The sequence below is a fragment of the Bacillus sp. FSL K6-0073 genome (assembly GCF_038006085.1).
Lineage (GTDB): Bacteria > Bacillota > Bacilli > Bacillales > Bacillaceae_G > Bacillus_A > Bacillus_A cereus.
Genome location: NZ_JBBOUN010000001.1, coordinates 3,851,036 through 3,908,706, shown reverse-complemented (window position 1 = coordinate 3,908,706; position 57,671 = coordinate 3,851,036). Strand labels below are relative to the sequence as shown.

The window sequence follows — 57,671 nt, the reverse complement described above, 5'->3', positions numbered from 1 at the left end:
TGCAGAACATCCTGGAGACGCTATGAACTACGGGCAAAAATACGGTAGTTTAATTAAGATTAAAGTAGAAAATATGCGTGAACAGCATACTGCTTTATTAGATGAACCTACTATGGTTCCTGAACAACCAGCTCAATCGAAAGAAAAACAACCATATGGTATCGTAACTGTAGCTATGGGGTCTGGTATTAAAACTTTATTTGAGAGCATCGGCGCAACGAAAGTTATCGAAGGTGGTCAAACGATGAATCCAAGTACGGAGGATATCGTGAAGGCAATTGAAGAAGCAAATGCTGAAAAAATCATTATTTTACCGAATAACGGAAATATTGTAATGGCAGCAGAACAAGCGGCATCAGTTGTAGATCAAGAAGTTATTGTTGTTCGTTCGAAAACAGTTCCTCAAGGTATGGCAGCAATGTTAGCATTTAACCCAGTTGGAACGTTAGAAGAGAATGAAGAAAACATGCAAGAAGCTTTATCTCATGTGAAAACAGGTCAAATTACGTATGCTGTACGTGATACGGAAATTGATGGTGTAGCAATTCAAAAAGATGACTTCATGTGTATTGCAGATGGGAAAATTGTATCTACAAATGCTGAAAAAGTAGGAGCTGCGAAGCAATTACTAGAAGCGCTTATTGATGAAGATTCTGAAATCGTAACGATTCTACAAGGTGAGGATGCAACTGACGAAGAAGTAGCGGAGTTAGTTGAATTTGTAGAAGAGAAATTTGAAGATGCAGAAGTAGAAGTGCATGCTGGAAACCAACCAGTGTATTCTTTCATCTTCTCTGTAGAATAAGATAAGATTCGTTTTGAAAATAAATGGATTACTTACTTGCTAATGGATAAGAAGTAGTAATATGAAGTTTATTACTAGTTTTTATTCAAAAGGCTAGCATATTGAAGAGAGAAAAGAGCCTTGCTGCTAATAGTGAGGCTCTTTTTTACTTGTTTTATATAAGGGATTTGAGTAGTTTCTCTTAGAATGCCTATGATAGAATATATAAGGTGAAAGAGAGCGATTACAGATGCTAATTGGTACTCAAATAAAATGCAATAAAGAAAATAATGTGACGGGGTGTGAGAATCTTGAATGATGTTGTACAAGTTCCTGTTACGGATGTAAAGGGGATCGGAGGAGAAACATCTGAGTTACTACATGAGATGGGTATTTACACAGTTTCTCATCTATTAGAACATTTTCCATACCGTTATGAAGATTATGCGATGAAAGATCTTGCTGAAGTAAAGCATGATGAACGTGTAACGGTTGAAGGGAAGATTCATAGTGCTCCTTTGCTGCAATATTATGGTAAGAAGAAATCGCGTTTAACAGTTCGTGTTCTCGTCGGTCGTTATTTAATTACGGCGGTATGTTTTAATAGGCCTTACTATAAGCAAAAATTAAAGTTAGATGAAACGGTAACGATTACTGGTAAATGGGATCAACATCGTCAAACAATTGCTGTATCAGAACTTCATTTTGGGCCGGTTGTACGTCAACAAGAAGTGGAACCTGTTTATTCAGTAAAGGGGAAACTTACAGTAAAACAGATGCGTCGTTTTATTGCTCAAGCGTTAAAGGAATATGGAGATTCTATAGTCGAAGTGTTACCGGATGGTTTGTTAGGGCGATATAAATTATTACCAAGATATGAAGCGCTTAGGGCATTGCATTTTCCGGTAGGACAGGAAGATTTGAAGCAAGCGCGTCGCCGTTTTGTATATGAAGAATTTTTCTTATTTCAGCTGAAAATGCAAACGCTCCGGAAAATGGAGAGGGAAAATTCAAAAGGGACGAAGAAAGAGATTCCCTCAGTAGAATTACAAGAATTTATCGATGCACTGCCGTTTCCATTAACGGGTGCGCAGCGTCGAGTTGTAGATGAAATTTTGAAAGATATGACATCTCCTTATCGGATGAACCGACTATTGCAAGGTGACGTTGGTTCTGGGAAAACAGTTGTTGCTGCGATTGGCCTTTATGCATCGAAATTAGCTCATTATCAAGGTGCTTTAATGGTTCCTACAGAAATTTTAGCTGAGCAACATTATCAGTCGCTTGCTGAAACGTTTTCGCATTTTGGTATGAAGGTGGAACTGTTAACAAGTTCTGTTAAAGGTGCGAGACGTCGAGAAATTTTAGCGAAGTTAGAACAAGGAGAAATAGATATTCTTGTTGGAACGCATGCCTTAATTCAAGATGAAGTTATATTTCATAGGTTGGGTCTCGTTATTACAGATGAACAGCATCGATTTGGTGTAGCGCAGCGCCGAGTTTTACGGGAGAAAGGTGAAAGTCCAGATGTATTATTTATGACAGCGACACCAATTCCGCGTACGCTTGCAATTACTGCATTTGGAGAGATGGATGTTTCGATAATCGATGAGATGCCAGCAGGTAGAAAGGTGATTGAAACATATTGGGCAAAACATGATATGTTAGATCGCGTTCTCGGTTTTGTTGAAAAGGAGATAAAAAAAGGAAGACAGGCATACGTTATTTGTCCTCTAATTGAAGAATCTGAGAAACTTGATGTGCAAAATGCTATCGACTTACATAGTATGCTGACGCATCATTACCAAGGGAAATGCCAAGTTGGATTGATGCATGGGAGATTATCGTCTCAGGAAAAAGAAGAGATAATGGGACAGTTTAGTGAAAATAAAGTGCAAATTCTTGTATCGACAACAGTTGTTGAAGTAGGTGTGAACGTACCGAATGCGACTGTAATGGTTATTTATGATGCAGAACGTTTCGGTTTATCGCAGCTTCATCAGCTTAGAGGGCGTGTCGGCCGTGGTAGTGAACAATCATATTGTTTATTAATAGCAGACCCTAAATCAGAAACAGGGAAAGAAAGAATGCGCATAATGACTGAAACAAATGATGGATTTGTATTGTCAGAAAAAGATTTAGAATTACGAGGTCCTGGAGATTTCTTTGGGAGTAAGCAAAGTGGCTTACCAGAATTTAAGGTTGCTGACATGGTACATGATTATCGAGCGTTAGAAACAGCAAGGCAAGATGCGGCGATACTAGTAGATTCAGAAGCGTTTTGGCACAATGATCAGTACGCTGCCTTGCGTACGTATCTTGATGGGACAGGTGTGTTCCAAGGAGAGAAGCTCGATTAAAGGGAGTCAACAAAAGTTTTTGTTGCATTCTACTTTTAATGATTATATACTACTGTTAGTACCTAGTCATAAAAATGGATGGTGCGGTATGAAAAAAAGAAGAAGTAAAAAAGAAAGACAAGAGTTATTACAACAAACAATCGAATCAAATCCTTTTATTACGGATGAAGATTTAGCGGAAAAATTTCAAGTGAGTATACAAACAGTACGACTTGATCGTATGGAATTGTCTATTCCTGAATTAAGAGAGAGAATTAAACATGTAGCTACAAAGCAACATGAAGAAGATGTGAAATCTTTACCGTTAGAAGAGGTTGTTGGAGAAATTATTGATATTGAATTAGATAGACATGCAATCTCTATCTTTGAAGTAAAGGTAGAACATGTATTTAAAAGAAATCAAATTGCCCGTGGGCATCATCTGTTTGCACAAGCAAACTCACTAGCTGTTGCGGTTATTGATGAAGAATTAGCTTTAACTGCAAAGTCTACCATTCGATACATTCGCCCTGTAAAATTAGGAGAGCGTGTTGTTGCAAAAGCGCGCGTTGAAGATGTAGAGAATGATAAGGGACGGACGGTTGTCAAAGTGCGTAGCTTCGTTGGAGAAGAACTTGTTTTTACAGGCACTTTTGAAATGTATCGATCTAGTAATTATAGTGAGGAAGGTAACAACTTATGAAAATCGCAATAGATGCAATGGGCGGAGATCACGCTCCAAAGGCTGTAGTATTAGGGGCAATGAAAGCTATTAAGGAATATTCTGATTTACATATTACGTTAGTAGGGAAAGAAGAGGAAATTCGTCAATACTTAACGAGTGATGAACGAATTACTATTCTTCATACAGACGAAAAAATAGAATCAACGGAGGAACCAGTAAGAGCGGTTCGTCGAAAAAAACAAGCTTCAATGGTGCTTGCGGCACAACAAGTAAAGGATGGAGAAGCAGACGCTTGTATATCCGCAGGTAGTACAGGAGCTTTAATGGCAGCTGGATTATTTGTTGTCGGTCGTATGGAAGGAATTGAGCGACCAGCTTTATCGCCTACAATGCCGACTGTAGATGGAAAAGGTTTTGTTATGTTAGATGTTGGAGCAAATGTTGATGCAAAACCAATTCATTTATATCAATATGCAGTAATGGGATCTGTTTATGCTGAGAAGGTAAGAGGAATTGAAAATCCTCGCGTTGGACTATTAAACGTTGGAACAGAGGATGGAAAAGGAAACGAGCTTTCAAAGCAAGTATTTGCAATGCTTAAAGATGCGCCAATTAATTTCGTTGGGAACGTTGAATCAAGAGATTTATTGCAAGGTGTAGCAGATGTTGTTGTATGTGATGGTTTTACAGGGAATGTAGCGTTGAAATCATTAGAGGGAACAGCACTTGCGCTATTCTCTATGTTGAAAGAACAATTAATGAGTTCATTTACGAGCAAATTAGCAGCGGCGGTATTAAAGCCAAAACTTATGGTATTAAAAGATAAAATGGATTATTCGGAGTATGGCGGAGCTGCATTATTTGGATTGAAAGCACCTGTCATTAAGGCTCACGGTTCTTCTAATGACCAGTCGGTATTTAGTGCGATTCGTCAAACGAGAGAAATGGTAGCGAAAGAAGTAATTCCTACGATTTCAAGCGTAATGGAGAAAGAGTCACTCCAATAAGAGGAGGATTTGAAATGGGAAAAATAGCATTTCTTTTTCCGGGCCAAGGTTCACAGGCAGTTGGAATGGGTAAACAATTAGCAGAGAATAATAAAGAGGTTGCAAAAGTGTTTGCAAAAGCAGATGAGGTGTTGCAAGATTCACTTTCAGAAGTGATTTTTGAAGGACCGCAGGAAAAGCTGACATTAACAACAAATGCGCAGCCTGCATTATTAACAACGAGTTTTGCTATTTTGACAGCTTTGAAAGAGTATGACATTACACCTGACTTTGTCGCTGGTCATAGTTTAGGTGAATATAGCGCTCTTGTAGCAGCTGGTGCATTAACTTTTGAAGATGCTGTATATGCTGTAAGGAAACGCGGGGAATATATGGAAGAAGCTGTTCCGGGAGGGGAAGGCGCAATGGCAGCTATATTAGGTGCTGACCCACATATGCTGAAACAAGTTACAGAAGAAGTAACAAGTGAAGGATATGCAGTGCAAATCGCTAATATGAATAGTACGAAGCAAATTGTAATTTCTGGAACGAAGCAAGGCGTAGAGGTTGCCTCTCAGAGAGCGAAAGAAAATGGTGCAAAGAGAGCGATTCCACTAAAAGTAAGTGGGCCATTCCATTCTTCACTTATGAAGCCGGCAGCTGAGAAGTTCCAAAGTGTTTTAAATGAAATTACAATTCATGACACGAATATTCCTGTTATTGCAAATGTTACGGCGGAAGTTATTACACGTGGTGCAGACATTCAAGAAAAGTTAATCGAACAGCTTTATTCGCCTGTATTATGGTACCCGTCTATTGAATATATGGTGAAGCAGGGAGTAGATACATTTATTGAAATTGGACCTGGAAAAGTACTTGCTGGACTTATGAAGTCAATTGATTCATCAGTAAAAGCATATGCGATATACGATGAAGAGACATTAAAAGATACCATTTCAAATTTGAGAGGAGAAAACTGATGTTAAAAGGGAAGGTAGCATTAGTAACTGGCGCTTCACGTGGAATTGGTCGCGCGATTGCGATCGATTTAGCGAAACAAGGGGCAAATGTAGTAGTAAATTATGCTGGCAATGAACAAAAAGCAAATGAAGTAGTAGATGAAATTAAAAAATTAGGTTCTGATGCAATTGCGGTAAGAGCAGATGTTGCAAATGCTGATGATGTTACAAATATGGTGAAACAAACAGTAGATACATTTGGACAAGTTGATATTCTTGTAAATAATGCTGGTGTAACGAAAGATAATTTATTAATGCGTATGAAAGAAGAAGAATGGGATACAGTTATTAATACAAACTTAAAAGGTGTATTCTTATGTACAAAAGCAGTATCTCGTTATATGATGCGTCAACGTCACGGTAGAATTATAAATATCGCTTCTGTTGTTGGTGTCATAGGAAACCCAGGACAAGCTAATTATGTTGCTGCTAAAGCGGGTGTTATTGGATTAACAAAAACATCTGCAAAAGAGTTAGCAAGTCGAAATATTACAGTGAATGCAATTGCGCCGGGCTTTATTGCGACTGATATGACGGATGTACTAGATGAGAATATTAAAGCTGAAATGTTAAAAGTTATTCCAGCTGCTCAATTTGGTGAAGCGCAAGATATCGCGAATGCTGTAACGTTTTTTGCTTCTGATCAAAGCAAATATGTTACAGGTCAAACGTTAAATGTTGATGGCGGTATGGTAATGTAATAAAAGAATCGATTTCACCTAGTTTTTTTGGTCAATATTTAATATAATATTTGAGGGGAGGTGAATGGAATGGCAGATGTTTTAGAGCGCGTAACAAAAATCATCGTTGATCGTTTAGGAGTAGAAGAGACTGAGGTAGTACCAGCTGCAAGCTTCAAGGAAGATTTAGGAGCAGACTCCCTAGATGTAGTAGAACTTGTAATGCAATTAGAAGATGAATTCGAAATGGAAATTTCTGATGAAGATGCTGAAAAGATTGCTACTGTTGGCGATGCTGTGACTTACATAGAGAGTCATCTATAATGCTTAAGTGAAGTCCCGTTTTTTAGCGGGGCTTTCTGGCTTATATCTGGAGGGACCTATGCCGTACCGAAAATATAGAGAAAAAAAATACGAAACAAAATATCGTGAAGCATTTAAAGTGTTTCAAGAAAAGATAGGTATTACGTTTACAGATGAAAAATTATTGATTCAAGCATTTACGCATTCATCGTATGTGAATGAGCATCGAAAAAAACCGCATGAAGATAATGAGCGTCTTGAATTTCTTGGAGATGCAGTATTGGAACTGACTGTATCACAGTATCTGTTTCAAAAATATCCGACAATGAGCGAAGGAGAGTTAACAAAACTACGTGCAGCTATTGTATGTGAGCCATCTCTTGTTCGTTTTGCGAACGAATTGTCATTTGGCAGCCTTGTTTTATTAGGAAAAGGTGAAGAAATGACAGGTGGACGTGAACGACCAGCTTTATTAGCGGATGTCTTTGAAGCGTTTATTGGTGCCCTTTATCTTGATCAAGGGCTAGAAACAGTTTGGGAATTCTTAAAAGAAATTGTATATCCGAAAATTAATGAGGGTGCTTTTTCTCATGTGATGGATTATAAGAGTCAGTTGCAAGAATTGATTCAGCGTGATGGCAGTGGCAATGTTGAGTATCAAATTTTGCAAGAAAAAGGACCAGCTCACAATCGAGAATTTGTGTCACGTGTTACGTTAAATAACGTAGCTTTAGGTCTTGGTAGTGGTAAGTCGAAAAAAGAAGCAGAGCAACAAGCTGCTGCAGAAGCATTGAAAAAATTAAAAGAACAACTATAAGGAATCCCCCTTTGAATGAGGGGGATTCCTTATGCATAGAATGAAACTTTCTTTTTGTTTATAAAGAAAAAGAAGGTAAATCCGTATAATACTTGTTTTTATATAGAGAACATTTATAACGACGGAGAATAGGAGGAAGGCCTTTCGTGTTTTTAAAAAGATTAGAAATAGCAGGGTTTAAGTCTTTTGCTGAGCATGTATCTGTTGATTTTGTCCCAGGTGTAACTTCTGTAGTAGGACCTAATGGAAGCGGGAAAAGTAATATTACTGATGCAATTCGCTGGGTACTTGGTGAACAATCTGCAAAATCATTACGTGGTGCAAAGATGGAGGATATTATTTTTGCAGGCAGTGATACGAGGAGAGCGGTTAATGTTGCTGAAGTAACAATAACTTTAAATAATGAAGATCAACGTTTACCAATTGAATACAATGAGGTGTGTGTAACACGTCGTGTATCTCGTTCAGGTGATAGTGATTTTTATATTAATAAACAATCATGTAGATTGAAAGATATTATCGATTTATTTATGGACTCTGGTATGGGAAGAGAAGCTTTTTCAATTATTAGCCAGGGGAAAGTGGAAGAGATTTTAAGTAGTAAGTCAGAAGAGCGTCGAGGTGTATTTGAAGAAGCGGCAGGCGTATTAAAATACAAACTTCGCAAAAAGAAAGCTGAAGGAAAATTAGCAGAAACACAAGAAAACTTAAATCGTGTACAAGATATAATTCATGAATTAAGTAGTCAAGTAGAACCTTTAGAAAGACAAGCTTCTATTGCGAAAGATTATCTTGAGAATAAAGAAGAATTAGAGAAAGTAGAAGCTGCGCTTATTGTCCATGAAATTGAAGAACTGCATGAGAAATGGGAAGCGCTTCGAAATCAGTTTGGGCATAATAAAAACGAAGAAGCTAAAATGTCAACGAATTTACAAAAAAGTGAAGAAGAGCTTGAGGAATTACGAGGACAATTACAGGCGGTAGATGAGTCTGTAGATTCGTTACAAGAAGTACTTCTTCTTTCTAGTAAAGAGCTAGAAAAACTAGAAGGGCAGCGAGAGTTGTTAAAAGAGAGAAAGCAAAATGCTACGACGCATTGTGCGCAACTTGAGCAGTTAATTGTTGAATTAACAGAGAAAGCTAAAAGTTACGATGGTGAGATTGAGTCAAGTACAGAAGCTTTAATGCAATTTGTGAATGAAGTAAAAGAGTTGGAGCAAAAATTGCATGATAATGAGCAACTGCTTGCTACTTTTGCTGACAATTTAGAGGAACAGATTGAGAATTTAAAAGGTGACTATATTGAGCTTTTAAATCAACAAGCTAGTCATCGTAATGAATTATCTATGATTGAAGAACAATCGAAACAGCAAACGTCTAAAAACGAGCGTCTAGATGAAGAGAATGCGAAATATGTAGAAATGCGTATGGAAATTACAGCGAAAAAGACGAAACTTGTAGAAAGTTACGAACAAGCGAAAGAAAAAGTAGCTGGCATTCTCTCAAACATACAGAAGACAGAGGCGGCGCTTGGGAAATGTAAGACGCAGTATAGTGAAAATGAAACAAAACTGTATCAAGCATATCAATTTGTGCAACAGGCACGTTCTCGAAAAGAAATGCTTGAAGAGATGCAAGAAGATTATTCTGGATTCTATCAAGGTGTACGTGAAGTATTGAAAGCTAGAGAAAATAGGTTGCAAGGTATCGAGGGTGCTGTTGCGGAACTGTTAACGGTACCGAAAGAATACGAAGTTGCAATGGAAATCGCTCTAGGTGCAGCGATGCAGCATATTGTTGTACAAACAGAGGAACATGCTCGTAATGCGATTGCATTTTTAAAGCAAAATAAACAGGGACGTGCAACGTTTTTACCGCAAGCTGTTATTAAAAGCAGATCGTTATCATTTGAGCAATTACGCATTGCAAATCAACACCCATCGTTTGTAGGTGTGGCGGCAGAACTTGTGCAGTACAACAATAAATATGAAAATGTAGTTTCAAATTTATTAGGTACTGTTATTGTTGCGAAAGATTTACGTGGAGCAAATGAGTTGGCGAAACAACTGCAATACCGTTATCGTATTGTAACAATCGAAGGTGACGTAGTGAATCCTGGCGGTTCTATGACTGGTGGGGCGGTAAAGCAAGCGAAATCTTCTTTATTAGGACGCCAACGTGAACTGGAAGAGTGGACTCGCAAGTTAACTGATATGGAAGAAAAAACAACGAAGTTAGAAAACTTTGTTAAAGCAGTAAAACAAGAGATTCAAGAAAAAGAAGTGAAAATACGCGAACTAAGGCAAACTGTAGAAGCAGATCGTGTAGATGAGCAGAAATTAAGAGAAGAGATTAATCGTTTAGAATTAGAAGAACATCGTATTAATGATCGGTTGTCTATTTATGATTTAGAGATTGAAGGTTTTTTACAAGATCGAGTAAAAATGCAAGGGCGTAAAGAGGAGTTAGAAGGGGTTTTAACGAATCTTCAAGCTGAAATCACTAAGTTAGATAGTAAAATTGTAGCTTTAACAAAACAAAAAAGTGAGCAACATTCTTCGAAAGAAAAAGTTCAAAAAGAAATGACTGAGTTAAAAGTGCTGGCAGCTGAAAAGCAACAACGCTTATCTAATCAAAAAGAAAAAGTTGAACGATTGACGAAGGAAAAAGAAGAAACGGATGCGACACTTGTAAAAACGAAAGAGGATTTAGCGTTCTTAAAACAAGAAATGACATCTAATTCAAGTGGTGAAGAGCAAATTACGAATATGATTGAGAAGAAAGCATATGATCGTAATCAAACTTCAGAATTAATTCGCTCTCGTCGTGAACAACGTGTATCGTTGCAAGAGAGAGTAGAACATTTAGAGCACCATTTGAAAGAAACGACAGGTAAACATAAATATATTCTTGAAATGTTGAAAGATCAAGAAGTGAGAATAAATCGACTTGATGTAGAGTTGGAAAATAGATTACAACATTTACGTGAAACATATACGATTTCATTTGAAGCGGCAAAACTAAAATATACAATGACAATGCCTGCAGAAGATGCGCGTAAGAAAGTAAAATTAATCAAATTATCCATAGAAGAGTTAGGTACAGTGAACCTAGGGGCAATTGATGAATATGAACGTGTAGCGGAGCGTCATACATTCTTACTAGAGCAGAGAGACGACCTAGAAGAAGCGAAAGCGACATTGCACCAGCTTATTACCGAAATGGATGAAGAAATGAAAAAACGCTTTTCTACTACGTTTGAAGGCATTAGAATGGAGTTTCAATCGGTATTCTCTGAATTATTTGGAGGCGGTAGAGCAGATTTAGTAATGACTAATCCAGAGGATTTACTAAATACGGGTATTGATATTGTAGCACAACCGCCAGGGAAGAAACTGCAGAACTTAGGTTTACTTTCAGGTGGAGAGCGTGCTTTAACAGCAATTGCGCTTTTATTTGGTATTTTAAAAGTACGCCCAGTACCGTTCTGTGTACTAGATGAGGTAGAGGCAGCCCTTGATGAGGCGAATGTAGCTCGTTTTGCACAGTATTTAAAGAAATTCAGTGATGAGACGCAGTTTATTGTAATTACACATAGAAAAGGTACAATGGAAGAGTCTGATGTGTTGTACGGTGTAACAATGCAAGAATCAGGGGTATCTAAACTTGTTTCGGTTCGTTTAGACGCCGGAGAAGAACTTATTGCAAGTGAATAGGAAGGATGGGAAAGTATGAGTTTTTTTAAAAAACTAAAAGAAAAAATTTCAAAACAAACGGATACAGTTACAGAGAAATTTAAACAAGGATTAGAAAAAACGAGAAATTCATTTGCGGATAAAGTGAATGATTTAGTGTATCGTTACCGTAAAGTGGACGAAGATTTCTTCGAAGAGTTAGAAGAAATTTTAATCGGTGCAGACGTTGGCGTTGCGACGGTAATGGAATTAATTGACCAATTGAAAGAAGAAGTACAACGTCGTAACATTCAAGATCCAAAAGAAGTACAAGCTGTTATTTCAGAAAAACTAGTAGGAATTTACAAAGGTGACAGCGATTTTAGTAACGAAATTAATATGCAAGAGGACCAATTAACGGTCGTTTTATTTGTTGGTGTTAATGGTGTAGGAAAAACGACGACAATTGGTAAACTGGCGCATAAGTTTAAATCAGAAGGTAAGTCAGTCCTATTGGCGGCAGGAGATACATTCCGTGCTGGAGCGATTGAACAATTAGAAGTATGGGGCGATCGCGTTGGTGTAGAAGTGATTAAACAAGGATCTGGATCTGATCCAGCGGCGGTTATGTATGACGCTGTACAAGCAGCGAAAGCACGTAAGGTAGATGTATTACTATGTGACACAGCAGGACGCTTGCAAAATAAAGTGAACTTAATGAAAGAGTTAGAGAAGGTGAAGCGTGTAATTGAGCGTGAAGTACCAGGTGCTCCTCATGAAGTATTGCTTGTTATTGATGCAACAACGGGACAAAACGGTTTAAGCCAAGCGAAAACATTCCGTGAAGCAACGAATGTAACTGGTATTGTTTTAACGAAGTTAGATGGAACTGCTAAAGGTGGTATTGTATTAGCGATTCGTAACGAAATGGATGTACCGGTGAAGTTTGTTGGATTAGGAGAGCAAATGGATGACTTGCAGCAGTTTGATCCAGAACAATATGTGTATGGTTTATTTGCGAACTTAGTAGAAACAGAAGAAGTATAAGCGAAAGAAGCGGTATTTCCGCTTCTTTTTCTATAAAAAATATATGATGTTAAGAAAAAAACTTGACACTCTTTTGGACTACATGTAAACTAATTCATGTAAAGGGAAATCACTTAACAAAGGATGATCCAACATGCTCGAAAAAACAACGAGAATGAACTATTTATTTGATTTTTATCAATCGTTGTTAACGCAAAAACAAAGAAGTTATATGTCGCTTTATTATCTAGATGATTTATCTCTTGGTGAAATTGCGGAAGAATTTGATGTAAGTCGCCAAGCCGTGTATGATAACATTAAACGGACTGAAGCGATGCTTGAAGAATATGAAGAAAAATTAGTATTACTTCAAAAGTTTCAAGAGCGACAGCGACTTGTTGCAAAGCTAAAACAGCTAATCAGCGAAGAAGAGCATGTGAATGAAGAAATGAAACAAGTTGTTGAAGCTATCGAAAAATTAGATTAGGAGGGCGGCAATATGGCATTTGAAGGATTAGCCGACCGACTTCAACAGACAATGCAAAAAATCCGCGGCAAAGGAAAAGTTTCTGAAGCCGATGTGAAAGAAATGATGAGAGAAGTTCGTCTAGCTCTTTTAGAAGCGGATGTTAACTTTAAAGTAGTAAAAGATTTTGTGAAGCGTGTGTCTGAACGTGCTGTCGGACAAGATGTAATGAAAAGTTTGACACCTGGACAACAAGTAATTAAAGTTGTACAGGAAGAACTTACAGAACTTATGGGCGGAGAGCAAAGCAAAATTGCTGTTGCTAATAAGCCACCGACTGTTATTATGATGGTTGGTCTGCAAGGTGCGGGTAAAACAACGACGACAGGTAAGCTTGCGAATTTGCTTCGTAAAAAGCATAATCGTAAACCGATGCTTGTTGCAGCGGATATTTACCGTCCAGCAGCGATTAAACAGCTTGAAACATTAGGGAAGCAATTGGACATGCCTGTATTTTCTTTAGGAGATCAAGTAAGTCCTGTTGAAATTGCGAAACAAGCGATTGCAAAAGCAAAAGAAGATCATCACGATTATGTTTTAATCGATACAGCGGGTCGCCTGCATATTGATGAAGAATTAATGGATGAATTAGCGAAAGTGAAAGAAGTTGCGAAACCGGATGAAATTTTCCTTGTTGTCGATGCGATGACGGGGCAAGACGCGGTAAATGTTGCACAAAGTTTCCATGAACAGTTAGGTTTAACAGGTGTTGTATTAACGAAATTAGATGGTGATACGCGCGGTGGTGCTGCATTATCTATTAAGGCTGTAACAAACACGCCGATTAAATTTGCTGGTATGGGTGAAAAACTAGATGCAATTGAAGCGTTCCATCCAGAGCGTATGGCATCCCGTATTTTAGGGATGGGCGATGTCTTAACATTGATTGAAAAAGCGCAAGCTACAGTTGATGAAGAGAAAGCAAAAGAACTTGAGCAAAAAATGCGTACGCTTTCGTTTACGCTTGACGATTTCCTAGAACAACTTGGACAAGTGCGCCAACTTGGGCCGCTTGATGAATTGTTAGGAATGCTTCCTGGTGCAAATAAAATTAAAGGGCTGAAAAATGCGCAAGTTGATGAAAAACAAATTGGGCATATTGAGGCAATTATTCGTTCTATGACTAAATTAGAACGAGAACAACCGGAAATAATCAATGCTAGTCGCAAAAAGCGCATTGCCAAAGGTAGCGGTACAACTGTACAAGAAATCAATCGTCTAATTAAGCAATTCGATGACATGAAAAAAATGATGAAGACGATGACGGGAATGCAAAAAGGTAAGAAAAAAGGACTAGGTGGATTGAAGTTTCCATTCATGTAAGGAAAAAAAGATGGCTCTGTTAAGAAAAAATACTTTACAAAGCAATAGTCTTTTTGCTAATATAATTATCTGTGTGAAATAAATTCGGAGGTGCTTTATAAATGGCAGTTAAAATTCGTTTAAAACGTATGGGAGCTAAAAAAACTCCTTTCTATCGTGTAGTTGTTGCAGATTCTCGTTCTCCTCGTGACGGACGTTTCATTGAGGAAATCGGAACTTACAATCCAGTTGCTCAACCAGCTGAAGTTAAGATCAACGAAGAAGCAGCATTAAAATGGTTAGGAAATGGTGCTAAACCATCTGATACAGTTCGTAACTTATTCTCTAACCAAGGTATCATGGAGAAATTCCACTTATCTAAACAAGGTAAGTAATTGAGGCAATGACTATGAAGAAGTTAGTCGAGACGATTGTCAAGCCTCTTGTCGATTATCCTGAAGATGTAAAAGTTACACAGGAACTTTGCAACGGAGAGATAAAGTATCGATTAACTGTACATCCTGAGGATGTTGGAAAAGTCATTGGAAAGCAAGGGAGAGTTGCGAAAGCGATTCGAATGCTCTTGTATTCAGTGGGACATCATAATGATGAAAAAGTAACACTGGAAATTCAATAAACGTAAAAAGGGCGAGGAGTTATTCCTCTCCCTTTTTTAACATTTAAATAGAGATTGCATGTTCCATCTGTGAAATGGAGATGCTTAATTTATATAGAAACCAGGGGTGACATACTATTTATGACAAAATGGTTTAATGTAGGAAAAATTGTAAATACTCATGGCGTAAGAGGAGAAATCCGTGTTATTTCTCGTACTGATTTTCCAGAAGAGCGATATAAAGTAGGAAACACGCTATACATATCGAATGAGAAAGGCACAGACTATCTTCCGGTAAAGGTAACTTCTCATCGCCAACATAAGACATTCGATTTATTAACATTTGAAGGATATAACAATGTAGATGAAGTAGAGAAGTTTAAAGGTTCTTTAATAAAAGTACCAGAAGAGCAGTTAGGTGAACTTGCTGAAGGTGAATACTACTATCATGAAATTATTGGTTGCAGTGTTGTAACGGAAGAAGGAGAAGCGCTAGGGACAATCAAAGAGATTCTATCTCCTGGTGCAAATGATGTTTGGGTAATTAAACGCCCGAAGGGTCAAGATCTCTTAATTCCTTATATCGATGACGTTGTACTTCAAGTTAATATTGAAAATAAATTAGTAACCATTCATGTAATGGAAGGGCTGCTATAATGAAAATTGATATTTTAACGTTGTTCCCAGACATGTTTACCGGTGTATTTGGATCTTCTATATTAAAGAAGGCGCAAGAAAAAGAAGCGGTAAACCTTCGTGTTGTTAACTTTCGTGATTATACAACAAGTAAGCATAATAGCGTAGACGATTATCCTTACGGCGGAGGAGCTGGTATGGTGCTTACTCCTCAGCCTATTTTTGATGCTGTAGAAGATTTGACGAAAGAGACAGAGCGTAAGCCGAGAGTTGTCTTAATGTGTCCGCAGGGCGAAAGATTTACGCAGAAGAAAGCGGAAGAGCTTGCAGGGGAAGAACATTTAATCTTCGTATGTGGGCATTATGAAGGATATGACGAACGAATTCGTGAGCATCTCGTAACGGATGAGATTTCTATTGGTGACTATGTATTAACGGGCGGAGAATTAGCCTCTATGGTTATTACTGATAGTGTGGTACGTCTCTTGCCAGGGGTGCTAGGAAATCATGCTTCACAAGTAGAGGATTCGTTTAGTACAGGTTTATTAGAGCATCCTCATTATACACGTCCAGCTGATTTTCGTGGTATGAAGGTACCGGATGTATTAATGTCAGGGAATCATAAAAACATTGATGAATGGCGACATAAGGAATCTTTGCGCCGAACGTATACGCGTAGACCTGATTTATTAGATGAGAGAGAGTTATCTAAACAAGAGAAAAAATGGCTTGAGGAAATAAAGCGAGAGCAGTAATAACTTCATATATTTGCTATTGCAACAGGCCTAGTAATATGCTATTATAACATTTGTGCTACTGAAATCAGTAGCCGTATTAACGATGTTCCGCTGTAATTTATTAAGACTTTATAAGAGCATCTGTTTAAAGGAGAGAATTTAATATGCAACAATTAATCGCAGAAATTACAAAAGGCCAATTAAAAACTGACCTTCCTTCATTCCGTCCTGGTGACACTTTACGTGTACACGTAAAAGTTGTTGAGGGAACTCGTGAAAGAATTCAGCTTTTCGAAGGTGTTGTAATTAAACGTCGTGGTGGCGGAATCAGTGAAACATTCACAGTTCGTAAGATTTCTTACGGTGTAGGTGTTGAGCGTACATTCCCAGTTCACACGCCAAGAATCGCGAAAATCGAAGTACTTCGCCGTGGTAAAGTACGTCGTGCTAAGTTATACTACTTACGTAACCTTCGCGGTAAAAAAGCACGTATTAAAGAAATTCGATAAGACATGTATGGGAGCTTGTAAATGCACAAGCTCCCTTTTTCCAATCTATATGAAATTTTGGTATAATACGAGCAGTTTACATAACCGTGGAGGGGAAATGCATGAAAAAAGAGAAGAGTTCACTTTGGGAATGGATTAAAGCAATTTTGATTGCTGTTGTATTAGCTGGTGTTATTAGACAGTTTTTCTTTGCGCCAATTCTCGTAGACGGGGTATCGATGGCACCTACTTTACATGATCGTGATCGAATGATTGTGAATAAAATTGGTTATCACATTGGAGATCCAAAACGCTTTGATATTATCGTATTTCGAGCAACAGAAGATAAAGATTACATTAAGCGCATTATAGGCCTGCCAGGCGATGAAATAGAGTATCGTAATGATAAACTGTATGTTAACGGAAAGGCTTATGAGGAGCCGTATTTAGACAAGCAGAAAAAGCAAATTGCTGACGGACCGCTTACATATGATTTTAATCTTGAAGAAATGACAGGCAAGAAAACCGTTCCAAAAGATCAATTATTTGTTTTAGGTGATAATCGTCGTTTTAGTAAAGATAGCCGTTCAATCGGTACGATTTCAATGGATCAAGTAATTGGTAAAGCTAATATGTTATATTGGCCGTTAGAAGACGCACGTATTGTGAAATAAATGAAAAAGAAGGTGGCAACATGGTAATTCAATGGTTTCCAGGGCATATGGCGAAGGCTAGACGCCAAGTAACGGAGAAATTAAAATTAATTGATGTTGTAATTGAACTTGTAGATGCTCGATTACCATTATCATCTCGAAACCCAATGATTGATGAAATCATTACACATAAGCCAAGGCTTGTTGTTTTAAATAAAGCGGATATGGCGGATGATCGTTTAACAAAACAATGGATCGCATATTTTAAAGAAAAAGGCCATATGGCAATTTCGATTAACGCACAAGCTGGACAAGGTATGAAGGAAATTGCAGCAGCTTGTAAAGTGCTTGTTAAAGAAAAATTTGATAAAATGGTTGCAAAAGGTATTAGACCGAGAGCGATTCGTGCATTAATTGTAGGTATACCAAATGTTGGTAAATCTACATTGATTAATAAATTGGCAAAGAAAAATATTGCTAAAACAGGAGATCGTCCAGGTGTGACAACAGCTCAACAATGGATTAAAGTTGGGAAGGAAATGGAATTGTTAGATACACCAGGTATTCTGTGGCCTAAATTTGAAGATCAATTAGTGGGTCTTCGCTTAGCGACAACGGGTGCAATTAAAGATTCAATTTTAAATTTACAAGATGTAGCTGTTTACGCATTACGTTTTATGGAGAAACATTATCCAGAACGCTTGAAAGAACGCTATAATTTAAATGAGATTCCAGAAGATATTGTGGAATTATTCGATGCAATTGGAAAAAATAGAGGCTGCTTAATGGGCGGCGGAATGATTGATTATGATAAGACATCTGAGCTTGTGCTTCGTGAGCTTCGTGGTGGCAAACTTGGAAAAATGACGTTTGAAACACCGGAAGAGTTTGCAGAGCAAGTAGAAGATGTGGAAAAAATAGAAGAAGTATAAGACGTGCGTTTGTGCGTCTTTTCTTTTTGGATATGTTTAAAAAGGAGCTTGTATAAATGCAAACTATGACGATAAAAGAAGCGGAAAATGTATTGAAAGAAATTATGAATGAAGAAGATGATCGCTTTCAACTGTTAATGAAAGATGATCGAAAAGGTGTTCAAAAGCTCGTTTTGAAGTGGTATAAACAAAAAGAGTTAGAACAGAAAGAAAAAGAGAAGTTTTTTGAAATGTCCAAGTATGAAAATGCTTTGCGTGAAAAAGGGGTCACATATATCGCGGGTATTGATGAAGTAGGGCGCGGGCCATTGGCTGGGCCTGTTGTGACGGCAGCTGTCGTTCTTCCTGAGGATTTTTATATTCCAGGGTTAAATGATTCGAAAAAGTTGAGTGAAGCGAAACGTGAGCGTTTTTATGATGAAATAAAAGTACAAGCAATTGCAATTGGAGTAGGAATTGTATCACCAGAAGTTATTGATGACATTAATATTTACCAAGCAACGAAACAAGCGATGTTAGATGCAGTTGCGAATTTATCTTGTACACCCCAACATTTATTAATTGATGCGATGAAACTTCCTACACCAATTCCGCAAACATCAATTATTAAAGGTGATGCGAAAAGTGTTTCGATTTCAGCCGCATCCATTATCGCAAAAGTAACGAGAGATCGTATGATGAAAGAACTGGGAGAGAAGTATCCTCAATATGGATTTGAGCAACATATGGGATATGGCACAAAGCAACATTTAGAGGCAATTCAAGTGCATGGAGTATTAGATGAACACCGAAAGTCATTCGCGCCAATTAAAGATATGATTCAAAAATAAGCTGTAAATATACAGCTTATTTTTTTATTTTGGCATATAAACATTACTATTTCCGAAAAAGAATAAAGCGATTTCAGTTTTCTGACACTTTATTGTAGACAGCGTGCCAATCATCTTATACAATGGCAATGTAATGTTTTTTAAACATTAAAAAACTTTTCGAGTAAAACAGGAAAACAGGGGAGGATGGGACCATGAATATCCATGAGTACCAAGGTAAGGCAGTCCTTAGAAGCTATGGGGTTAGCGTTCCGAACGGGAAGGTTGCATTTACAGTAGAAGAAGCTGTAGAAGCGGCGAAAGAATTAGGAACAGATGTATGTGTAGTGAAAGCACAAATTCACGCTGGTGGACGCGGCAAAGCTGGCGGAGTAAAAGTTGCAAAAAATTTAGATGAAGTTCGTACATATGCAGAAAGCATTTTAGGAACTACACTTGTGACACATCAAACAGGTCCTGAAGGTAAGGAAGTAAAACGCTTACTTATCGAAGAAGGTTGCGATATTAAAAAAGAATATTATGTAGGTCTAGTTTTAGATCGTGCAACTTCTCAAGTTGTTTTAATGGCGTCTGAAGAAGGCGGAACAGAAATTGAAGAAGTAGCAGAAAAAACACCTGAAAAAATCTTTAAAGAATATATTGATCCAGCAGTAGGCTTACAAGGTTTCCAAGCGCGCCGAATCGCATTTAACATCAATATTCCAAAAGAGCTTGTAGGACAAGCTGTGAAGTTTATGATGGGCTTATACCGTGCGTTTATCGAAAAAGATTGCTCTATCGCTGAGATTAACCCACTTGTTACAACAGGTGAAGGTAAAGTTATGGCATTAGATGCAAAATTAAACTTTGATTCTAATGCATTATATCGCCATAAAGACATTTTAGAGCTTCGTGATCTTGATGAAGAGGATTCAAAAGAAATTGAAGCTTCAAAATACGACTTAAACTACATTCCTTTAGATGGAAATATCGGTTGTATGGTTAATGGTGCAGGTTTAGCGATGGCTACAATGGATATCATTAAACATTACCACGGTGACCCAGCTAACTTCTTAGATGTTGGTGGCGGTGCAACTGCAGAAAAAGTTACAGAAGCATTCAAAATTATCCTTTCTGACAAAAATGTAAAAGGTATCTTCGTTAACATTTTTGGTGGCATTATGAAGTGTGATGTTATTGCAGAAGGTGTTATTGAAGCAACGAAACAAGTAGGTCTTGAGTTACCTTTAGTTGTACGTCTTGAAGGTACAAACGTAGAACTAGGTAAGAAAATTTTAAATGAGTCTGGCTTAAATATTGTTGCAGCAGAATCTATGGCAGACGGTGCACAAAAAATTGTTTCACTAGTGGGCTAATAGAAAGCGGGGGAGAAAAATGAGCGTATTAGTTAATAAAGATACAAAAGTTATTGTTCAAGGTATTACAGGTTCTCAAGGTTTATTCCATACAAAACAAATGATTGAATACGGTACGAAAATTGTCGGTGGTGTAACACCAGGTAAGGGCGGCACTGATATTGAAGGTGTACCAGTATTTGATACAGTAGAAGATGCAGTGAAAGCAACAGGGGCAAACGCTTCAGTTGTATACGTTCCACCCGCTTTTGCGGCAGATGCAATTATGGAAGCTGTTGATGCAGAAATTGATTTAGTAGTATGTATTACTGAAGGGATTCCTGTATTAGATATGGTAAACGTAAAGAGATATATGGCGGGTAAACATACACGTTTACTTGGACCAAACTGCCCAGGTGTAATCACACCGGATGAATGTAAGATTGGTATTATGCCAGGATATATTCATAAAAAAGGTCATGTTGGTATCGTATCTCGCTCTGGTACATTAACGTATGAAGCTGTACATCAGTTAACACAAGAAGGTATTGGCCAATCTACTGCTGTAGGTATCGGCGGAGACCCTGTTAACGGTACAGACTTTATTGATGCTTTAAAAGCATTTAATGAAGATGAAGAAACACATGCTGTAATTATGATTGGTGAAATCGGCGGTACAGCAGAAGAAGAGGCAGCTGAATGGGTAAAAGCTAATATGACAAAACCTGTTGTAGGCTTCATTGGTGGTCAAACAGCGCCTGCTGGCAAACGTATGGGCCATGCTGGTGCAATCATTTCTGGCGGTAAAGGAACTGCTGCTGAAAAGATTAAAACAATGGAAGCTTGTGGCATTAAAGTAGCTGAAACTCCAGCAGTTATGGGAGAAACGCTAATCTCTGTTTTAAAAGAAAAAGGTTTATTTGAGACTTGTAAAAACTATTAATCTGTTGAAAGACACCTTCTTACTTGAGGGTGTCTTTTTAGACTTTTTCTGTTTACATAATAAAAATTATGGGTAAGGAGAATCAAGATGAAAAGAGAGAGATTATTACATCTTCATTACTTGCTAGCAAATTATTGGAAAGCGATGGAGAGGCTACTATATGTCGATCCAGAATTAGAGAACATATATAATTTTAACGAAAAACAAATGGAACACTACACTGGAATATCCTCGAAAAAATCTTCAGAACTAGTAAAATTTCTTCAAAGTTCAAATCTTCCGCAATATATATCTTATTTAGAGAAAAATCGTATTTTTTATATAACGATATGGGATGAAAATTATCCGCAATTATTACGTGAAATACAAGATCCTCCCTTCGTTTTATATGGAAAAGGAGAGAAAGATTTCCTGAATAAAGTAAATAAATTAGCAGTTGTTGGAACGAGAGAACCATCATTATATGGTCATGAGAGTTTGAAGTTTATTTTACACCCTTTATTAGAAAGAGAGTGGCTTATTGTCAGTGGGTTTGCAAAAGGGATAGATACAATGTCTCATGAGATTACAGTAAGGCATCATTGCCCGACTATTGCGATATTAGGGCATGGATTGTCTTTTATGTATCCGAAAGAAAATAGACCTTTATATGAAATGTGGAAGGAATATATATTGTTATTGACAGAGTATCCGCCGCACTATGCACCGAAAAAATGGTATTTTCCAAAAAGAAACCGGATTATTAGTGGTATAAGTAAAGGTGTTTTAGTTGTAGAAGCGAAATCGAGAAGTGGAACACTTATTACTGCGGACCTTGCGTTAGAGCAAAGTAGAGAGGTATTTGCGCTTCCTGGACCTATATTTATAGAGGGGGCATCGGGAACGAATCATCTTATTCAGCAAGGAGCAAAACTAGTAAGAAATGCAGAAGATATCTTGGAAGAGATTTTAAATTAACCTTATATTTTTATGTTTTTATTAAACAATTATTGACAAATGGTAGATTGGCACTGTATGGTATATTCATTCTTGATTGACAAAAACAAGAGAAATCAATAAGATTAATGAAGACTTGAATCCACCTCTTAAGGAGGCACTAGCATGTCAGATTACCTCGTAATCGTGGAGTCGCCTTCTAAGGCGAAGACCATTGAGAAATATTTAGGGAAAAAATACAAAGTTGTCGCGTCTATGGGACATGTTCGCGATTTGCCAAAAAGTCAAATGGGGATAGAAGTAAAGAACAACTTCACCCCGAAGTATATTACCATTCGTGGTAAAGGTCCCGTCTTAAAAGATTTAAAATCAGCGGCCAAAAAAGCAAAGAAAGTCTATCTCGCGGCCGATCCAGACCGTGAAGGGGAAGCGATTGCTTGGCATTTAGCGAATACGTTAAATGTGGACGTTGAATCAGATTGTCGGGTTGTGTTTAATGAGATTACGAAAGATGCAATCAAAGAATCATTTAAACATCCTCGTGCAATCAATATGGATTTAGTGGATGCACAACAAGCAAGACGTATACTTGATCGTCTTGTTGGTTACAATATTAGTCCTTTATTATGGAAGAAAGTAAAAAAAGGATTAAGTGCAGGACGTGTACAATCTGTAGCAGTTCGTTTAATCATCGAGCGTGAAAGGGAAATTCAAAACTTTGAACCTGAAGAATTCTGGACAATTAAAACAGAATTTGTAAAAGGAAAAGACACATTTGAAGCAAGCTTTTACGGTGTAGATGGTGAAAAAGTTCAATTAACAAATGAAACGCAAGTGAATGAAATAATTGAACAGATGAAAGAGAATGCGTTTTCAGTTGAAAATGTAACGCGCAAAGAGCGAAAACGTAACCCTGCATTACCGTTTACAACATCTTCCTTGCAACAAGAAGCAGCCCGTAAGTTAAACATGCGAGCAAAGAAAACAATGATGCTTGCACAGCAATTGTATGAAGGGATAGATCTTGGAAAACAAGGAACTGTAGGTCTTATTACGTATATGAGAACTGATTCAACACGTATCTCAGAAACAGCTCAAACAGAGGCTCGTACTTACATCACTGAAGCGTATGGTACGGAATACATAGGAACAGAAAAGAAGAAAGAAACGAAAAAGTCAAATGCACAAGATGCGCATGAGGCAATTCGTCCTACTTCGGTAATGAGAAAGCCAGAGGAACTAAAAAGTTTCTTAGGTCGTGATCAACTTCGATTATATAAATTGATTTGGGAGCGATTTGTTGCAAGTCAAATGGCGTCTGCTATAATGGATACTGTGACAGCGAGACTCATTAATAACAATGTTCAGTTCCGTGCAAGTGGATCGGTTGTAAAGTTCCCAGGATTTATGAAAGTGTATGTAGAGTCAAAAGATGATGGTGCTGAAGAAAAGGATAAGATGTTGCCGCCTTTAGAAGTAGGGGAAACTGTATTTTCAAAGGATTTAGAACCAAAGCAACATTTTACACAACCTCCTCCGCGCTATACAGAGGCTCGCCTAGTAAGAACACTTGAAGAACTTGGAATTGGAAGACCGTCGACATATGTACCTACACTTGAAACGATTCAAAAGCGTGGGTATGTAGGCTTGGATAATAAACGCTTCGTTCCGACTGAACTTGGTGAAATAGTAATTGAACTTATTTTAGAGTTTTTCCCAGAAATTATTAACATTGAATTTACTGCCAATATGGAGCAAAGCCTTGATGAAGTAGAAGAAGGAAATGCGAATTGGGTAAAAATTGTTGATGATTTCTACGTAGGTTTTGAACCGCGTTTAGAAAAAGCGGAAAAAGAAATGCGTGAAGTGGAAATTAAAGATGAACCAGCTGGGGAAGATTGTGAACTATGTAATCACCCAATGGTCTTTAAAATGGGTAAATACGGGAAATTTATGGCTTGCTCGAATTTCCCAGATTGTCGTAATACAAAGCCGATTGTGAAAGAAATCGGTGTTACTTGTCCAAAGTGTGATAAGGGTCAAATTATTGAACGCCGTAGTAATAAAAAGAAACGTCTTTTCTATGGGTGCGGTACGTATCCGGAATGCGACTTTGTATCTTGGGATAAGCCAATTGGTCGTAAGTGTCCGAAGTGCGAAGGCATGCTTGTAGAGAAAAAGTTGAAAAAAGGCGTGCAAGTACAATGTATTTCGTGCGATTATGAAGAAGAACAACAAATGTGAGCGTAACTGCTCACATTTTTTTCGGGAAGAAAAGGAAAGGTGATATAAATGACAACACAAGTAGTAAACGTCATTGGCGCAGGTCTTGCAGGAAGTGAAGCAGCTTACCAAATTGCAAAACGTGGTGTCCAAGTTAGATTATATGAAATGAGACCGGTAAGGCAAACGCCAGCTCATCACACAGATAAATTCGCTGAATTAGTATGTAGTAACTCACTTCGTGCAAACACTTTAACAAATGCGGTTGGAGTTATTAAAGAGGAAATGCGCTTAATGGATTCTGTAATTATTCGTGCGGCGGATGAGTGCTCTGTACCAGCTGGAGGCGCTTTAGCTGTAGACCGTCATGAGTTCGCAGCTAAAGTAACAGAATACGTAAAGAACCATCCAAATGTAACTGTAATGAATGAAGAAATTACAGATATTCCAGAGGGACCGACAATTATTGCTACAGGTCCATTAACATCTCCTGATCTTTCTGCAAAATTGAAAGAATTAACAGGAGAAGATTATTTCTACTTCTATGATGCTGCAGCCCCAATCGTAGAAAAAGACAGCATTGACATGAATAAAGTATATTTAAAATCGCGTTATGACAAAGGTGAAGCTGCATATTTAAATTGCCCAATGACAGAAGAAGAGTTTGATCGTTTTTATGAGGCTCTAATTGCTGCTGAGACAGTGCCTTTAAAAGAGTTTGAAAAAGAAATTTTCTTTGAAGGTTGTATGCCAGTAGAGGTTATGGCAAGTAGAGGGAGACAGACGTTAGTATTTGGACCTATGAAACCTGTTGGATTGGAAGATCCAAAAACAGGGAAAACGCCATATGCTGTTGTTCAGTTACGTCAAGATGATGCAGCGGGAACTTTATACAATATCGTAGGTTTCCAAACACATTTAAAGTGGGGACCGCAAAAAGAAGTGCTACAGTTAATTCCAGGATTGGAAAATGCAGAGATTGTACGTTATGGTGTAATGCATCGTAATACGTTTATTAATTCACCTAATTTGCTTCGTCCAACATATCAATATAAACAACGGGATGATTTATTCTTCGCTGGTCAAATGACTGGAGTAGAGGGATATGTTGAATCAGCAGCATCAGGATTATTAGCAGGAATTAATGCTGCGCGTCTTGTGCAAGGTGAAGAGCCAGTTGTATTACCGCCAGTAACTGCGATGGGTAGCATGGCAAATTACATTACGGCAACGAACGCTAAAAACTTCCAACCGATGAATGCGAACTTCGGTCTATTTGCACCGTTAGAGAAGAAGATTAAAAAGAAAGCAGAACGAAATGAAGCGTACGCAGCACGCGCTTTAGAAACGATTCGAAATTTTGTAAATATTTAGTTAAATTTCTTGCAAAGGCTACTAAGTTGTGATACGATTTAGTAGCCTTTATTGAGGTGAGTTGTGTGAATGTGAAGAAATTGTTACAATTATTCGTTGGATATTTACAAATTGAAAGAAATTATTCAAAATATACAATTGCAAGTTATCAAAATGATTTAGAACATTTTGTGCAATTTATGGAACGAGAAGGCATATCCTCTTTTTTAGACGTTACATACGCGGATGTTCGTTTGTACTTAACGACGTTGCACGATGAGAAGTTAGCCCGTAAATCTGTCGCAAGAAAAGTATCAAGCTTACGAAGTTTATATCGTTTTTTGATGCGTGAAGGTTATCGAAAGGATAATCCGTTTGCACTTGCGTCACTCCCCAAAAAAGAATTGTCAATCCCAAAGTTTTTATATGCTGAAGAGTTAGAGGAATTATTTGAAGTTTCTGACACGGAAACACCATTAGGTCAAAGGAATCAAGCTTTGTTAGAGTTGATGTATGCGACTGGGATCCGTGTGAGTGAATGTGTCAATTTACAACTTACCGATATTGACTTTGCGGTGGGAACAATTTTAGTAATGGGAAAAGGAAAAAAACAAAGGTATATTCCGTTCGGAAGCTATGCGCAAGATTCTTTAATTACTTATATAGAGAATGGGAGAAAACAGTTAGTTAATAAGACTGACGAAGACTCTCATATGGTATTTTTAAATGCGAAAGGTAAACCGCTAACAAGTCGTGGAGTTCGTTATGTTTTAAATGAACTCATTAAAAAGGCTTCGCTGACAATGCGGATAAGTCCCCATATGTTAAGGCATACATTTGCTACACATATGCTAGATGAAGGGGCGGATTTACGTACTGTACAGGAGTTATTAGGCCATGAAAATTTGTCGACGACACAAATTTATACGCATGTCTCTAAAGAAAGATTGCGTTCTGTTTACATGAAGCATCACCCGCGGGCATAAATTGCTTTAAAAGCTATAAAAACAAATAAAGGAGTTTTTTCTATGGGAAATTTCCACGCTACAACGATATTTGCAGTTCATCATAATGGAGAATGTGCAATGGCTGGAGATGGCCAAGTGACAATGGGAAATGCTGTTGTAATGAAACATACAGCTCGTAAAGTTCGTAAACTTTTCCAAGGTAAAGTTTTAGCTGGTTTCGCAGGATCAGTTGCTGACGCATTTACTCTTTTTGAAATGTTTGAAGGGAAATTAGAAGAGTATAATGGCAACTTGCAGCGTGCTGCTGTTGAAATGGCTAAACAATGGCGTGGCGATAAAATGTTACGTCAGCTAGAAGCAATGCTCATTGTCATGGATAAAACAACTATGCTCCTTGTTTCAGGTACAGGAGAAGTGATTGAACCGGATGATGGTATTTTAGCAATTGGATCTGGTGGGAATTATGCACTTTCTGCAGGTCGTGCTTTAAAGCAATATGCAAGTGAACACTTAACAGCGAAGCAAATTGCGAAAGCGAGTTTAGAGATTGCTGGCGATATTTGTGTTTATACGAATCACAACATAATTGTTGAAGAATTGTAGAATCGTAAGGGAGGCATTTTATATGCATTTACATTTTACTCCGCGCCAAATTGTGGAAAAATTAGATCAATACATCATCGGTCAAAAAGACGCAAAGAAAGCGGTTGCTGTAGCGTTGAGAAATCGATATCGTCGCAGTAAATTAGCTGAAAATTTACGTGACGAAATTGCACCTAAAAATATCTTAATGATTGGACCGACAGGTGTTGGGAAAACAGAGGTAGCACGACGAATGGCGAAACTCGTTGGAGCACCTTTTATTAAGGTTGAGGCTACAAAATTCACAGAAGTTGGATATGTGGGTAGAGATGTAGAGTCAATGGTACGTGACCTGGTGGAAACATCGGTTCGTATCGTAAAAGAAGAAATGGTAGTGAAAGTTCAAGATAAAGCCGAAGAGCAAGCGAATCAACGTCTTGTTGAAATTTTAGTACCGAGTCCAGAGAAACAATCTGGATTCAAAAATCCATTAGAGATGCTTTTTGGAGGTACTCAAAATTCGAATCAAACGTCTGATACACAAGAAGATGTTGAAATCGAAAAGAAGCGTCATGATGTGGAGAGAAAGCTTGCTGCAGGGCTTCTTGAAGACGAAATTGTATCGATTGAAGTGACTGAACAACAGTCTTCCATGTTTGATATGTTACAAGGAACTGGCATGGAGCAAATGGGAATGAATTTCCAAGATGCGCTAGGAAGTTTTATGCCGAAAAAAACGAAAAAACGTAAACTTTCTGTAAAAGAAGCAAGAAAACTCTTGACAAATGAAGAGGCACAGCGCTTAATTGATATGGATGAAGTTACACAAGAGGCTGTTTATCGTGCTGAACAGCTCGGGATTATTTTTATCGATGAAATTGACAAAATTGCTGGTAAGCAGTCGAATAGCGTAGATGTATCACGTGAAGGTGTGCAACGTGACATTTTGCCGATTGTAGAAGGGTCGAATGTTGCGACAAAATACGGATCAGTAAAAACGGATTATATTTTATTCGTTGCAGCTGGAGCGTTCCATATGTCTAAACCGTCGGATTTAATTCCGGAATTGCAAGGGAGATTTCCGATTCGAGTAGAATTAACAAAATTATCGACAGACGATTTTGTTAAAATACTAATCGAGCCTGACAATGCGTTAATTAAACAATATATGGCATTATTAGCGACTGAAGGTATAGAAATTGAATTTTCAGACGAAGCTATTCGTAAGATTGCTGAGATTGCTTATCAAGTTAATCAGGATACAGATAATATTGGAGCAAGAAGACTTCATACAATTATGGAGAAGCTCCTTGAAGATTTATCGTTTGAAGCATCTGAAATTACGTTAGAGAAAATAACGATAACACCTCAATACGTTGAGGAGAAATTAGCAACAATTGCTAAAAATAAAGATGTGAGCCAGTTTATTTTGTAATAGTGTCATCAGGTGACTCGCCCTAGTTTCCAAGTGATGAAAAAATATGTGAGTAACATGTAGGAGGAACTTTTGAAATGGAATTATTAGCAAAAACGAGAAAATTAAATGCGTTATTACAGAGCGCAGCAGGGAAGCCTGTAAACTTTAGAGAAATGTCTGACACAATGTGTGAAGTAATCGAAGCAAACGTATTCGTAGTTAGCCGTCGTGGTAAATTACTAGGTTATGCAATTCACCAACAAATCGAAAACGAACGCATGAAGCAAATGCTTGCAGAACGTCAATTCCCAGAAGAATATACACAAAGCTTATTCAACATTACAGAAACATCTTCAAACTTAGATGTGAACAGTGCTTACACAGCATTCCCAGTAGAAAACAGAGAATTATTTGGTCAAGGTTTAACTACAATCGTACCAATCGTTGGTGGCGGTGAGCGTCTAGGGACATTAGTATTAGCTCGTCTTGGTCAAGAGTTCTTAGATGATGATTTAATCCTTGCTGAGTACAGCTCAACTGTTGTAGGTATGGAAATCTTACGTGAAAAAGCAGAAGAAATCGAAGAGGAAGCACGTAGTAAAGCTGTTGTTCAAATGGCGATCAGCTCATTATCTTACAGTGAGTTAGAAGCGATTGAGCACATTTTCGAAGAATTAAATGGAACAGAAGGTTTACTTGTTGCAAGTAAAATTGCTGATCGCGTAGGAATTACTCGTTCTGTAATCGTAAATGCACTACGTAAATTAGAAAGTGCTGGTGTTATTGAGTCTCGTTCTTTAGGTATGAAAGGAACATACATTAAAGTGCTAAACGACAAGTTTCTACAGGAACTTGCTAAATTAAAAACAAACTAATTTGTAAAAAACTCTCCTCAATCGAGGAGAGTTTTTTATGTGCAATGGATAGATGGTGCTTGTGAAAAGTGTCATAAGCGTGTTTTCTGAGAAAACTATTAATTGTATTTATTTTTTTGCTTAAAAGAAATGAAGGTTGGTAATACTAGAATTCGAGTATGAACAAAGAAAGTTTTACATTGTTCGCATTTTCGACTTGATTGTAATATTTCAGTATGATATAGTAAGCAGTGGTGTCAGTACAAAGTACACACGTTTACTGATTTAAGTGTTGGTGCTACGTTTGTAGTTTCGCTTAGAGATGAAGTAAACGGAGGATATCAAAAACCATTTAGGAGGAACTATATTATGTCAGTAATTTCTATGAAGCAATTGCTTGAAGCTGGTGTTCATTTCGGACATCAAACTCGTCGTTGGAACCCAAAAATGAAGCGTTACATTTTCACAGAGCGTAACGGTATCTACATCATCGACTTACAAAAAACTGTGAAAAAAGTTGAGGAAGCTTACAGAACGATGCGCGACATCGCTGCTGAAGGCGGAGACATCTTATTCGTAGGTACTAAAAAACAAGCACAAGAAGCTATTAAAGAAGAAGCAACTCGTGCTGGTATGTACTTCGTTAACCAACGTTGGTTAGGCGGAACTTTAACAAACTTCCAAACAATCCAAAAGCGTATCAAGCGTCTTAAAGACATCGAAAGAATGCAAGAAGATGGTACTTTCGAAGTACTTCCTAAGAAAGAAGTTGTTCAACTTAAAAAAGAGTTAGAGCGTCTTGAGAAATTCTTAGGCGGTATTAAAGATATGAAAGGTCTTCCAAGTGCATTATTCGTAGTAGACCCTCGTAAAGAGCGTATTGCAGTTGCTGAAGCACGCAAATTACACATTCCAATCATCGGTATCGTTGATACAAACTGTGATCCAGACGAAATCGATCACGTTATCCCAGCAAACGATGATGCAATTCGTGCTGTAAAACTTCTTACATCTAAAATGGCAGACGCGATCCTTGAAGCAAAACAAGGTGAAGAAACTGTTACTGCGTAACAAAGTTGGAAAGGTGATAAGGGGTTCGGCCTTTTATCACCTTTTTTAAGGTATAAACACCTTTATAAAAGGTATAAATACATATTTTAGGAGGATGAAAAGTATGGCAATCACTGCTCAAATGGTAAAAGAATTACGTGAAAAAACTGGCGCAGGTATGATGGACTGCAAAAAAGCTTTAACAGAAACTAACGGCGACATGGAGAAGGCAATTGACTTCTTACGTGAAAAAGGTATTGCGAAAGCTGCTAAAAAAGCTGACCGCATTGCTGCTGAAGGTTTAACTTTCATCGAAACAAACGGTAACGACGCTTTAATCTTAGAATTAAACTCTGAAACTGATTTCGTTGCGAAAAACGAAGGTTTCCAAACACTAATTAAAGAATTAGCTGCTCACTTATTAACTAACAAACCAGCTAACGTTGAAGAAGCTATGGCTCAAACAATGGAAAACGGTAAAAAAGTTGAAGAGCACATCAACGAAGCAATCGCTAAAATTGGTGAAAAACTTACACTTCGTCGTTTCGAAATCGTATCAAAAACTGATGCAGATGCATTCGGCGCTTACCTACACATGGGTGGACGCATTGGTGTATTAACAGTTCTTGAAGGTTCTACTGATGAAGCTGCTGCTAAAGATGTTGCAATGCACATCGCTGCAGTTAACCCTAAATACATCGACCGCGATGCTGTAACAGCTGAAGAAGTTGAGCATGAGCGTCAAGTATTAACACAACAAGCATTAAACGAAGGCAAGCCTGAGAAAATCGTTGCAAAAATGGTTGAAGGCCGTTTAGGCAAATTCTTCGAAGAGATTTGCTTACTTGACCAAGCATTCGTTAAAAACCCTGATATGAAAGTTCGTCAGTTCGTTGAGTCTAAAGGCGGAACATTAAAAGGATTCGTTCGCTACGCTGTTGGTGAAGGTATCGAAAAACGCGAAGACAACTTTGCTGAAGAAGTAATGAACCAAGTAAAAGGTAGCAACTAATACAGATTAGGGAACACATTGTGTTCCCTTTTTTAAAATAAAGATGTAAGCAATTGGAGGTTCATTATGAGTAAACCGAAATATAATCGTGTCGTTTTAAAGCTAAGTGGAGAAGCTTTAGCTGGAGAGCAAGGATTTGGAATTAACCCAACTGTTATTAAGTCAGTTGCGGAACAAGTAAAAGAAATTGCAGAACTTGATGTAGAGGTTGCTGTTGTTGTTGGTGGCGGTAACATTTGGCGTGGGAAAATTGGAAGTGAAATGGGCATGGATCGTGCAGGGGCAGATTACATGGGCATGTTAGCGACAGTTATGAATTCATTAGCTCTTCAAGATAGCTTGGAGAATATCGGAATTCAAACTCGTGTACAAACTTCAATTGAGATGCGTCAAGTTGCAGAACCTTACATTCGTCGTAAAGCAGTTCGTCACTTAGAGAAAAAACGTGTTGTTATCTTTGCAGCAGGTACAGGTAACCCATATTTCTCTACAGATACAACAGCAGCATTACGTGCGGCAGAAATTGAAGCAGATGTAATTTTAATGGCGAAAAACAATGTAGATGGTGTATATAATGCGGATCCATCTATTGATCCAACAGCTACGAAATATGAAACGCTTACTTACTTAGACGTATTAAAAGAAGGTTTAGGTGTAATGGATTCTACAGCTTCTTCTCTATGTATGGATAATGATATTCCATTAATTGTATTCTCAGTTATGGAAAAAGGTAATATTAAACGTGCCGTTTTAGGCGAAAATATCGGAACAGTGGTAAGGGGGAAATAAATATGGGACAACAAGTATTGAAGTCTTCAAATGAAAAAATGGAAAAAGCAGTTGCTGCTTATTCTCGTGAATTAGCAACAGTTCGTGCTGGCCGTGCAAACGCGTCTGTATTAGATAAGGTACAAGTTGATTACTATGGTGCACCAACACCAGTTGTGCAATTAGCGAACATTACAGTTCCAGAAGCGCGTTTACTAGTAATTCAACCTTATGATAAAACTTCTATCGGTGATATTGAAAAAGCAATTTTAAAAGCAGATTTAGGCTTAAATCCTTCTAATGATGGAACTGTAATTCGTATTGCATTCCCTGCATTAACAGAAGAACGTCGTCGTGATCTTGTAAAAGTTGTGAAAAAATATGCTGAAGAAGCTAAAGTTGCTGTTCGTAACGTACGTCGTGACGGAAATGATGATCTTAAGAAGCTTGAAAAAGCTGGCGAGATTACAGAAGATGATTTAAGAGGATATACTGAAGATATCCAAAAAGAAACAGATAAATATATTGCAAAAGTTGACGAAATCGCAAAAAACAAAGAAAAAGAAATCATGGAAGTGTAATAGCGATAACTTCGCAATTATGACCCTCTTCTTAAGGGGGTCTTTTTACACTTTTAGGCATACGTCTGCTTGCTGGAGGGTATGAATGATGTTTAAAAACTTTCCTTTTTTTAAAGGTAAAAAGGACACATCGTTTGATCATCTCGTTGAAGAAGTGAAAAAAGGATATATCCCAGAACATATTGCCATCATTATGGATGGGAATGGAAGATGGGCAAAGAGGAGAGCAATGCCTCGTATTGCGGGACATCATGAAGGTATGCAAGTTGTAAAGAAAATTACAAAATTTGCAAGTAAACTTAATGTGAAAGTGTTAACTCTTTATGCTTTTTCAACTGAGAACTGGAAAAGACCGAAAAAGGAAGTTGATTATTTAATGAAGCTTCCAGAAGAATTTCTAGGTACATTTTTACCAGAATTGATTGAAGAAAACGTACAAGTCCGAGTAATAGGGCAAAAAGATCGTCTTCCTACGCATACACGCAGAGCGATGGAGAAAGCCATGGAAGATACGAAAGAGAATACGGGATTAATTCTTAATTTCGCGTTAAACTATGGAAGTCGAGATGAAATCGTTTCTGCTGTGCAACATATGATGAAAGATAATGAGGAAGGAAAAATTCGTTCTGAAGAGGTAAGTGAAGAAATGCTTTCCTCCTACTTAATGACGAGTTCTTTACCTGATCCAGAGTTGTTAATCCGAACAAGCGGAGAGCTACGTATTAGTAATTTCATGTTATGGCAAATTGCATATTCGGAGTTTTGGTTTACAGACGTGTATTGGCCAGACTTCAAAGAAGAACATTTGCTAAATGCGATTACTGACTTTCAACATAGAGGGCGCAGATTCGGAGGCGTGTAGAAAGAGAGGGTTTGGTAGTGAAACAGAGAATTATTACTGGAGTGGTTGCTGCCGCGCTATTCATTCCCATCGTAATATACGGTGGCGTGCCTTTTACGGTTTTAGTGTATGCACTTGCTTCTATAGGTTTATATGAATTAATTCGTATGAATAAGCTTACGCTTATTTCAGTACCGACAGTTTTAGCTGCAGTATTATTGTGGATTCTTTTAATTCCAAGTAGTGCATCAGAACTGTTTACATGGATTGGATTAGGTAAATTGGAAATCACATTTGTGATTGTTTTATTACTTTTATCATATACAGTCCTTTCTAAGAATACATTTACTTTTGATAATGCTTCATTTTTACTGATGGCGACGACATATGTGGCAATGGGATTCTTATATTTAAATGAAACGAGAATATTAGGAATTAAATATGTATTTTGCGCATTATTTGTTATATGGGCTACTGATTCAGGCGCATATTTCGTAGGAAAAGCATTGGGCAAGAGAAAATTGTGGCCAGAAATCAGTCCAAATAAAACGATTGAAGGTTCATTAGGGGGCATCGTTTGTGGAATTATTGTGGCACTTGTTTACAACGTGTTCTTCCCAGTCGAATCGAATGTAGTAATTTTAATTGTGCTGACAATTACCATTTCTATTTTTGGACAAATTGGTGATTTAGTACAATCTGCTTTTAAACGTCATTATGGCGTAAAGGATTCAGGTACAATTTTACCTGGGCATGGTGGTATATTAGACCGAACAGATAGTTGGTTATTCGTTTTACCAATTCTCTACTTCTTATTACAATACAATTAATAAATGAACGAGGGGTTGGAGTCATGAAAAACATTAGTTTATTAGGTGCAAGCGGATCAATTGGTACACAAACTTTAGATGTATTACGCTCGCACCCAGACCAATTCCGTCTCGTTGCTTTTTCTGTAGGGAAAAATATTGACTACGCAGTAAAGGTAATTCAAGAATTTTCTCCGCAAATCGTCTCTGTGCAAAGAGAGGAAGATGTTTTAAAATTACAATCTGTTTCTGGTAATACAAAAATTGTATATGGTAGTGAAGGACTTTTAGAAGTAGCATTACATCCAGATGCGGAGATTGTAGTAAATGCTGTTGTAGGTAGCGTAGGGTTGTTACCAACACTTCGTGCAATTGAGGCGAAAAAAACAATTGGAATTGCAAATAAAGAAACGTTAGTAACTGCAGGACATCTTGTAATGGAAGCAGCACGAAAACATAATGTTTCGTTACTTCCAGTTGATAGTGAACATTCGGCTATTTTTCAATGCTTGAATGGTGAAAGTGAAAAAAGAATTTCTCGTCTTATTATAACGGCTTCTGGTGGAAGTTTCCGCGATAAAACGAGGGATGAATTGCATCGTGTGACCGTAGAAGATGCGCTTCGACATCCAAACTGGTCAATGGGTTCGAAAATTACAATTGATTCTGCTACAATGATGAATAAGGGACTAGAAGTAATTGAAGCACATTGGCTTTTTGGTATCCCTTATGAGCAAATCGATGTTGTTTTACATAAAGAAAGTATTATCCATTCTATGGTTGAATTTGAAGATCGTAGTGTAATGGCGCAGCTTGGTTCACCTGATATGCGAGTACCAATTCAATACGCACTTACATATCCTGATAGATTGCCTCTTTCAGACACAAAACAGTTAAACTTATGGGAAATAGGGACGTTGCATTTTGAGAAAATGGACCAAGAACGATTCCGTTGTTTACGTTTTGCGTATGAAGCTGGAAAAGCAGGTGGAAGTATGCCAGCTGTAATGAACGCAGCGAATGAAGTAGCTGTTGAAGCCTTTTTACAAAAGAGAATTGATTTCTTAACAGTGGAAGACCTCATTGAAAAAGCAATGAACCATCACAATGTCATTGCACGACCGAGCTTAGAGGAAATTTTGGAAATTGATGCGGCCACAAGACGGTTTGTGATGGAACAAATTTAGCAAAGGTGGTTATGGAATTGAATACAGCGATTGCCTTTATATTAATTTTCGGTGCACTCGTATTTTTCCATGAGCTAGGGCATCTATATTTCGCAAAAAGAGCAGGTATTTTATGCCGCGAGTTTGCGATTGGTTTTGGTCCGAAAATATTCTCATTTGAAAAGAATGAAACGGTGTATACGATTCGATTACTGCCCCTTGGTGGCTATGTAAGAATGGCTGGCGAGGATGCGGACACAGTTGAGTTAAAGCCTGGGAAAAAGGTTGGCCTTGTATTAAATGAAAAAGACGAAGTTGTGAAATTAGTTTTTGATGGATATGAAAAGTATCCAAATGTTCGTGTTATTGAAGTCGAACAAGCTGATTTGGAGCATAATTTAACAATTTCGGGCTATGAAGAGTACGAGGAAGAGCTTCAAACATTCCGAGTGAATGAAAAGGCTCGTATTATTACTGCGGGGGAAGAAATTCAAATTGCCCCGTATAATAGACAATTTGGCTCGAAAAAACTAGGGCAACGCGCTTTAACAATCTTTGCGGGTCCTGCAATGAACTTCATTTTAGCATTTGTTATTTTTGTGATTCTTGGATTTGTACAAGGGGTCCCTATTGACAAACCAATGGTCGGAAAAGTGATGGATAACAGTGCAGCACAGCAAGCTGGATTGAAAGAGAATGATACAATTCAAGCTATTGATGGGAAAAACACAAGTACATGGAAAGATGTTGTTACTATTGTACGTGAAAACCCAAATAAAGAAATTACGTTACAAGTAAAGCGTGATAATGAACAGTTTAATGTGAAAGTAACGCCAACACTCGATAAAGAAGGAAAAGACGAAGTTGGTAGGATCGGTGTTTATTCTCCTGTAGAGAAAACAGTGATGGGTTCTATTAAATCAGGTTTTGAACAAACGTACCAATGGACGAAACTAATTTTTGAGTCTCTTGTGAAATTAGTAACTGGTCAATTTTCTATTAATGAGTTGTCAGGTCCAGTAGGAATTTATAATCTAACAGATCAAGTTGTAGATTATGGGTTTACGCGTGTACTAAGTTTAGCTGCAGTTCTAAGCATTAATCTTGGTTTATTTAATTTATTACCAGTTCCTGCTTTAGATGGTGGCCGTTTATTCTTCTTCTTAATTGAAGCGTTACGAGGGAAACCAATTGATCGCCAAAAAGAAGGAATGGTTCACTTTATTGGTTTTGCATTATTAATGTTACTTATGTTAGTTGTAACTTGGAATGACATTCGTAAGTTTTTCTTGTAAAATAAAGTGAAACTTATAATGAAATAGAGCTCGTAGAATAAAATCCCTCACCTAACTCGAGGTGAGGGGTTTTACTGCGTGTAAGAGTAAAATGAAGAGGTGCAAATAAATGAAACAAAGTATGGTATTCAGTCCTACATTACGTGAAGTTCCAGCTGATGCTGAAATTAAGAGTCATCAGCTATTACTTCGTGCAGGTTTTATGCGTCAAAATGCTTCTGGTATTTATAGCTTTCTACCATTTGGATTAAAAGTATTACACAAAGTAGAACGTATCGTTCGAGAAGAAATGGAGCGCGCAGGAGCTGTAGAATTATTAATGCCAGCTATGCAAGCTGCAGAATTATGGCAAGAATCAGGTCGTTGGTATTCTTACGGATCTGAATTAATGCGTATGAAAGATCGTAACGCTCGTGAATTCGCATTAGGAGCGACACATGAGGAAGTAATTACGGATCTTGTGCGTGATGAAGTGAAATCATATAAAAAATTACCGTTAACATTATACCAAATTCAAACAAAATTCCGTGATGAGCAAAGACCTCGTTTCGGCTTATTACGTGGAAGAGAGTTTCTAATGAAAGATGCATACTCTTTCCATGCTACACAAGAGAGCTTAGATGAAGTATACGATCGCTTATATAAAGCATACTCTAACATTTTTGCTCGCTGTGGCTTGAATTTCCGTGCAGTTATTGCTGATTCTGGAGCAATGGGCGGAAAAGATACACATGAATTTATGGTATTATCTGATGTTGGTGAAGATACAATTGCATACTCTGACACATCTGATTATGCAGCAAACATCGAAATGGCTCCTGTTGTAGCTGCGTATACGAAGAGTGACGAAGCAGAAAAAGCACTTGAAAAAGTAGCAACACCAGACCAAAAAGCAATTGAAGAAGTATCTGCATTCTTAAACATTGCAGCTGACAAGTGCATTAAGTCTATGGTGTTTAAAGTAGATGAGAAATTAGTAGTTGTACTTGTTCGTGGTGATCACGAAGTAAACGATGTGAAAGTGAAAAATGTATACGGCGCTTCAGTTGTTGAGCTTGCTTCTCATGAAGAAGTAAAAGCATTATTAAATTGTGAAGTTGGTTCATTAGGACCGATTAATGTAACAGGTGATATCGAAATTATTGCTGATCACGCTGTAGCATCAATTGTTAACGGATGTTCAGGAGCGAATGAAGAAGGGTTCCATTATGTAAATGTAAATCCAGAACGTGACTTTAAAGTAAGTCAATATACAGATTTACGCTTTATTCAAGAAGGAGACCAATCTCCAGATGGAAACGGAACAATTCTTTTCGCACGCGGAATTGAAGTTGGTCATGTATTCAAATTAGGAACTCGTTATAGTGAAGCAATGAACGCAACATTCCTAGATGAAAATGGAAAAACACAACCACTTATTATGGGTTGTTACGGTATCGGTGTATCTCGTACAGTAGCAGCAATTGCAGAGCAATTTAACGATGAGAACGGCTTAGTTTGGCCAAAAGCGGTAGCACCGTTCCATGTGCATGTAATTCCAGTAAATATGAAATCTGATGCACAACGTGAAATGGGTGAAAATATCTACAACTCATTACAAGAACAAGGCTATGAAGTGTTATTAGACGATCGTGCAGAACGTGCAGGTGTTAAATTTGCAGATGCAGATTTATTCGGTCTTCCAGTTCGTGTTACAGTTGGTAAAAAAGCAGACGAAGGTATTGTAGAAGTGAAAGTACGTGCTACAGGTGAGTCTGAAGAAGTAAAAGTAGAAGAACTTCAAACATATATTGCAAATATTTTAAAATAAGAAGAGGTACCTCGTAATGGGGTACCTTCTCTTTCTTTGTAAACGTATTTTGTAAAAGAAGAGGTGAGAAATCTTTCTTTGTGGTACGTTTCAATTTATAATAGCAAATGGAAGGAGAGTGCTTATGTCTTTAACAAATGAACAACAAGAGCGATTTCAAATTTTGCTCCAGCAGTTGCAAATACCAGACGACCTTATAAATCAATATTTACAAGGCGGTGGTATTGAAAGGCTCGTTATTGATAAAGCGAATAAAAGTTGGCATTTTGATTTACAAGTGCCACGTATTTTGCCTACAGAATTATATGAATTGCTAGAAACAAAGCTTAAGCAATCATTTTCTCATATTGCAAGAACAACATTTGCATTAGAAACAGAGAATAAACAATTTACAGAAGAAGAAGTGAGGGCGTATTGGCCGCTTTGTACGGAACGAATTACATTTTCACCTATGTTCGCATACTTAAAGAAGCAGCTTCCACAGGTGAATGGAGTGAAGTTGCTAATAAATGTAAATAACGAGCTGGAGTCTACGGCTTTAAAGAAAAACGTTGCGAAACCAGTAGGGGATCAATACGAAGTTTTTGGATTCCCGCGTTTTCAGTTAGACACACATATACAGCAAAATACAGAAGAAATGCAAAAGTTTCGTGAACAAACGCAGCAAGAAGACCGTGAGCGTGTTATACAAGCTATGGAAGAAATGGCGAAGAAGCAAGCTGAAGAAAGCAGCGTTGTGTATGAAGGACCGATTACACTCGGGTATCTTATTAAGCCAGATGAAGAGATTACACCGATGCGAGAAATTCAAGATGAAGAAAGAAGAAAAACGGTTCAAGGATATGTCTTCCATGTAGAAACAAAAGAGCTTCGTAGTGGGCGTACGTTATTAACTTTAAAAATAACGGATTATACGGATTCTATTATGATCAAAATGTTCTCACGTGACAAAGAAGATATTCCAATGCTGCAATCCTTGAAAAAAGGAATGTGGGTGAAAGCGCGTGGTTCTGTTCAAAATGATACATTCGTTCGAGATTTAGTAATGATTGCAAATGATATTAATGAAATAACAGGACCGTCTCGTAAAGATAAAGCACCAGAAGGCGAAAAACGAGTAGAGCTGCATCTCCATACTCCGATGAGTCAAATGGACGCTGTCACTCCAGTTTCTAAGCTTGTTGCTCAAGCTGGTAAATGGGGACATGAGGCTATTGCGGTTACAGATCATGCCGTGGCTCAGTCCTTCCCAGAGGCGTATTCTGCAGGGAAGAAGGCTGGTGTTAAAGTTATATATGGTGTAGAAGCAAATCTAGTTAATGATGGTGTACCGATAGCGTATAACGAAGCGCATCGTTTACTTGCAGAGGAAACGTATGTTGTTTTCGACGTTGAGACGACAGGTTTATCAGCTGTATACGATACAGTCATTGAGTTGGCTGCCGTAAAAGTAAAGGGTGGCGAAATTATTGATCGCTTTGAATCTTTCGCAAATCCACATCAACCATTATCAGCGACGATTATTGAATTGACAGGTATTACGGATGATATGTTAACTGATGCACCTGAAGTGGACGAAGTGTTTAAAAAGTTTGAGGAATGGATGGGCGACCATACACTTGTTGCCCATAACGCGAGCTTTGATATGGGCTTTATTAACGTAGGTTTTAAAAAGGCTGGACTAGAAAAAACGAATAATCCAGTTATTGACACGTTAGAACTTGCACGATTTTTATTCCCAGAAATGAAAAATCATCGATTAAATACGATGTGTAAAAAACTTGATATTGAATTAACACAACATCACCGTGCGATTTATGATACAGAAGCGACGGGATATTTACTTGTGAAAATGTTGAAAGACGTAATTGAAAAGGGATTTGAATATCACGATCAATTAAATGATAGCATGGGACAAGGGGATGCGTATAAGCGTGGCCGTCCAAGTCATATGACGTTACTTGCCACATCAGATGTTGGATTGAAAAATTTATATAAACTTGTTTCATATTCTCACCTTAATTACTTTTACCGTGTACCACGTGTGCCGAGATCACTATTAAAAAAATATCGTGAAGGGATTTTAGTAGGAACGGCTTGTGATAAAGGTGAAGTGTTCGAGGCAATGATGCAAAAGGCACCTGAAGAGGTAGAAGAAATTGCCCAGTTCTATGATTACATTGAAGTAATGCCTCCAGAGGTGTTGCGTCATTTAGTAGAACGTGAGCTTGTTCGAGACGAAGGTCAATTAAAAACAATTATTTCTAACTTAGTAAAACTAGGTGAGACGTTAGATAAACCAGTTGTTGCTACAGGAAACGTGCATTATTTAGACCCTGAGGATGCGATGTATCGTAAAATTTTAGTCAGTTCGCAGGGCGGAGCCAATCCGTTAAATCGACATTCATTACCGCCAGTACATTTCCGTACAACTGATGAAATGTTAGAATGTTTTTCATTCTTAGGTGAAGACAAAGCGAAAGAAGTTGTTGTAACAAATACACAAAAGATTGCGTCATTAATTGGTGATGTGCATCCAGTAAAAGACGATCTATACACACCGAAAATTGAAGGTGCTGATGATGAAACGCGTGATATGAGTTATAAAATGGCGCGTAGCATTTATGGTGAAGAGCTACCGGAAATTGTAGAAGCACGTTTAGAAAAAGAATTAAAAAGTATTATTGGGCATGGATTCGCCGTAATTTATTTAATTTCACATAAGCTTGTGAAAAAATCGTTAGTAGACGGATATCTAGTAGGTTCGCGTGGATCGGTAGGGTCATCATTTGTTGCAACGATGATGGAAATTACAGAAGTAAACCCATTACCACCACACTATGTATGTCCGAAGTGTAAGCAATCAGAATTCTTTAATGATGGTTCTGTAGGTTCTGGTTTTGACTTACCAGATAAAGAATGTCCTGCTTGTAATATTCCATATGTAAAAGATGGACATGACATTCCTTTCGAAACGTTCCTTGGATTTAAAGGAGATAAGGTGCCCGATATCGATTTGAACTTCTCCGGGGAATACCAACCACGTGCCCATAACTATACGAAAGTACTGTTCGGTGAAGACTATGTATATCGTGCAGGAACGATTGGTACAGTTGCGGAAAAAACTGCTTACGGATATGTAAAAGGTTATGCAAATGATCATAACTTAACGATTCGAAATGCAGAGATTGATCGCTTAGTAGCAGGGTGTACCGGTGTAAAACGTACAACAGGACAGCATCCAGGCGGTATTATCGTTGTGCCAGATTACATGGATATCTTTGATTTCTCACCAATACAGTACCCAGCTGATTCAATTGGTGCTGAATGGAGAACAACGCATTTTGATTTCCACTCGATTCATGATAATTTATTAAAACTTGATATACTAGGACACGATGATCCGACCGTTATTCGTATGTTACAAGATTTAAGTGGTATTGATCCGAAAACAATCCCAACGGATGATCCAGAAGTAATGAAAATTTTCTCTGGTCCAGAATCGTTAGGGGTAACAGAAGAGCAAATTAACTGTAAAACAGGTACACTTGGTATACCAGAGTTTGGTACAAAATTCGTAAGACAGATGTTAGAAGAGACAAAACCGACGACATTCTCAGAGTTAGTCCAAATTTCTGGACTATCACATGGTACTGACGTATGGCTTGGTAATGCAAACGAGTTAATTTATAACGGTACATGTACGCTGAGCGAAGTTATCGGTTGTCGTGATGACATCATGGTATATTTAATCTATCAAGGTCTAGATCCATCATTAGCCTTCAAAATCATGGAGTCGGTTCGTAAAGGTAAAGGTGTACCGGAAGAATGGGAAGAAGACATGAAAAATAATAATGTACCAGGTTGGTATATTGATTCATGTAAGAAGATTAAATACATGTTCCCTAAAGCCCATGCGGCTGCTTACGTACTTATGGCTGTACGTATCGCATATTTTAAAGTACATTTTGCACTGTTATTCTATGCCGCATATTTTACAGTTCGTGCAGATGATTTTGATGTAGAGGCAATGGCGAAAGGTTCAGCATCTATACGTGCAAGAATTGATGAAATTGCTCAAAAAGGATTGGATGCAGCGCCGAAAGAGAAAAGTTTATTAACAGTACTAGAAATGACACTTGAAATGTGTGAGCGAGGATACTCATTCCAAAAGGTGGATTTATACCGCTCACATGCAACAGAATTTATTATTGATGGAGACACATTAATTCCTCCATTTAATGCGGTACCTGGTCTTGGTACAAACGCAGCTTTAAGTATTGTGGAAGCACGTAAAAATGGAGACTTCTTATCAAAAGAGGACTTGCAGCAGCGTAGTAAGGTCTCGAAAACAATTATTGAGTATTTAGATAGTCAAGGTTGTTTAGGAGATTTACCGGATCAAAACCAGTTATCACTGTTCTAGTAGGTAGGAAAAGTCTTTGCAAATCAACATTTCCTATGATATACTATTAACCGAGATAACCATGTCATGTATATTGTGTAAAGAAAAGAGTGGGGAAACCCACTCTTTCGTGTTACTATCTATGTTTTCTCTACGTAGATAGGTAAAAGATTTCTGTCGTATATACATATTTTGTTACAAGTTTTACTTCTTAAATTTGGTAATACTAAGACAGATAATCCCTGCTGAACAGCAGGGGCTTTTGTTAGCTAACGAGAAAGAATAAGATAGACCGTTTTTAAAGTGGCGGGGTCTTCTTCTTTTAAATGGTACATGACGGCAGGAAGGAGGCTGTTTATGGATAAGAAAGTCACAGAAGTTGTAGAAGCATTTGCGCAGCCGATCGTTGAAGAGTTAAATCTTGAACTTGTAGATGTAGAGTATGTGAAAGAAGGACAAGACTGGTTCTTACGCGTATTCATCGATTCTGAAAAGGGAGTCGACATTGAAGAATGCGGTGCGGTAAGTGAACGTTTAAGCGAAGCTTTAGATAAAGAGGATCCAATTCCTCATCTTTACTTTTTGGATGTATCATCTCCTGGAGCGGAACGCCCATTAAAGAAAGAAAAAGACTTCCAGCAAGCGGTAGGAAAACAAGTGGCAATTAAAACATATGAGCCGATTGATGGTGAAAAGATGTTTGAAGGAAAACTGCTTTCTTACGATGGTACAACAATAACATTATTATTAACAATTAAAACACGTAAAAAAGAAATCCAAATTTCGATGGATAAAGTCGCAAATGCGCGACTTGCTGTTACGTTTTAGTTAGAAGGGGGATCTTCATGAGCACTGAGTTATTAGATGCTTTGCTCGTATTAGAATCTGAAAAAGGCATTAGCAAAGACATTATTATTGATGCGATTGAAGCAGCTTTAATCTCTGCTTATAAGCGCAATTTTAATCAAGCACAAAACGTTCGTGTGAGCTTTAACCCAGAAGTGGGAACAATTCAAGTTTTAGCACGTAAAGACGTAGTAGACAATGTGTTTGATCCACGTCTTGAAATTTCTGTAGAGGAAGCAAGACAAATTAATCCAAACTACCAAGATGGTGACGTACTAGAAATTGAAGTAACACCAAAAGACTTTGGTCGTATTGCAGCACAAACTGCAAAACAAGTTGTCACACAACGAGTGCGTGAAGCAGAGCGCGGTGTTATTTACTCTGAGTTTAGTGACCGTGAAGAAGATATTATGGTAGGTATTGTACAACGTCAAGATGCTCGTTTCATCTATGTAAGCTTAGGAAAAGTAGAAGCTTTATTACCTGTAAGTGAGCAAATGCCTAATGAGCAATACAAACCACATGATCGTATTCGCGTATTCATTACGAAAGTAGAAAAAACGACAAAAGGACCACAAATTTACGTATCACGTACACATCCTGGTCTTTTAAAACGTTTATTCGAAATGGAAGTTCCTGAAATCTATGATGGAACTGTAGAAATTCGTTCTGTAGCACGTGAAGCTGGCGATCGCTCTAAGATCTCTGTATATGCAGAGAACACTGATGTTGATCCAGTTGGTTCTTGTGTAGGACCAAAAGGGCAACGTGTACAACGCATTGTAGACGAATTAAAAGGTGAAAAAATTGACATCGTCCGCTGGTCAAATGATCCAGTTGAATATGTTGCAAATGCATTAAGCCCATCACAAGTTGTTAAAGTACTTGTAGATGAAGAAGAAAAAGCGACAACAGTAGTTGTTCCAGACCACCAGTTATCATTAGCTATCGGTAAGCGTGGACAAAATGCACGTCTTGCAGCTAAATTAACAGGCTGGAAAATTGATATTAAGAGTGAGTCTGATGCGAAACAACTTGGTATTGTAACAGAAGAAGATAGGGTAATCGCATTTGGATTCGATTCAGTGGAAGACGAAATCGAATAGAGGTGATGAGTATGAGCAATCGAAAAGTTCCGTTACGAAAATGTGTTGCAACGCAAGAAATGAAATCAAAACGAGAGCTCGTTCGCATTGTTCGTTCCAAAGAGGGAGAAGTGTCCATTGATTTAACTGGGAAAAAATCAGGACGAGGTGCTTACTTGTCGAAGGACAAGGAGAGCATTCTTCAAGCTCAAAAGAAAAATGTTTTGGAACATCATCTAAAAGCGAAAATCGACGGTTCTTTATATGAAGAGCTTCTTGAGCTTGTTGAGAAGGAGTCGAAATAAGTGTCCGATTGGAAATCGTTTTTAGGACTAGCAAACCGGGCTCGGAAAATTATTTCGGGTGAAGAACTCGTTTTAAAAGAAGTACGAAGTGGCAAAGCAAAACTTGTATTGCTATCTGAAGATGCGTCAGTAAATACTACAAAACGCATCACAGATAAAACTACGTACTACAACGTACCAATGAGAAAGGTCGAAAATCGACAACAATTAGGGCATGCGATTGGGAGAGATGAGCGAGTCGTTGTAGCTGTGTTAGATGTAGGCTTTGCGAAAAAGCTGCGTAGCATGCTCGATACAAATTACCGGGGGTGAAGGTATGAGTAAAATTCGAGTGCATGAATATGCAAAAAAACATAATATCTCAAGTAAAGATCTTATGACAAAACTAAAAGAAATGAATATCGAGGTTTCGAATCATATGACAATGTTAGACGATGAAGTAGTAAATAAATTAGATAATGAATATCAAACTGAAAAACCTTCTGTTGCAGATGAGTTTGAAGTAGAAGAAAAAGTTGTTCGCAGTAAAAAGAACAGCAATAAGAAAAAGAAAAAAGGCAAAGGAAACGAAGACAAACGTCAAGAGAACTTTGCTGGTAGACAACAAACTCAAATTGTAGAAACACCAGATAAAATTACTTTCTCTGGAAGCCTTACAGTAGGAGATCTTGCTAAAAAATTAAGCAAAGAGCCATCTGAAATTATTAAGAAGCTCTTCATGCTTGGAATTATGGCAACAATTAACCAAGACTTGGATAAAGATACAATTGAGTTAATTGCTAACGACTACGGTATTGAAGTAGAAGAAGAAGTAATTGTAAGCGAGACTGAGTTTGAAACATTCATTGATGAGCAAGATGATGAAGAGAACTTAAAAGAACGTCCAGCTGTAGTTACAATCATGGGACACGTTGACCATGGTAAAACAACATTACTGGATTCTATTCGTAACTCAAAAGTAACTGCAGGCGAAGCGGGTGGAATTACTCAGCATATCGGTGCATATCAAGTTGAAGTAAACGATAAGAAGATTACATTCTTAGATACACCTGGTCACGCAGCATTTACAACGATGCGTGCTCGTGGGGCACAAGTAACGGATATTACAATCCTTGTTGTTGCAGCGGATGACGGTGTTATGCCACAAACGGTTGAAGCAATTAACCATGCGAAGGCAGCAGGAGTACCAATTATTGTTGCTGTGAATAAAATGGATAAACCAGCTGCAAACCCTGATCGCGTAATGCAAGAACTAACTGAATATGAATTAGTTCCAGAAGCTTGGGGCGGAGATACTATTTTCGTACCAATTTCTGCAATTCAAGGCGAAGGCATTGACAACTTACTAGAAATGATCCTTCTTGTAAGTGAAGTAGAAGAATATAAAGCAAATCCAAACCGCTATGCAACTGGTACAGTAATCGAAGCACAGCTTGATAAAGGTAAAGGAACTATCGCGACATTACTTGTTCAAAATGGTACGCTTCGAGTTGGAGATCCAATCGTTGTTGGAACTTCATTCGGACGTGTTCGTGCAATGGTAAGTGATATTGGTCGTCGTGTAAAAGTTGCTGGTCCATCAACTCCTGTTGAAATTACTGGTTTAAACGAAGTACCACAGGCTGGAGATCGTTTCATGGCATTTGCTGATGAGAAGAAAGCTCGTCAAATTGGTGAATCACGTGCACAAGAAGCGTTAGTTGCACAACGTGGTGAGAAATCTAAATTAAGCCTTGAAGATTTATTCCAACAAATCCAAGAGGGCGATGTAAAAGAAATTAACTTAATCGTAAAAGCAGACGTACAAGGTTCTGTTGAAGCGATGGCAGCATCACTTCGTAAAATTGATGTTGAAGGCGTAAAAGTTAAAATCATTCACACTGGTGTAGGTGCGATTACAGAATCTGATATCATTTTAGCTTCTGCATCTAATGCAATTGTAATTGGATTTAACGTACGTCCAGATGTGAACGCGAAGCGTACAGCTGAATTAGAGAACGTTGATATTCGTTTACACCGTATTATTTATAAAGTAATCGAAGAGATTGAAGCAGCTATGCAAGGTATGCTTGATCCAGAATTCGAAGAAAAAGTAATCGGTCAAGCAGAAGTTCGTCAAACGTTTAAAGTAACAAAAGTTGGAACAATCGCAGGTTGTTACGTAACAGACGGTAAAATTACGCGTGATAGTGGCGTACGTATTATCCGTGACGGCGTAGTAATTTTCGAAGGACAACTTGATACGTTAAAACGTTTCAAAGACGACGTAAAAGAAGTTGCACAAAACTATGAGTGTGGTATTACAATTGAGAGATATAATGATCTTAAAGAAGGGGACATCATTGAAGCGTACATTATGGAAGAAGTGAAGCGATGATTATCGCTTCACTCTCATTCGAGTGTATGATTTACGATGTGCATTCTTTAAAAGAGAAACGTGCAATTTTACAACGTGTGTTAACTCGTGTAAAACAGCGCTATAATGTAGCTGTTTCTGAAGTTGGGCACCAAGATGTATGGCAACGTACAGAAATTGCAATTGTTTCCGTATCCTCAAATCGTGTTATCTGTGAGAAAGAAATGAATCGTGTACTTGAGTACATCGATTCATTTCCTGAAATTGAACGTACAATAACACATTTGGAATGGTATTGAATGAGGTGAAGAGTTATGAAATTACGTGCGAACCGTGTGGGCGAGCAAATGAAAAAAGAATTAGGCGACATTATCAGTCGTAAAATTAAAGACCCACGTATTGGATTTGTTACAGTAACTGATGTACAAGTGAGTGGTGATTTACAAATTGCTAAAGTATATATTTCTGTTTTAGGTGATGAAGAACAGAAAGAAAATACTTTAAAAGGTTTAGCGAAGGCAAAAGGCTTTATTCGTTCAGAAATTGGCCAACGTATTCGTCTTCGTAAAACACCAGAAATTACCTTTGAGTTTGATGAGTCTATCGGATATGGTCATCGAATTGATACACTTTTACATGAAATTAATAAAGACGGTAAACGTGAAGAATAATGGATAGACATTTGTCTATCCATTTTTTCAATGCAAAATAAGTTTTGGATATTTACTACGAGAGAATTATGATGAGGTGAACATATATGGAAGGTGTAGTATTATTACATAAGCCAAAAGGCATGACATCACATGATTGTGTATTTAAATTAAGAAAGATATTGCGAGAAAAGAGAATTGGTCATACGGGAACATTAGACCCTGATGTAACAGGAGTATTACCAATTTGCGTTGGAAGAGCAACGAAAATTGCACAATTTTTAACAAGTGAAACGAAAACATATGAAGGTGAAGTAACATTAGGGTTTTCAACGACAACTGAAGATGCTTCTGGTGAGGTTGTTGAAACGAAAAATGTAGATCGTACTATTACTCGTAAGGAAGTAGAGAAAGTCCTTGCGGAATTAACAGGCACGATTGAACAAATGCCACCAATGTTCTCGGCTGTAAAAGTAAACGGGAAAAAATTATACGAATATGCAAGAGCAGGGCAAGAGGTGGAACGTCCAGTTCGTACAATTACAATTCATGAATTCATATTACTTGATGATCGTGAAGTTTTTGAAGGAGAAAATATTTCATTCCGTTTCCGTGTAACGTGTAGTAAAGGAACATATGTAAGAACGTTAGCTGTAATGATCGGGGAAAAACTTGGTTTCCCATCACATATGTCGCACCTTATAAGAACGGCATCTGGTGAATTTTTATTAGAAGATTGCATATCATTTGAAGAAATTGAAGAAAACGTGCAAAATGGAACAGTAGAGTCTATCTTCATTTCAATTGATGAAGCATTAAGTAAGTTTCCAAAAATGGTTGTAGATGAAAAGCAAGCAGAGAAAATAAAGAATGGTATGTTCTTAAAAAATGAATTAGAAATAACAGCACCATTTATTACAGTGTTTGATAAAAATGATCGTTGCTTAGCAATTTATGAACATCATCCGAAACATCCTGGTATGTTAAAGCCGATGAAAGTACTTGTGAATAATCAAGAACTAAAGCTATAATGAATTATTGGAAGGATTATTACAGAAAAAGGTGAATTCAAGCGTGAAACTTATTCATTTAACTCATCCACATGAACAAAATAAATTAGAATTACCACCTACTGTAATGGCATTAGGATTTTTTGATGGCATTCATTTAGGACATCAATGTGTAATTCGAACTGCGAAAAAAATAGCGGACGACCGAGGATATAAAAGTGCAGTTATGACATTTCATCCTCATCCATCTGTTGTTTTAGGAAAAAAGGATGCGCATGTGGAGTATATTACACCGATGCGCGATAAAGAAAAAATAGTCGAAAGCTTAGGAATCGATATATTATATGTAATTAAATTTGATGAATCATTTGCAGGGTTATTACCGCAACAATTTGTAGATGATTATATTATTGGTTTAAATGTAAAGCATGTAGTAGCAGGGTTTGATTATTCATATGGACGTTTAGGAAAAGGAAAGATGGAGACTTTACCATTTCATGCAAGAGGGGAGTTTACACAGACTGTGATTGAAAAAGTTGAATTTCAAGAAGAGAAAGTAAGTTCTACAGCATTACGAAAGTTAATTCGAAATGGCGAAATGGAGCAAATTCCATCTATTTTAGGTAGAGCCTATACTGTAGCGGGAACAGTTATACACGGCGACAAACGTGGACGTCAAATTGGTTTTCCAACAGCTAATGTAGGTTTAAGTGATGAGTATTTATTGCCACCTGTAGGTGTTTATGCAGTGAGATTAAAAGTTCACGATGAATGGTACGATGGTGTATGTAATATTGGATATAAACCGACTTTTAAAGAAGATGAGCGTCAATTATCAATTGAAGTGCATTTATTTGAATTTAACAAAGATATATACGATCAAAATGTTACAGTAGAGTGGCATATGCGTATAAGAGCAGAAAAGAAATTCAACGGTATTGATGAGTTAGTTGAACAAATCGCAAAAGATAAGAAAACAGCCCAAGAATATTTTGTGAGCGAAAAGAATATACTTGCTTTTTCAAATGAAAAGTAGTATTCTATGTTATGTACTTTATGACAACCATTGCTTGGCATTGCGACTCACCGACGCTTGCTAGGTAATTGGGGGTTTAATTAATAGGAGGTGAAATAGGATGGCTTTAACACAAGAGCGTAAAAATGAAATCATTGCACAATTTAGAACTCATGAGACTGATACTGGTTCTCCAGAGGTTCAAATTGCTGTCCTAACGGAGCAAATTAACACTCTAAACGAGCACTTACGTACTCACAAGAAAGATCATCATTCACGTCGTGGTCTATTAAAGATGGTTGGTAAACGTCGTAACTTACTAACTTACCTTCGTAATAGCGATATCACACGTTACCGTGAATTAATCACAAAGCTTGGCTTACGTCGATAGTCAAAGAAGCGGGAATATTCCCGCTTTTTTGTTAGGTAAAAATATATCTTCTACGCTTTATAGCTTACTTAATTTTAGGCAATACTAGAGGTAGAATATTGTGATATACTATCCATTTACATAGAAGAATTGAATACTTTAAATTGAGAGGGGTACTTAAATGAGTCAAGAAAAGCAAGTCTTCTCGATAGATTTAGCTGGTCGCCAGCTAACAGTTGAAACTGGTCAGCTTGCAAAACAAGCGAACGGAGCAGTATTAGTAAGATATGGCGATACAGCGGTTCTATCTACAGCAACTGCATCAAAAGAAGCAAAAAATGTAGATTTCTTCCCACTTACAGTAAACTATGAAGAGCGTTTATATGCAGTCGGAAAAATTCCTGGCGGTTTCATTAAACGTGAAGGTCGTCCAAGTGAAAAAGCAATTTTGGCAAGTCGTTTAATCGACCGTCCAATCCGTCCACTTTTCGCAGATGGTTTCCGTAACGAAGTACAAGTTGTCAGCATCGTAATGAGTGTTGATCAAGATTGTTCTTCTGAAATGGCAGCTATGCTTGGTTCTTCATTAGCGTTATCGATTTCAGATATTCCATTTGAAGGTCCAATCGCGGGTGCAACAGTTGGTCGTATTAACGGCGAATTCGTTATCAACCCAACAGTAGAACAGCAAGAACAAAGTGATATTCACCTTGTTGTAGCTGGTACGAAAGATGCAATTAACATGGTTGAAGCAGGAGCAGATCAAGTGCCTGAGGAAACAATGTTAGAAGCAATTATGTTTGGTCATGACGAAATTAAACGTCTAATTGCATTCCAAGAAGAGATTGTACAAGCTGTAGGTAAAGAGAAATCAGAAGTGAAACTTTATGAAGTTGACGCTGATCTTAACCAAGCTGTACGTGAAATGGCTGAAGAAGATATGCATTCAGCAATTCAAGTACATGAGAAACATGCACGTGAAGATGCAATTAACGAAGTGAAAAAGCGTGTTATTGAGCATTACGAAGCGCAGGAAGCTGACGCTGATACATTAGGACAAGTAAATGAGATTTTATATAAAATTGTAAAAGAAGAAGTACGTCGTCTTATTACAGTTGAAAAAATCCGCCCAGATGGCCGTAAAGGTGACGAAATCCGTCCATTAGCATCAGAGGTTGGCATTTTATCTCGTACACACGGTTCTGGTTTGTTCACTCGTGGACAAACACAAGCATTAAGTATTTGTACATTAGGTGCATTAGGCGATGTGCAAATTTTAGATGGTCTTGGTGTAGAAGAATCAAAACGCTTTATGCACCATTACAATTTCCCATCATTTAGTGTTGGTGAAACTAGACCAATGCGTGGACCAGGTCGTCGTGAAATCGGTCACGGTGCACTAGGAGAACGCGCACTTGAGCCTGTAATTCCATCTGAAAAAGATTTCCCATACACAGTACGTCTTGTATCTGAAGTTTTAGAATCAAATGGTTCTACTTCACAAGCAAGTATTTGTGGTAGTACTTTAGCAATGATGGATGCTGGTGTTCCACTTAAAGCTCCAGTTGCAGGTATTGCAATGGGTCTAGTTAAAACTGGTGAGCATTACACAATTTTATCTGATATTCAAGGTATGGAAGATCATTTAGGTGATATGGACTTTAAAGTAGCAGGTACAGCACAAGGTGTAACTGCACTACAAATGGACATTAAAATTGATGGTCTATCTCGTGAGATTTTAGAAGAGGCATTACAACAAGCGAAAGTTGGTCGTGTGCACATTCTAAATCATATGTTATCTGTTATTCCAGAGCCACGCACTGAATTATCAGCGTACGCTCCAAAGATTATTACAATGACAATTAATCCAGATAAAATCCGTGACGTTATCGGACCGAGCGGTAAACAAATCAATAAAATTATTGAAGAAACTGGCGTTAAAATTGACATCGAGCAAGATGGCACAGTATTCATTTCTTCAATAAACCAAGAAATGAACGACAAAGCTAAGAAAATTATCGAAGATATCGTTCGCGAAGTACAAGTAGGTGAAATCTACGAAGGAAAAGTGAAACGTGTTGAGAAATTCGGTGCTTTCGTTGAATTATTCAGCGGTAAAGATGGATTAGTTCACATTTCTGAACTTGCACTTGAGCGTGTAGGTAAAGTAGAAGACGTTGTAAAAATCGGTGACGTAATTACGGTTAAAGTTATCGAGATTGACAAGCAAGGTCGTGTTAATCTATCTAGAAAAGTATTGCTAAAAGAAGAGCAAGAAAAAGAAGCTGCTAAAGAAGAAAACAAACAAGAGCAGCAATAAGCGAAAGCCAGTTTAACTGGCTTTTTTTGTTATGTAAAAATATGATTTATATATATTTTTATGTCAGTATAGGTATAGTTTTCATTATAACGCTCAAATTAACAAAGATAAGAAGAAAAATGTTTTTTTATATAGTTAATTTGGGAGGGTTTATATGAAAGTTCGTATATTGGCATACATATGTATATTTTCTTTATATGTCAGTTTAGGCTCTTATTCTGTTTTTGCACAGGATAACTTATATGAAGAAATTCAAAAGCATGCAAAACAATATGAGATTGCACCTCAAAATGCGATGATTGATAAGATATGGAAAGCAACACCAGGATATAATGGAAGACAAGTTGATATGGAAGCATCCTATAACAATATGAAGAAGCTAAAGGAATTTGATCAAAAACACCTTGAATTTAAGGAAGTATCACCGAGTGTCCACTTAGAAGATTTATCACCTGCTCCAATTTATAGGGGGCATCCGAATAAAAAGATGGTGGGATTAACAATAAATGTGGCATGGGGAAACGAGTATTTGCCTCGTATATTAGAAATATTGAAAAAGCATGATGTGAAGGCGACTTTCTTTTTAGAAGGACGTTGGGTGAAAGAAAATTTACGATTTGCAAAAATGATTGTCGATGCAAATCAAGAAGTCGGAAATCATTCTTATACGCACCCTAATATGAAAACGCTATCGTCTGATGAAATACGAGAGCAGTTACAAAAAACAAATCGAATGATTGAAGCTGCTACGAATCAAAAGGTGAGATGGTTTGCCCCGCCGAGTGGAAGTTTTCGGGATGAAGTCGTGAAAATCGCTGATGATTTCCAAATGGGAACGATTATGTGGACTGTCGATACAATCGATTGGAAGCGACCTGAGCCAGATGTACTATTGCAGAGAGTAATGAGAAAAATACACCCAGGTGCTATCGTATTAATGCATCCTACTTCGTCAACGGCAGAAGCATTAGATACAATGATTAAAAAATTGAAGGAACAAGGATATAAAGTAGGGAATATAACAGAATTACTGGATGAAAAACGTGTGGATTAAATACATTTGCATGACATTCATCCTTAAACTTGTTATCATTAAATAATAGCACTTATTTAGAGAAACTGGCAGTAGGAGGAAAGTTTTTGATTAAAAAATATACTTGTAAAAATGGTGTAAGAATAGTTATGGAGAATATACCAACTGTAAGATCGGTTGCGATTGGTATTTGGATCCATGCGGGATCAAGAAATGAAAATGAAAAAAATAACGGGATTTCTCACTTTTTAGAGCATATGTTCTTTAAAGGGACAGAAACACGTAGTGCACGCGAAATTGCAGAATCATTTGATAGTATTGGTGGGCAAGTGAATGCTTTTACTTCAAAAGAGTACACTTGTTACTATGCAAAAGTGCTAGATGAACATGCTAAATATGCTTTAGATGTATTAGCTGACATGTTCTTTAATTCAACATTTGATGAAGAAGAATTGAAAAAAGAGAAGAATGTCGTATGTGAAGAAATTAAAATGTACGAAGATGCTCCAGACGATATTGTGCATGATATGTTAACGAAAGCAACATATGAAACGCATCCGCTTGGATATCCTATTTTAGGAACAGAAGAAACACTTGATACGTTTACAGGTGATACGCTACGCCAATATATTAAGGATCATTATACACCTGAAAATGTAGTTGTTTCAGTTGCAGGAAATATTGATGAAGCCTTCTTACAAACGGTAGAGCAATATTTCGGTAGTTATGAAGGAACAACAAACCGTGAACAAGTACATAGTCCAATTTTCCATTTTAACAAAGTAGCACGTAAAAAGGAAACAGAACAAGCTCATTTATGTTTAGGATATAAAGGCTTACAAATGGGACACGAAGATATTTATAACTTAATTGTATTAAATAACGTTTTAGGCGGTAGTATGAGTAGCCGTTTATTCCAAGAAGTACGTGAGCAACGTGGGTTAGCTTACTCAGTATTTTCTTACCATTCTTCTTATGAAGATACAGGTATGTTAACACTGTATGGTGGAACAGGTAGTCAACAATTAGATACACTGTATGAAACAATGCAAGAAACATTAGAAACATTGAAAAATACAGGTATTACAGAAAAAGAGCTTATTAATAGTAAAGAGCAATTAAAAGGAAACTTAATGTTAAGTTTAGAAAGTACGAATAGTCGTATGAGCCGTAATGGTAAAAATGAATTGCTACTTCGTAAGCATCGTTCACTTGATGAGATTATCGAAAGTGTAAACACTGTAACAAAAGAAAATGTAGATGGGTTAATTCGTAACATGTTTACAGATGAATTCTCTGCAGCATTAATTAGTCCAGATGGAAAACTTCCAAAAGGAATAAAACTATAATCAACTTTTACGATGTATCTGAAAATAACCTTCTCTCTTTTTAAATGAGAGAAGGTTATTTTTTTTATACATATAGAATAGGTACTAATTATAGACAATGCAAATGAAAAATTTAGTAGGGGAGTGGAGTGAGTATGCGATTAAGTGAATTAAGCGGTAAAGAGGTTGTAGATATAGAAAAAGCGGAAAAAATGGGAGCCTTAGGTTATATGGATTTAGAGATTAATGAGAAAGACGGACAAATACAAACACTTATAATACCTGTAGGGAAGTGGGGAGGTTTTAAAAAGGAACCACAAGAAGTAAGAGTGGCATGGAGTCAAATAAAGAAAGTCGGACACGATATGCTTCTTTGTGATAGTATAGATCGTTCAAATTCGGAGTGAAGGATGGCCATTTTGGTCATCTTTTTTTGTATCTACATAGAAACCTGATAAATCATATGTGCATTTGGATTTTCAATCACCATAAACTCGTACATTACATATGATGTGGAGGAAAAAGAAAAAGTAGGCACTTTTCTTATAAATGACAGAAAAAGAAGGTGAATTAGGGAATGTTGACTGAGATGCATATTGCTGTCATAGGAGGAGATGCAAGGCAGCTAGAAATAATTCGTAAGCTAGTTGAATTGGATGCGAAACTTTCTTTGATAGGTTTTGATCAGTTAGATCATGGTTTCACAGGGGCAGCAAAAGAAAGTATACAAAATTTAGATTTCACTTCTGTAGACGCAATTATTTTGCCGGTTGCCGGTACAAATGCCAAAGGAGAAGTAGATACTATTTTTTCAAATGAAAAAGTTTCAATAACGAAAGAACAAATTGAAAATACACCAGAACACTTTACTATATATTCAGGTATTGGTACACCTTACTTGGAAAATCTCGTATCTACTACGAATCGAAAACTTGTTAAATTATTTGATCGTGATGATGTAGCAATATACAATTCTATTCCAACGGTAGAAGGTACATTAATGATGGTAATTCAACATACCGACTATACAATTCATGGGTCCAATGTAATGGTTCTAGGATTTGGGAGAACAGGAATGAGTGTTGCGAGAGCATTTCAATCATTAGGAGCCCATGTCAAAGTTGGAGCAAGACGATCTGAACATATTGCACGTATTACAGAAATGATGTTTTCTCCTTTTCATATGCAAGACATAGAGAAAGAAGTAGGAAATATCGATATTGTAATTAATACGATTCCGCATCTCGTTGTAACAGCGAATGTTATTGCAAAAATGCCAGCTCATACGTTAGTGATTGATTTAGCTTCTAAACCAGGCGGTACTGACTTTAGATATGCGGAAAAAAGAGGAGTCAAAGCATTGCTAGCACCTGGATTACCAGGTATTGTTGCCCCAAAAACGGCTGGGCAAATTTTAGCAAATGTTCTTTCTCAGTTATTAGCAGCAGATGCAATTGCAAAGGAGGAGGAAAAGAAATGAGTTTGAAGGGGAAACGAATTGGTTTCGGATTTACAGGTTCACATTGTACGTACGAAGAAGTAATGCCTCATTTAGAAAAATTAATTGCTGAGGGAGCAGAAGTACGTCCTGTTGTTTCTTACAATGTTCAATCAACAAATACTAGATTTGGAGAGGGAGCAGAGTGGATTAAGAAGATTGAAGAAATAACAGGTTTTAAAGCAATTAATTCAATCGTTGGTGCAGAACCACTAGGACCTAAAATTCCACTAGATTGTATGGTAATTGCACCACTAACAGGGAATTCTATGAGTAAATTTGCAAATGCAATGACAGACTCTCCAGTATTAATGGCAGCGAAAGCGACGTTAAGAAATGGCAAGCCTGTCGTATTGGCTGTTTCGACGAATGATGCTCTAGGGCTTAATGGAGTAAATCTCATGCGCCTAATGGCAACAAAAAACATCTACTTCGTCCCATTCGGCCAAGATGCACCAGAGAAAAAACCGAACTC

The 57,671-nt window shown here is 37.5% G+C and carries 55 protein-coding genes (2 of these 55 running past the window's edge); all 55 read left to right on the top strand.

Translation table 11 applies throughout. The annotated features are described in order from the left end of the window. Positions 1–805: the final stretch of a DAK2 domain-containing protein gene (locus tag MHB52_RS20055; RefSeq protein ID WP_000027129.1), read on the top strand. Its footprint begins 872 nt before the window's first position; only the last 805 of its 1,677 coding nucleotides appear in the window; its start codon lies beyond the left edge, outside the window; the stop codon is at positions 803–805. A gap of 290 nt (positions 806–1,095) precedes the next feature. Beyond that, the gene (recG, locus tag MHB52_RS20050; protein WP_001000813.1) at positions 1,096–3,144 is read left to right on the top strand and encodes an ATP-dependent DNA helicase RecG; all 2,049 of its coding nucleotides are present in this window, start codon (positions 1,096–1,098) and stop codon (positions 3,142–3,144) included. Positions 3,145–3,232: 88 nt separating this feature from the next. Beyond that, complete coding sequence (gene fapR, locus MHB52_RS20045) at positions 3,233–3,826, top strand: transcription factor FapR (RefSeq protein WP_000747349.1); 594 nt, start codon at positions 3,233–3,235, stop codon at positions 3,824–3,826. Next, positions 3,823–4,815 (top strand): phosphate acyltransferase PlsX, encoded by a 993-nt coding sequence (gene plsX, locus MHB52_RS20040; protein WP_000684101.1) that lies wholly within the window; start codon positions 3,823–3,825, stop codon positions 4,813–4,815. The genes fapR and plsX overlap by 4 nt, the downstream gene beginning before the upstream one ends. Before the next feature lie 14 nt (positions 4,816–4,829). Beyond that, positions 4,830–5,774, top strand: a complete 945-nt coding sequence (fabD, locus tag MHB52_RS20035; RefSeq protein WP_016118545.1) for an ACP S-malonyltransferase — start codon at positions 4,830–4,832, stop codon at positions 5,772–5,774. After that, a complete protein-coding gene (fabG, locus tag MHB52_RS20030) occupies positions 5,774–6,514 on the top strand; it encodes a 3-oxoacyl-[acyl-carrier-protein] reductase (RefSeq protein ID WP_000911774.1) in 741 nt (246 codons plus the stop codon). Before fabD ends, fabG begins: the two co-directional genes overlap by 1 nt. 69 nt (positions 6,515–6,583) lie before the next feature. Further along, entirely contained in the window at positions 6,584–6,817 is a 234-nt protein-coding gene (gene acpP, locus MHB52_RS20025) for an acyl carrier protein (RefSeq protein ID WP_000786062.1), read from the top strand. 58 nt (positions 6,818–6,875) lie between these two features. Next, entirely contained in the window at positions 6,876–7,613 is a 738-nt protein-coding gene (rncS, locus tag MHB52_RS20020) for a ribonuclease III (RefSeq protein WP_001146875.1), read from the top strand. 146 nt (positions 7,614–7,759) lie between these two features. Further along, a complete protein-coding gene (smc, locus tag MHB52_RS20015; protein WP_000478955.1) occupies positions 7,760–11,329 on the top strand; it encodes a chromosome segregation protein SMC in 3,570 nt (1,189 codons plus the stop codon). A gap of 15 nt (positions 11,330–11,344) precedes the next feature. Then, the gene (gene ftsY, locus MHB52_RS20010) at positions 11,345–12,334 is read left to right on the top strand and encodes a signal recognition particle-docking protein FtsY (protein ID WP_000007655.1); all 990 of its coding nucleotides are present in this window, start codon (positions 11,345–11,347) and stop codon (positions 12,332–12,334) included. Between the two features lie 133 nt (positions 12,335–12,467). Then, positions 12,468–12,800: a putative DNA-binding protein gene (locus MHB52_RS20005; protein ID WP_000891062.1), complete on the top strand. Its 333-nt coding sequence runs from the start codon at positions 12,468–12,470 to the stop codon at positions 12,798–12,800. Between the two features lie 12 nt (positions 12,801–12,812). Then, a complete protein-coding gene (gene ffh, locus MHB52_RS20000; protein ID WP_000863460.1) occupies positions 12,813–14,162 on the top strand; it encodes a signal recognition particle protein in 1,350 nt (449 codons plus the stop codon). Positions 14,163–14,263: 101 nt separating this feature from the next. After that, complete coding sequence (gene rpsP, locus MHB52_RS19995; protein WP_000268750.1) at positions 14,264–14,536, top strand: 30S ribosomal protein S16; 273 nt, start codon at positions 14,264–14,266, stop codon at positions 14,534–14,536. 14 nt (positions 14,537–14,550) lie between these two features. Next, on the top strand, positions 14,551–14,778 hold the full coding sequence (locus MHB52_RS19990) for a KH domain-containing protein (RefSeq protein ID WP_000737401.1): 228 nt from the start codon (positions 14,551–14,553) through the stop codon (positions 14,776–14,778). Positions 14,779–14,898: 120 nt separating this feature from the next. Continuing rightward, complete coding sequence (rimM, locus tag MHB52_RS19985) at positions 14,899–15,414, top strand: ribosome maturation factor RimM (protein WP_000170278.1); 516 nt, start codon at positions 14,899–14,901, stop codon at positions 15,412–15,414. Next, positions 15,414–16,148 carry a tRNA (guanosine(37)-N1)-methyltransferase TrmD gene (trmD, locus tag MHB52_RS19980; protein WP_000686903.1) on the top strand — a complete coding sequence of 245 codons (735 nt, stop codon included), beginning with the start codon at positions 15,414–15,416 and terminating at the stop codon, positions 16,146–16,148. The genes rimM and trmD overlap by 1 nt, the downstream gene beginning before the upstream one ends. A 146-nt stretch (positions 16,149–16,294) precedes the next feature. Further along, on the top strand, positions 16,295–16,639 hold the full coding sequence (rplS, locus tag MHB52_RS19975; RefSeq protein WP_001186516.1) for a 50S ribosomal protein L19: 345 nt from the start codon (positions 16,295–16,297) through the stop codon (positions 16,637–16,639). 101 nt (positions 16,640–16,740) lie between these two features. Further along, complete coding sequence (gene lepB / locus MHB52_RS19970) at positions 16,741–17,292, top strand: signal peptidase I (protein ID WP_000711853.1); 552 nt, start codon at positions 16,741–16,743, stop codon at positions 17,290–17,292. Between the two features lie 20 nt (positions 17,293–17,312). After that, positions 17,313–18,203: a ribosome biogenesis GTPase YlqF gene (ylqF, locus tag MHB52_RS19965; protein WP_000236702.1), complete on the top strand. Its 891-nt coding sequence runs from the start codon at positions 17,313–17,315 to the stop codon at positions 18,201–18,203. Positions 18,204–18,259: 56 nt separating this feature from the next. Then, complete coding sequence (locus tag MHB52_RS19960) at positions 18,260–19,033, top strand: ribonuclease HII (RefSeq protein WP_001194262.1); 774 nt, start codon at positions 18,260–18,262, stop codon at positions 19,031–19,033. A gap of 194 nt (positions 19,034–19,227) precedes the next feature. Next, entirely contained in the window at positions 19,228–20,388 is a 1,161-nt protein-coding gene (gene sucC, locus MHB52_RS19955; RefSeq protein WP_001020791.1) for an ADP-forming succinate--CoA ligase subunit beta, read from the top strand. A gap of 19 nt (positions 20,389–20,407) precedes the next feature. Beyond that, positions 20,408–21,310, top strand: coding sequence for a succinate--CoA ligase subunit alpha (sucD, locus tag MHB52_RS19950; protein WP_000115178.1), 903 nt, complete (start codon positions 20,408–20,410; stop codon positions 21,308–21,310). A gap of 87 nt (positions 21,311–21,397) precedes the next feature. Next, the gene (gene dprA, locus MHB52_RS19945; RefSeq protein ID WP_061663126.1) at positions 21,398–22,267 is read left to right on the top strand and encodes a DNA-processing protein DprA; all 870 of its coding nucleotides are present in this window, start codon (positions 21,398–21,400) and stop codon (positions 22,265–22,267) included. Between the two features lie 144 nt (positions 22,268–22,411). Beyond that, on the top strand, positions 22,412–24,490 hold the full coding sequence (topA, locus tag MHB52_RS19940) for a type I DNA topoisomerase (protein ID WP_001286964.1): 2,079 nt from the start codon (positions 22,412–22,414) through the stop codon (positions 24,488–24,490). A gap of 48 nt (positions 24,491–24,538) precedes the next feature. Next, entirely contained in the window at positions 24,539–25,843 is a 1,305-nt protein-coding gene (gene trmFO / locus MHB52_RS19935; RefSeq protein ID WP_000213002.1) for an FADH(2)-oxidizing methylenetetrahydrofolate--tRNA-(uracil(54)-C(5))-methyltransferase TrmFO, read from the top strand. 65 nt (positions 25,844–25,908) lie between these two features. Then, complete coding sequence (gene xerC / locus MHB52_RS19930) at positions 25,909–26,808, top strand: tyrosine recombinase XerC (protein WP_001101241.1); 900 nt, start codon at positions 25,909–25,911, stop codon at positions 26,806–26,808. Positions 26,809–26,850: 42 nt separating this feature from the next. Beyond that, the gene (hslV, locus tag MHB52_RS19925; RefSeq protein WP_000526272.1) at positions 26,851–27,393 is read left to right on the top strand and encodes an ATP-dependent protease proteolytic subunit HslV; all 543 of its coding nucleotides are present in this window, start codon (positions 26,851–26,853) and stop codon (positions 27,391–27,393) included. A gap of 22 nt (positions 27,394–27,415) precedes the next feature. Continuing rightward, positions 27,416–28,807 carry an ATP-dependent protease ATPase subunit HslU gene (gene hslU, locus MHB52_RS19920; RefSeq protein ID WP_016118541.1) on the top strand — a complete coding sequence of 464 codons (1,392 nt, stop codon included), beginning with the start codon at positions 27,416–27,418 and terminating at the stop codon, positions 28,805–28,807. A gap of 77 nt (positions 28,808–28,884) precedes the next feature. Then, entirely contained in the window at positions 28,885–29,664 is a 780-nt protein-coding gene (gene codY, locus MHB52_RS19915; RefSeq protein WP_000421290.1) for a GTP-sensing pleiotropic transcriptional regulator CodY, read from the top strand. A 348-nt stretch (positions 29,665–30,012) separates the two neighbouring features. After that, the gene (rpsB, locus tag MHB52_RS19910; RefSeq protein WP_000111485.1) at positions 30,013–30,714 is read left to right on the top strand and encodes a 30S ribosomal protein S2; all 702 of its coding nucleotides are present in this window, start codon (positions 30,013–30,015) and stop codon (positions 30,712–30,714) included. Between the two features lie 103 nt (positions 30,715–30,817). Further along, positions 30,818–31,705: a translation elongation factor Ts gene (gene tsf / locus MHB52_RS19905; RefSeq protein WP_001018578.1), complete on the top strand. Its 888-nt coding sequence runs from the start codon at positions 30,818–30,820 to the stop codon at positions 31,703–31,705. Between the two features lie 66 nt (positions 31,706–31,771). After that, entirely contained in the window at positions 31,772–32,494 is a 723-nt protein-coding gene (pyrH, locus tag MHB52_RS19900) for a UMP kinase (protein ID WP_000042668.1), read from the top strand. Positions 32,495–32,496: 2 nt separating this feature from the next. After that, a complete protein-coding gene (gene frr, locus MHB52_RS19895) occupies positions 32,497–33,054 on the top strand; it encodes a ribosome recycling factor (protein ID WP_000531501.1) in 558 nt (185 codons plus the stop codon). Positions 33,055–33,139: 85 nt separating this feature from the next. Continuing rightward, positions 33,140–33,916, top strand: a complete 777-nt coding sequence (gene uppS, locus MHB52_RS19890; RefSeq protein ID WP_000971296.1) for an isoprenyl transferase — start codon at positions 33,140–33,142, stop codon at positions 33,914–33,916. 17 nt (positions 33,917–33,933) lie between these two features. After that, positions 33,934–34,725: a phosphatidate cytidylyltransferase gene (cdsA, locus tag MHB52_RS19885; protein ID WP_044795354.1), complete on the top strand. Its 792-nt coding sequence runs from the start codon at positions 33,934–33,936 to the stop codon at positions 34,723–34,725. A gap of 23 nt (positions 34,726–34,748) precedes the next feature. Further along, entirely contained in the window at positions 34,749–35,891 is a 1,143-nt protein-coding gene (gene dxr / locus MHB52_RS19880; RefSeq protein WP_000790378.1) for a 1-deoxy-D-xylulose-5-phosphate reductoisomerase, read from the top strand. Positions 35,892–35,908: 17 nt separating this feature from the next. Beyond that, a complete protein-coding gene (gene rseP / locus MHB52_RS19875) occupies positions 35,909–37,165 on the top strand; it encodes an RIP metalloprotease RseP (protein WP_001090243.1) in 1,257 nt (418 codons plus the stop codon). A gap of 109 nt (positions 37,166–37,274) precedes the next feature. Continuing rightward, on the top strand, positions 37,275–38,975 hold the full coding sequence (locus tag MHB52_RS19870; RefSeq protein WP_044795353.1) for a proline--tRNA ligase: 1,701 nt from the start codon (positions 37,275–37,277) through the stop codon (positions 38,973–38,975). Positions 38,976–39,099: 124 nt separating this feature from the next. Continuing rightward, the gene (locus tag MHB52_RS19865) at positions 39,100–43,401 is read left to right on the top strand and encodes a PolC-type DNA polymerase III (RefSeq protein ID WP_000060005.1); all 4,302 of its coding nucleotides are present in this window, start codon (positions 39,100–39,102) and stop codon (positions 43,399–43,401) included. Positions 43,402–43,737: 336 nt separating this feature from the next. Beyond that, a complete protein-coding gene (gene rimP, locus MHB52_RS19860; RefSeq protein WP_000359096.1) occupies positions 43,738–44,208 on the top strand; it encodes a ribosome maturation factor RimP in 471 nt (156 codons plus the stop codon). Between the two features lie 17 nt (positions 44,209–44,225). Then, a complete protein-coding gene (nusA, locus tag MHB52_RS19855) occupies positions 44,226–45,332 on the top strand; it encodes a transcription termination factor NusA (protein WP_000102603.1) in 1,107 nt (368 codons plus the stop codon). Positions 45,333–45,343: 11 nt separating this feature from the next. Then, the gene (gene rnpM / locus MHB52_RS19850) at positions 45,344–45,616 is read left to right on the top strand and encodes an RNase P modulator RnpM (RefSeq protein WP_000071127.1); all 273 of its coding nucleotides are present in this window, start codon (positions 45,344–45,346) and stop codon (positions 45,614–45,616) included. Then, positions 45,617–45,928 (top strand): YlxQ family RNA-binding protein, encoded by a 312-nt coding sequence (locus tag MHB52_RS19845; protein WP_001286524.1) that lies wholly within the window; start codon positions 45,617–45,619, stop codon positions 45,926–45,928. Positions 45,929–45,932: 4 nt separating this feature from the next. Next, entirely contained in the window at positions 45,933–47,993 is a 2,061-nt protein-coding gene (gene infB / locus MHB52_RS19840; protein WP_000036343.1) for a translation initiation factor IF-2, read from the top strand. Continuing rightward, positions 47,990–48,271 (top strand): DUF503 domain-containing protein, encoded by a 282-nt coding sequence (locus MHB52_RS19835; RefSeq protein WP_000582363.1) that lies wholly within the window; start codon positions 47,990–47,992, stop codon positions 48,269–48,271. The genes infB and MHB52_RS19835 overlap by 4 nt, the downstream gene beginning before the upstream one ends. Positions 48,272–48,286: 15 nt before the next feature. After that, a complete protein-coding gene (rbfA, locus tag MHB52_RS19830) occupies positions 48,287–48,643 on the top strand; it encodes a 30S ribosome-binding factor RbfA (RefSeq protein ID WP_000776437.1) in 357 nt (118 codons plus the stop codon). Positions 48,644–48,729: 86 nt separating this feature from the next. Beyond that, entirely contained in the window at positions 48,730–49,653 is a 924-nt protein-coding gene (gene truB / locus MHB52_RS19825; RefSeq protein ID WP_000399348.1) for a tRNA pseudouridine(55) synthase TruB, read from the top strand. A 43-nt stretch (positions 49,654–49,696) separates the two neighbouring features. Beyond that, a complete protein-coding gene (gene ribF / locus MHB52_RS19820) occupies positions 49,697–50,668 on the top strand; it encodes a bifunctional riboflavin kinase/FAD synthetase (protein WP_000766702.1) in 972 nt (323 codons plus the stop codon). A 100-nt stretch (positions 50,669–50,768) separates the two neighbouring features. Beyond that, entirely contained in the window at positions 50,769–51,038 is a 270-nt protein-coding gene (gene rpsO / locus MHB52_RS19815; RefSeq protein WP_001229392.1) for a 30S ribosomal protein S15, read from the top strand. 160 nt (positions 51,039–51,198) lie between these two features. After that, positions 51,199–53,337 carry a polyribonucleotide nucleotidyltransferase gene (pnp, locus tag MHB52_RS19810; RefSeq protein WP_000076737.1) on the top strand — a complete coding sequence of 713 codons (2,139 nt, stop codon included), beginning with the start codon at positions 51,199–51,201 and terminating at the stop codon, positions 53,335–53,337. 154 nt (positions 53,338–53,491) lie between these two features. Beyond that, positions 53,492–54,391, top strand: coding sequence for a polysaccharide deacetylase family protein (locus MHB52_RS19805; protein ID WP_000868232.1), 900 nt, complete (start codon positions 53,492–53,494; stop codon positions 54,389–54,391). Between the two features lie 86 nt (positions 54,392–54,477). Next, entirely contained in the window at positions 54,478–55,719 is a 1,242-nt protein-coding gene (locus MHB52_RS19800; protein ID WP_000592989.1) for a M16 family metallopeptidase, read from the top strand. A gap of 134 nt (positions 55,720–55,853) precedes the next feature. Next, positions 55,854–56,105, top strand: a complete 252-nt coding sequence (locus MHB52_RS19795; RefSeq protein ID WP_001239756.1) for a YlmC/YmxH family sporulation protein — start codon at positions 55,854–55,856, stop codon at positions 56,103–56,105. A gap of 170 nt (positions 56,106–56,275) precedes the next feature. Next, the gene (gene dpaA, locus MHB52_RS19790) at positions 56,276–57,178 is read left to right on the top strand and encodes a dipicolinic acid synthetase subunit A (protein ID WP_061663127.1); all 903 of its coding nucleotides are present in this window, start codon (positions 56,276–56,278) and stop codon (positions 57,176–57,178) included. Next, on the top strand, positions 57,175–57,671 hold the 5' portion of the coding sequence (dpaB, locus tag MHB52_RS19785; protein WP_061663128.1) for a dipicolinate synthase subunit B. The gene runs 103 nt beyond the window's last position; only the first 497 of its 600 coding nucleotides appear in the window; the start codon lies at positions 57,175–57,177; the stop codon falls past the right edge of the window. Before dpaA ends, dpaB begins: the two co-directional genes overlap by 4 nt.

Coding starts and splice junctions, on each gene's coding strand:
- frr (WP_000531501.1), top strand. CDS start 32,497: ATGGGACAACAAGTATTGAAGTCTTCAAATGAAAAAATGGAAAAAGCA.
- rbfA (WP_000776437.1), top strand. CDS start 48,287: ATGAAATTACGTGCGAACCGTGTGGGCGAGCAAATGAAAAAAGAATTA.
- dprA (WP_061663126.1), top strand. CDS start 21,398: ATGAAAAGAGAGAGATTATTACATCTTCATTACTTGCTAGCAAATTAT.
- hslU (WP_016118541.1), top strand. CDS start 27,416: ATGCATTTACATTTTACTCCGCGCCAAATTGTGGAAAAATTAGATCAA.
- MHB52_RS19835 (WP_000582363.1), top strand. CDS start 47,990: ATGATTATCGCTTCACTCTCATTCGAGTGTATGATTTACGATGTGCAT.
- rplS (WP_001186516.1), top strand. CDS start 16,295: ATGCAACAATTAATCGCAGAAATTACAAAAGGCCAATTAAAAACTGAC.
- topA (WP_001286964.1), top strand. CDS start 22,412: ATGTCAGATTACCTCGTAATCGTGGAGTCGCCTTCTAAGGCGAAGACC.
- rimM (WP_000170278.1), top strand. CDS start 14,899: ATGACAAAATGGTTTAATGTAGGAAAAATTGTAAATACTCATGGCGTA.
- MHB52_RS20005 (WP_000891062.1), top strand. CDS start 12,468: ATGCTCGAAAAAACAACGAGAATGAACTATTTATTTGATTTTTATCAA.
- ffh (WP_000863460.1), top strand. CDS start 12,813: ATGGCATTTGAAGGATTAGCCGACCGACTTCAACAGACAATGCAAAAA.
- rpsO (WP_001229392.1), top strand. CDS start 50,769: ATGGCTTTAACACAAGAGCGTAAAAATGAAATCATTGCACAATTTAGA.
- MHB52_RS19990 (WP_000737401.1), top strand. CDS start 14,551: ATGAAGAAGTTAGTCGAGACGATTGTCAAGCCTCTTGTCGATTATCCT.
- truB (WP_000399348.1), top strand. CDS start 48,730: ATGGAAGGTGTAGTATTATTACATAAGCCAAAAGGCATGACATCACAT.
- dpaA (WP_061663127.1), top strand. CDS start 56,276: ATGTTGACTGAGATGCATATTGCTGTCATAGGAGGAGATGCAAGGCAG.
- rncS (WP_001146875.1), top strand. CDS start 6,876: ATGCCGTACCGAAAATATAGAGAAAAAAAATACGAAACAAAATATCGT.
- rpsP (WP_000268750.1), top strand. CDS start 14,264: ATGGCAGTTAAAATTCGTTTAAAACGTATGGGAGCTAAAAAAACTCCT.
- trmFO (WP_000213002.1), top strand. CDS start 24,539: ATGACAACACAAGTAGTAAACGTCATTGGCGCAGGTCTTGCAGGAAGT.
- sucC (WP_001020791.1), top strand. CDS start 19,228: ATGAATATCCATGAGTACCAAGGTAAGGCAGTCCTTAGAAGCTATGGG.
- MHB52_RS19870 (WP_044795353.1), top strand. CDS start 37,275: ATGAAACAAAGTATGGTATTCAGTCCTACATTACGTGAAGTTCCAGCT.
- uppS (WP_000971296.1), top strand. CDS start 33,140: ATGATGTTTAAAAACTTTCCTTTTTTTAAAGGTAAAAAGGACACATCG.
- MHB52_RS19865 (WP_000060005.1), top strand. CDS start 39,100: ATGTCTTTAACAAATGAACAACAAGAGCGATTTCAAATTTTGCTCCAG.
- sucD (WP_000115178.1), top strand. CDS start 20,408: ATGAGCGTATTAGTTAATAAAGATACAAAAGTTATTGTTCAAGGTATT.
- pyrH (WP_000042668.1), top strand. CDS start 31,772: ATGAGTAAACCGAAATATAATCGTGTCGTTTTAAAGCTAAGTGGAGAA.
- rpsB (WP_000111485.1), top strand. CDS start 30,013: ATGTCAGTAATTTCTATGAAGCAATTGCTTGAAGCTGGTGTTCATTTC.
- rimP (WP_000359096.1), top strand. CDS start 43,738: ATGGATAAGAAAGTCACAGAAGTTGTAGAAGCATTTGCGCAGCCGATC.
- plsX (WP_000684101.1), top strand. CDS start 3,823: ATGAAAATCGCAATAGATGCAATGGGCGGAGATCACGCTCCAAAGGCT.
- nusA (WP_000102603.1), top strand. CDS start 44,226: ATGAGCACTGAGTTATTAGATGCTTTGCTCGTATTAGAATCTGAAAAA.
- dxr (WP_000790378.1), top strand. CDS start 34,749: ATGAAAAACATTAGTTTATTAGGTGCAAGCGGATCAATTGGTACACAA.
- MHB52_RS19805 (WP_000868232.1), top strand. CDS start 53,492: ATGAAAGTTCGTATATTGGCATACATATGTATATTTTCTTTATATGTC.
- acpP (WP_000786062.1), top strand. CDS start 6,584: ATGGCAGATGTTTTAGAGCGCGTAACAAAAATCATCGTTGATCGTTTA.
- tsf (WP_001018578.1), top strand. CDS start 30,818: ATGGCAATCACTGCTCAAATGGTAAAAGAATTACGTGAAAAAACTGGC.
- fabG (WP_000911774.1), top strand. CDS start 5,774: ATGTTAAAAGGGAAGGTAGCATTAGTAACTGGCGCTTCACGTGGAATT.
- MHB52_RS19795 (WP_001239756.1), top strand. CDS start 55,854: ATGCGATTAAGTGAATTAAGCGGTAAAGAGGTTGTAGATATAGAAAAA.
- lepB (WP_000711853.1), top strand. CDS start 16,741: ATGAAAAAAGAGAAGAGTTCACTTTGGGAATGGATTAAAGCAATTTTG.
- ylqF (WP_000236702.1), top strand. CDS start 17,313: ATGGTAATTCAATGGTTTCCAGGGCATATGGCGAAGGCTAGACGCCAA.
- fabD (WP_016118545.1), top strand. CDS start 4,830: ATGGGAAAAATAGCATTTCTTTTTCCGGGCCAAGGTTCACAGGCAGTT.
- infB (WP_000036343.1), top strand. CDS start 45,933: ATGAGTAAAATTCGAGTGCATGAATATGCAAAAAAACATAATATCTCA.
- rnpM (WP_000071127.1), top strand. CDS start 45,344: ATGAGCAATCGAAAAGTTCCGTTACGAAAATGTGTTGCAACGCAAGAA.
- pnp (WP_000076737.1), top strand. CDS start 51,199: ATGAGTCAAGAAAAGCAAGTCTTCTCGATAGATTTAGCTGGTCGCCAG.
- trmD (WP_000686903.1), top strand. CDS start 15,414: ATGAAAATTGATATTTTAACGTTGTTCCCAGACATGTTTACCGGTGTA.
- MHB52_RS19960 (WP_001194262.1), top strand. CDS start 18,260: ATGCAAACTATGACGATAAAAGAAGCGGAAAATGTATTGAAAGAAATT.
- codY (WP_000421290.1), top strand. CDS start 28,885: ATGGAATTATTAGCAAAAACGAGAAAATTAAATGCGTTATTACAGAGC.
- fapR (WP_000747349.1), top strand. CDS start 3,233: ATGAAAAAAAGAAGAAGTAAAAAAGAAAGACAAGAGTTATTACAACAA.
- hslV (WP_000526272.1), top strand. CDS start 26,851: ATGGGAAATTTCCACGCTACAACGATATTTGCAGTTCATCATAATGGA.
- ftsY (WP_000007655.1), top strand. CDS start 11,345: ATGAGTTTTTTTAAAAAACTAAAAGAAAAAATTTCAAAACAAACGGAT.